Source organism: Coprobacter fastidiosus (genome assembly GCF_030296935.1).
GTDB classification, from domain to species: Bacteria; Bacteroidota; Bacteroidia; order Bacteroidales; family Coprobacteraceae; genus Coprobacter; species Coprobacter fastidiosus.
In genome coordinates this window covers 2,306,858-2,364,528 of sequence record NZ_AP028032.1, presented here as the reverse complement: position 1 = coordinate 2,364,528, position 57,671 = coordinate 2,306,858, and the positions used below count along the sequence as shown (strand labels likewise).

Annotated in this window: 41 protein-coding genes and 2 tRNA genes (2 of these 43 running past the window's edge); 26 read left to right on the top strand and 17 right to left on the bottom strand. The window is 39.1% G+C overall.

All coding sequences use genetic code 11. The features are described 5' to 3' along the window. The 4 genes from QUE35_RS09360 to QUE35_RS09345 all read right to left on the bottom strand — a co-directional run. Window positions 1-1,786 carry the 5' portion of an ABC transporter ATP-binding protein gene (locus QUE35_RS09360; RefSeq protein WP_009318413.1) on the bottom strand. Its footprint begins 23 nt before the window's first position, so 1,786 of the gene's 1,809 nt are visible here — the first part of the coding sequence; it begins with the start codon at window positions 1,784-1,786; its stop codon lies off the left edge, out of view. 17 nt (window positions 1,787-1,803) lie between these two features. After that, entirely contained in the window at window positions 1,804-2,553 is a 750-nt protein-coding gene (gpmA, locus tag QUE35_RS09355; RefSeq protein ID WP_009318412.1) for a 2,3-diphosphoglycerate-dependent phosphoglycerate mutase, read from the bottom strand. A 121-nt stretch (window positions 2,554-2,674) separates the two neighbouring features. Further along, window positions 2,675-3,493, bottom strand: coding sequence for a class I SAM-dependent methyltransferase (locus tag QUE35_RS09350; protein ID WP_009318411.1), 819 nt, complete (start codon window positions 3,491-3,493; stop codon window positions 2,675-2,677). A 62-nt stretch (window positions 3,494-3,555) separates the two neighbouring features. Next, on the bottom strand, window positions 3,556-4,167 hold the full coding sequence (locus QUE35_RS09345) for a TetR/AcrR family transcriptional regulator (protein ID WP_022600127.1): 612 nt from the start codon (window positions 4,165-4,167) through the stop codon (window positions 3,556-3,558). Window positions 4,168-4,367: 200 nt separating this feature from the next. Here QUE35_RS09345 and QUE35_RS09340 point away from each other — a divergent pair, with 200 nt between their 5' ends. Beyond that, window positions 4,368-6,113 (top strand): T9SS type A sorting domain-containing protein, encoded by a 1,746-nt coding sequence (locus QUE35_RS09340; RefSeq protein ID WP_022600125.1) that lies wholly within the window; start codon window positions 4,368-4,370, stop codon window positions 6,111-6,113. A gap of 202 nt (window positions 6,114-6,315) precedes the next feature. On the opposite strand, the gene QUE35_RS09335 is transcribed toward QUE35_RS09340, so the two are convergent. Continuing rightward, window positions 6,316-7,620 carry a mechanosensitive ion channel family protein gene (locus tag QUE35_RS09335; protein WP_009318407.1) on the bottom strand — a complete coding sequence of 435 codons (1,305 nt, stop codon included), beginning with the start codon at window positions 7,618-7,620 and terminating at the stop codon, window positions 6,316-6,318. Between the two features lie 238 nt (window positions 7,621-7,858). Between QUE35_RS09335 and ychF the strand changes: the two genes are divergently transcribed. Genes ychF through QUE35_RS09315 form a run of 4 tightly spaced genes read left to right on the top strand, consistent with a single transcriptional unit; the run spans window position 7,859 to window position 11,276 of the window. Then, window positions 7,859-8,962: a redox-regulated ATPase YchF gene (gene ychF / locus QUE35_RS09330; protein WP_009318406.1), complete on the top strand. Its 1,104-nt coding sequence runs from the start codon at window positions 7,859-7,861 to the stop codon at window positions 8,960-8,962. 15 nt (window positions 8,963-8,977) lie between these two features. Further along, a complete protein-coding gene (locus QUE35_RS09325; protein ID WP_031258192.1) occupies window positions 8,978-9,565 on the top strand; it encodes an LOG family protein in 588 nt (195 codons plus the stop codon). Window positions 9,566-9,573: 8 nt separating this feature from the next. Next, window positions 9,574-10,524, top strand: a complete 951-nt coding sequence (locus QUE35_RS09320; protein WP_022600121.1) for a DUF4271 domain-containing protein — start codon at window positions 9,574-9,576, stop codon at window positions 10,522-10,524. Beyond that, window positions 10,521-11,276 carry a uroporphyrinogen-III synthase gene (locus QUE35_RS09315; protein WP_022389854.1) on the top strand — a complete coding sequence of 252 codons (756 nt, stop codon included), beginning with the start codon at window positions 10,521-10,523 and terminating at the stop codon, window positions 11,274-11,276. The genes QUE35_RS09320 and QUE35_RS09315 overlap by 4 nt, the downstream gene beginning before the upstream one ends. 144 nt (window positions 11,277-11,420) lie before the next feature. On the opposite strand, the gene QUE35_RS09310 is transcribed toward QUE35_RS09315, so the two are convergent. Continuing rightward, window positions 11,421-12,179, bottom strand: a complete 759-nt coding sequence (locus QUE35_RS09310) for a DUF1349 domain-containing protein (protein WP_022600120.1) — start codon at window positions 12,177-12,179, stop codon at window positions 11,421-11,423. A gap of 84 nt (window positions 12,180-12,263) precedes the next feature. Between QUE35_RS09310 and QUE35_RS09305 the strand changes: the two genes are divergently transcribed. The 5 genes from QUE35_RS09305 to tyrS all read left to right on the top strand — a co-directional run bounded on the left by QUE35_RS09305 (window position 12,264) and on the right by tyrS (window position 15,940). Next, window positions 12,264-13,028 (top strand): response regulator transcription factor, encoded by a 765-nt coding sequence (locus QUE35_RS09305; RefSeq protein WP_022600119.1) that lies wholly within the window; start codon window positions 12,264-12,266, stop codon window positions 13,026-13,028. Between the two features lie 183 nt (window positions 13,029-13,211). Continuing rightward, window positions 13,212-13,637: a ribonuclease P protein component gene (gene rnpA, locus QUE35_RS09300; RefSeq protein WP_022600117.1), complete on the top strand. Its 426-nt coding sequence runs from the start codon at window positions 13,212-13,214 to the stop codon at window positions 13,635-13,637. Then, window positions 13,634-13,855, top strand: a complete 222-nt coding sequence (yidD, locus tag QUE35_RS09295; RefSeq protein ID WP_009318399.1) for a membrane protein insertion efficiency factor YidD — start codon at window positions 13,634-13,636, stop codon at window positions 13,853-13,855. Before rnpA ends, yidD begins: the two co-directional genes overlap by 4 nt. Before the next feature lie 10 nt (window positions 13,856-13,865). Continuing rightward, entirely contained in the window at window positions 13,866-14,522 is a 657-nt protein-coding gene (locus tag QUE35_RS09290; protein WP_031258189.1) for a TatD family hydrolase, read from the top strand. A 125-nt stretch (window positions 14,523-14,647) separates the two neighbouring features. Continuing rightward, on the top strand, window positions 14,648-15,940 hold the full coding sequence (tyrS, locus tag QUE35_RS09285; RefSeq protein WP_022600114.1) for a tyrosine--tRNA ligase: 1,293 nt from the start codon (window positions 14,648-14,650) through the stop codon (window positions 15,938-15,940). Window positions 15,941-16,206: 266 nt separating this feature from the next. Here tyrS and QUE35_RS09280 read toward each other — a convergent pair. Next, a tRNA-Asn gene (locus tag QUE35_RS09280) sits at window positions 16,207-16,280 on the bottom strand. A gap of 31 nt (window positions 16,281-16,311) precedes the next feature. Next, a tRNA-Asn gene (locus QUE35_RS09275) sits at window positions 16,312-16,385 on the bottom strand. 170 nt (window positions 16,386-16,555) lie between these two features. Between QUE35_RS09275 and QUE35_RS09270 the strand changes: the two genes are divergently transcribed. From QUE35_RS09270 to QUE35_RS09260, 3 genes are all read left to right on the top strand, one after another. Next, on the top strand, window positions 16,556-17,536 hold the full coding sequence (locus QUE35_RS09270) for an adenosine kinase (protein WP_031258187.1): 981 nt from the start codon (window positions 16,556-16,558) through the stop codon (window positions 17,534-17,536). Between the two features lie 71 nt (window positions 17,537-17,607). Next, window positions 17,608-19,302 carry a S41 family peptidase gene (locus QUE35_RS09265; protein ID WP_022600110.1) on the top strand — a complete coding sequence of 565 codons (1,695 nt, stop codon included), beginning with the start codon at window positions 17,608-17,610 and terminating at the stop codon, window positions 19,300-19,302. An 11-nt stretch (window positions 19,303-19,313) separates the two neighbouring features. Then, window positions 19,314-19,841 (top strand): NUDIX domain-containing protein, encoded by a 528-nt coding sequence (locus tag QUE35_RS09260; protein ID WP_022600108.1) that lies wholly within the window; start codon window positions 19,314-19,316, stop codon window positions 19,839-19,841. A gap of 74 nt (window positions 19,842-19,915) precedes the next feature. Here QUE35_RS09260 and QUE35_RS09255 read toward each other — a convergent pair whose 3' ends face one another. Continuing rightward, window positions 19,916-20,755: an O-fucosyltransferase family protein gene (locus QUE35_RS09255; RefSeq protein WP_022600106.1), complete on the bottom strand. Its 840-nt coding sequence runs from the start codon at window positions 20,753-20,755 to the stop codon at window positions 19,916-19,918. Between the two features lie 298 nt (window positions 20,756-21,053). Between QUE35_RS09255 and mutS the strand changes: the two genes are divergently transcribed. From mutS to QUE35_RS09240, 3 genes are read left to right on the top strand one after another with little or no spacing between them, the layout of a single operon-like run. Beyond that, a complete protein-coding gene (mutS, locus tag QUE35_RS09250; RefSeq protein WP_022600102.1) occupies window positions 21,054-23,657 on the top strand; it encodes a DNA mismatch repair protein MutS in 2,604 nt (867 codons plus the stop codon). A 13-nt stretch (window positions 23,658-23,670) separates the two neighbouring features. After that, window positions 23,671-24,933, top strand: coding sequence for a peptidase U32 family protein (locus tag QUE35_RS09245; protein WP_022600100.1), 1,263 nt, complete (start codon window positions 23,671-23,673; stop codon window positions 24,931-24,933). 50 nt (window positions 24,934-24,983) lie between these two features. Next, window positions 24,984-25,877, top strand: coding sequence for a TIGR01777 family oxidoreductase (locus tag QUE35_RS09240; RefSeq protein ID WP_022600098.1), 894 nt, complete (start codon window positions 24,984-24,986; stop codon window positions 25,875-25,877). Between the two features lie 38 nt (window positions 25,878-25,915). Here the strand turns inward: QUE35_RS09240 and QUE35_RS09235 are convergent, their stop codons facing one another. Next, window positions 25,916-28,309, bottom strand: coding sequence for a TonB-dependent receptor (locus QUE35_RS09235; RefSeq protein ID WP_022600096.1), 2,394 nt, complete (start codon window positions 28,307-28,309; stop codon window positions 25,916-25,918). A gap of 81 nt (window positions 28,310-28,390) precedes the next feature. On the opposite strand from QUE35_RS09235, the gene mnmC2 reads away from it, so the two are divergent. From mnmC2 to QUE35_RS09195, 8 genes are all read left to right on the top strand, one after another. Further along, window positions 28,391-29,059 carry a tRNA (5-methylaminomethyl-2-thiouridine)(34)-methyltransferase MnmC2 gene (gene mnmC2 / locus QUE35_RS09230; RefSeq protein WP_022600094.1) on the top strand — a complete coding sequence of 223 codons (669 nt, stop codon included), beginning with the start codon at window positions 28,391-28,393 and terminating at the stop codon, window positions 29,057-29,059. Between the two features lie 115 nt (window positions 29,060-29,174). Then, on the top strand, window positions 29,175-32,174 hold the full coding sequence (locus tag QUE35_RS09225) for a tetratricopeptide repeat protein (RefSeq protein WP_022600092.1): 3,000 nt from the start codon (window positions 29,175-29,177) through the stop codon (window positions 32,172-32,174). Window positions 32,175-32,194: 20 nt separating this feature from the next. Beyond that, window positions 32,195-33,931 (top strand): TonB-dependent receptor, encoded by a 1,737-nt coding sequence (locus QUE35_RS09220; RefSeq protein ID WP_022600090.1) that lies wholly within the window; start codon window positions 32,195-32,197, stop codon window positions 33,929-33,931. Between the two features lie 378 nt (window positions 33,932-34,309). Continuing rightward, window positions 34,310-36,655: a type I DNA topoisomerase gene (gene topA / locus QUE35_RS09215; RefSeq protein WP_022600088.1), complete on the top strand. Its 2,346-nt coding sequence runs from the start codon at window positions 34,310-34,312 to the stop codon at window positions 36,653-36,655. A gap of 365 nt (window positions 36,656-37,020) precedes the next feature. Beyond that, complete coding sequence (locus QUE35_RS09210) at window positions 37,021-39,675, top strand: zinc-dependent metalloprotease (RefSeq protein WP_022600086.1); 2,655 nt, start codon at window positions 37,021-37,023, stop codon at window positions 39,673-39,675. A 213-nt stretch (window positions 39,676-39,888) separates the two neighbouring features. Then, complete coding sequence (locus QUE35_RS09205; RefSeq protein ID WP_031258182.1) at window positions 39,889-43,167, top strand: SusC/RagA family TonB-linked outer membrane protein; 3,279 nt, start codon at window positions 39,889-39,891, stop codon at window positions 43,165-43,167. A 12-nt stretch (window positions 43,168-43,179) separates the two neighbouring features. Further along, window positions 43,180-44,499 carry a RagB/SusD family nutrient uptake outer membrane protein gene (locus QUE35_RS09200; RefSeq protein WP_022600082.1) on the top strand — a complete coding sequence of 440 codons (1,320 nt, stop codon included), beginning with the start codon at window positions 43,180-43,182 and terminating at the stop codon, window positions 44,497-44,499. 56 nt (window positions 44,500-44,555) lie between these two features. After that, on the top strand, window positions 44,556-46,319 hold the full coding sequence (locus QUE35_RS09195) for a T9SS type A sorting domain-containing protein (protein WP_022600081.1): 1,764 nt from the start codon (window positions 44,556-44,558) through the stop codon (window positions 46,317-46,319). Between the two features lie 101 nt (window positions 46,320-46,420). Here QUE35_RS09195 and QUE35_RS09190 read toward each other — a convergent pair whose 3' ends face one another. After that, window positions 46,421-47,155, bottom strand: a complete 735-nt coding sequence (locus QUE35_RS09190) for a head GIN domain-containing protein (protein WP_081705584.1) — start codon at window positions 47,153-47,155, stop codon at window positions 46,421-46,423. 26 nt (window positions 47,156-47,181) lie between these two features. Next, window positions 47,182-48,165 (bottom strand): tRNA dihydrouridine synthase DusB, encoded by a 984-nt coding sequence (dusB, locus tag QUE35_RS09185; RefSeq protein ID WP_009318373.1) that lies wholly within the window; start codon window positions 48,163-48,165, stop codon window positions 47,182-47,184. Between the two features lie 328 nt (window positions 48,166-48,493). Here dusB and leuS point away from each other — a divergent pair, with 328 nt between their 5' ends. Both leuS and QUE35_RS09175 read left to right on the top strand, forming a co-directional pair. After that, a complete protein-coding gene (gene leuS, locus QUE35_RS09180; RefSeq protein WP_022600076.1) occupies window positions 48,494-51,262 on the top strand; it encodes a leucine--tRNA ligase in 2,769 nt (922 codons plus the stop codon). A gap of 334 nt (window positions 51,263-51,596) precedes the next feature. Further along, the gene (locus QUE35_RS09175) at window positions 51,597-52,466 is read left to right on the top strand and encodes a YitT family protein (protein ID WP_022600074.1); all 870 of its coding nucleotides are present in this window, start codon (window positions 51,597-51,599) and stop codon (window positions 52,464-52,466) included. 13 nt (window positions 52,467-52,479) lie between these two features. On the opposite strand, the gene QUE35_RS09170 is transcribed toward QUE35_RS09175, so the two are convergent. The 5 genes from QUE35_RS09170 to mobV form a co-directional block, all read right to left on the bottom strand. Beyond that, on the bottom strand, window positions 52,480-54,051 hold the full coding sequence (locus tag QUE35_RS09170; RefSeq protein ID WP_022600073.1) for a phosphoethanolamine transferase: 1,572 nt from the start codon (window positions 54,049-54,051) through the stop codon (window positions 52,480-52,482). A gap of 310 nt (window positions 54,052-54,361) precedes the next feature. Further along, window positions 54,362-54,616, bottom strand: coding sequence for a hypothetical protein (locus tag QUE35_RS09165; protein WP_005866995.1), 255 nt, complete (start codon window positions 54,614-54,616; stop codon window positions 54,362-54,364). 20 nt (window positions 54,617-54,636) lie between these two features. Further along, window positions 54,637-55,914, bottom strand: a complete 1,278-nt coding sequence (locus tag QUE35_RS09160; RefSeq protein WP_005866996.1) for a type II restriction enzyme — start codon at window positions 55,912-55,914, stop codon at window positions 54,637-54,639. Beyond that, on the bottom strand, window positions 55,907-56,746 hold the full coding sequence (locus QUE35_RS09155; RefSeq protein WP_005866997.1) for a DNA adenine methylase: 840 nt from the start codon (window positions 56,744-56,746) through the stop codon (window positions 55,907-55,909). The genes QUE35_RS09160 and QUE35_RS09155 overlap by 8 nt, the downstream gene beginning before the upstream one ends. 121 nt (window positions 56,747-56,867) lie before the next feature. Beyond that, window positions 56,868-57,671, bottom strand: partial view of a MobV family relaxase gene (gene mobV, locus QUE35_RS09150; protein WP_005866998.1) — the 3' portion only. The gene runs 558 nt beyond the window's last position; 804 of the gene's 1,362 nt are visible here — the last part of the coding sequence; the start codon falls outside the window, past its right edge; its stop codon occupies window positions 56,868-56,870.

The window sequence follows — 57,671 nt, the reverse complement described above, 5'->3', positions numbered from 1 at the left end:
CCCAACGAAAAGCATCGGTATAAGCATCCCACATTTGCCGGTAAACACCGGACATTGAGGTGAGCTCCTTATGCGTACCGATTTGCACTACTTTACCCTCTTTCAAAACGACGATTTGTTGTGCCGAAATAATAGAAGACAAGCGATGAGCAATTACAATTACGGTTTTATCCTTAATAAGATGCTGCAGTGCCCGTTGCATCTTATACTCATTTTCTGGGTCTGCAAAAGCTGTTGCCTCATCCAGAACAAGGATAGGAGCATTTTTCAGAATTGCACGTGCCACACAAATGCGTTGAGATTCACCTCCTGAAAGATACACGCCTTTATCTCCTATACGAGTTTCATAGCCATTCGGGAGATTCATAATAAAATCGTGGCACTGAGCAGCTCGAGCAGCATCTTCTACCTGCTGACGTGTTGCACCAGGACAACCTACTGCAATGTTTTCATATAATGTATCATAAAAAAGAAACGTATCTTGAAAAACAAAAGAAACAAGATTCATTAATCGTTCATTCGCAATATCTCTCACATCCACACCTCCGATTCGGATATTTCCTTCCGCTACATCCCAGAAACGGGGTATCAGGCTTGCAACCGTACTTTTACCAGAACCTGACGGACCTACCAATGCTGTAATCTCTCCTTGCCGCGCAACAAACGATACATCACGTAAAGCCTCTGTACGTGTTGCTTGCTCACGATTCTCATAAGAAAAACCGACATGATCAAACTCAATATCATAAGAAACAGGATTTTTTGCAACAACCGGCTCTGGAATCGGATTTTCGTCAAATATCCGGTCGATACGTTTCACCCCCTCATCGATTTCCCTTGTTCCGCCACCTAAAAACATCAGTTTATAAACAGGAGACGTAACTCCAGGACCCATCACAATAAAAAAAAGCCATACAGCAGCCAACGCCAGATTTCCAGAATTTCCCTGCATCAGTAATAAACCTACAGGAAGAACAAGCGTAACAATAGAATTAAGCAATACTGTAAACAAAACAAAACCTCGTTCATAAGTATCACAAACTTTTAATGCCCACTTTTTATATCCCAATATTTCTTTATGAAATTGACGGAAAGAATGCACACTTTGTCCGAATATTTTCACAACAGGCATACCCCGGACATATTGCACCGCCGAAGCACTCATTCTCTCTTGTGTATCGAAATAAGTCGCAGTAAACTCACGAGCTTTCTTCCCCATAAAATTAACATATTGCAAACCTATACTCATTATTATGCATGCCAGACAAACAGCAGCAAACCATCCGTTAAGCGAAAAAAAGATAATGAACATAAATATTTCGGTAGCCACCACATTCACCAAATCAGGTATAGTATGCGCGATAAAGGTCTCTATCTTTTCGATATTCTGTTCCATCGTTTTTTTTATTGCTCCCGTAGAAGATCCGTTCAAAAAACCTAAAGATAACCGTCCTATATGTTCAGACAATCTCACACGTAATCCGTATAATATACGGAAAGCAGCGACATGCGAAGCCATAAGTGCAACATAAAGCAGCAACAACCCGAAAACCAACCCGGCAAAAGCGGTCCAACCCCAATGTATGAGAAACGAACCATTTACCATATCAAGATCTCCCGCATTTACCAAAAGTTCATTCAGAACTTCATACACCGCCCAATAAGGAGTCAACATACAAAGAGCACTACCGGCAGACAATACTCCGGATAAGATTAACAACCCTTTCCGCTGACCCGCAATTTGGAAAAGACGACTTAAACCCTCTTTCTTTTTCATCTCTGTCATAAGTATCTGTTCTTAATTTATTTTTTTGCAATACCTTGATTTGCAACCGCATCTTGCATTTGTTTGATTTTTTCCGGATCACCTAAATAATAATCGCGAACAAAATTTAAAGACTCGTCAAACTCAAATACATAAGGCATAGCCGTTGGAATATTTAAATTCGCAATATCCGTATCCGATATACCTTTCAAATATTTAACAATACCTCTTAAACTATTTCCATGGGCAACGACCAGAATGTTATCAACAACTGTCAAACGAGGAAATATTTCGCATTCCCAATAGGGAATAACCCTCATTATAGCATCTTTCAAAGATTCCGTTCGCGGCAAATCGCAAAGAGGAACATGAGAATATCTCACATCATTGATCGGACTCTCAGGATCACTATCCTTTAACGGCATCGGTGCTACATCATAACTTCGACGCCATATATGCACCTGTTCATTCCCATAACGAGCAGCAGTCTCACTTTTATTCAAGCCTTGGAGAGCACCATAATGCTTCTCATTAAGCCTCCATGACTTAAAGACCGGTATCCAATCCGCATTCATCCTGTCAAGGACACAATTCAAAGTTTTTACAGCTCTCTTCAAATAAGAGGCATAGGCCATTTGAAAAGAAATACCGGCTTCTTTCAAAAGATTTCCGGCTTCATAACCCTCCTCAACTCCTTTATCGCTTAAGTCCACATCCGTCCATCCGGTAAAACGGTTCTCCTTATTCCAAAGACTCTCTCCATGTCGTAACAATACGATTTTTTTCATTTTACTTTTAAGTTTTAGAGCCTGTTTAAATTTTATCCGAAATAAGAATCTCTTATTACGATCAAAAAATCAAAAAAAATACTTCTATAAAATTCAAATCGGCTGCATTAATATTTATAGTTTATTTATTCTCGATACAGTATCCTAACATAGAACTGAACTTACAACTAAAACGAGGAAACAATCCCAATACCATTCCCATACCCCAGCGATGCGGGAAATGTCTTTGGTATACTCCTTGATCAATAAGCTGCAAACGAGATTCCCATTGCTCTACGAGATGTCCATCGCTAATACCAGAACGGATATGTACCTTATGCCCTCTAAGAGAATCCGGTTTCACGTGAAACCTATGCATCATACTTCCACATACATCAAACCAGATTTCTCCCCCTGAAAAACGTTCTGCTAAATTATGCAGCACCGAACGCACCTGATCTTCATAAAAAAACATCAGTACCCCTTCTATTATAAAAATAAAAGAACTTTCAGGGTGTTTCTCTTTCAAATCGTCCATCCATTTCGTTTCTAATAACGAAGCTGCGATATACTTATCGAAATCCGATTCCGGTATCAACTTTCTACGCAAATCGATCACTTCCGGCAAATCCAATTCATAAAACATGACACCACCATACTCTTTCAGTCGTTGATACCGAGTATCCAATCCGCATCCCACATTCACAACAACCGGTTTTATTTTATCGAAAATAAAACGTCGTACGGCATCATCAAAATACCTGCCTCTTACGACACAACCGATTTCACTCAACTTTGCACCATCAAACCTTGAATAATCATATTCTATACTCTCCATCAATCGTTCAGCCAACTCATCTTTCAGAACAGCATCCTTTCTCCTACCCTCTTTAGCCCTCATGTAAAGTGGTATAAGAAGAGTCTCCGCCACAATGTTTTCAAACTCAATTTTTTTTTTCATATCTTTCTTGTCTCAATAATTAAAAACGAACATTATTCAATTTCATTCAAAAAAAAGAGAGCCTATCTCTTCATAAGCTCTCTCCAACCTGTAACACAAAAAATCATATATTCCGTTATTATTTTTTCCGTTTCATCCGGTGTTCTCCTGTGAACGATCAGCTCTTCCAACATCGTAAACATCCAAACAGTATGCAAACGTATCGTAAAGTCCGAAACATCAATATTCAAATCCGGGTGTTTCCACTTCATCTTCAAAAAATAATCTTTCACCAGCATAGTCGAACGATCCGAAAAATCCTCTTTAAATCTCTCCAACGAAGTACCTTGAGACCTGAACAAAAGCAAAAACAACAAATCCCTGTACTTATTGACAATAGAAACATACTCATCTATAACAGACCGGAGATAATCATTCGTGAACATTTCCAGTATATCCGCACCCCTCTTCCCATGATGTTCGTCGAGCATTTCATAAAAACAATTCACTACAGGACGCACTATTTCATGAAAAATATCCTCTTTACTATCATAATAATTATAAATATTACTCAACCCCACATGGGAAGCTTCCGCAATTTTGCGCATAGGAACTTTTACATACCCTTTTGCATAAAACAACGGTGTCGCTGCAGCCAATATATTTTTCCTCACATATTCTTTTTCTGCTTGCATAAGTTCGATTTGACTTAACAGAACAAAATTAAAAAGCCGATAAGCATATATCAATACCTAAAAATCGGTATTTATCATCATAAAAATATCATTACAAAGAGTAGGCAAAAAATCCTCCAACAATAACAAAAAGTACACATTATCCTCCGGCATTACCGGTATTTTTGCAACATAAAATAAACTTGTAAATTTCCTATATCATGAAAGATCGAAAACATATAATCAAAGCAAGTATTATTGTCCTGACATTCATCTTTGCAATCTCATCAAAAGCTCAAGTACCAGCTTTCACCTCAGCAGAAGGATTCGGAAAATTTGCAACCGGAGGACGCGGAGGGCAAGTAGTTTTCGTCACGACAACCGAGGATTATGCTACAGGAGAAACACCGATAGAAGGCTCTCTTCGATGGGCGCTCTCTCAACATCCGGAAGAACCTATCACCGTTATTTTCAGAACTTCAGGGATCATAAAATTAAAAGAAGAGCTGAAGTGTGCTCGAAACGGTTATACTTTAGCCGGGCAAACTGCACCCGGAGACGGTATCTGTATACGAGGAGCAAAAGTCAATCTCGGAGGATCAAAAAACGTCATCATACGTCATCTTCGTTTTCGAATAGGACTGAAAGATGACGGTACACATACCGACGGAGGATCAATCGGGATTGAGAACTGCGAAGATGTCATTGTAGATCACTGCACTTTCGGATGGTCGTGTGAAGAAAATATGACAATGTACGATAATAAACGCACCACGGTACAATGGTGTATTATACACGAAGGTTTATATTCGGCAGGGCATATCAAAGGTTCTCGCAGTTATGCCACCCAATGGGGAGGAGACTTCTCTTCTTACCATCATAATCTGCTCGCCCACTGCCATAATCGCATGCCGCGTTTTAACGGTGCACGAGACGATCGCGAAACAAACGATTACAAAATTCTTACAGACTATGTCAACAATGTCATCTATAACTGGGGAAAAGCAAATTCTTGTTACGGAGGAGACATAACAAAAGGTGAAAAGAACGAAATCAACATGGTAGGCAACTACTATAAACCGGGACTTGCACGTCCTGCAAAAAACAAATCCTATTTTGTACAAGCCTCTTACGGAGGGGATTCGTATCGTAAAGTAGGTCAATGGTATGCCTCTGGAAATATAATGGAAGGAAATGATAGTTTCACGACCGATAATGCCTTAGGAATCGATAAAAGCGCCTATCCGACAGACCTTCAGGAACAAGTCATTGTAGAAACACCATTTGAAATAAAAACTCCTTACCAAATAAAAACAGAAACAGCTTCCGATGCCTTTAAGAGTGTATTGGCAAAAGCCGGAGCTCATCCCTTAGACGAGGTAGATAGACGTATTATAGATGAAACTGAAAATGGAACGGCATCAGGATATGGGACATCAGAATTCGAATCGGAAACCAAGACAAGTCGTTATTATCAAAAAACATTAGGAATTATCGATGACCCGGTAGCCGTCGGAGGATATCCCGAATATAGCACCTATGGTAATATAACAGACAATGACAACGACGGAATGGATGATATATGGGAAACTGAAAACGGACTGAACCCTGAAGATCCTTCAGATCGAAATAAAATCACCGACAGCGGATATACAGCATTAGAAGCTTACCTCGCCCATTTGGCTGGAGAATATATTCCCTTGGATTTTACAGAAGGAATAGCATCCTCTTTTAAAAACGAGACGTTAACCATCTTCCCTAATCCGACAAGCGACCGTCTTTTTATCGGAACAGAACGAAAGCTCGAAGAGGCCAGAATTTATTCTTCGGAAGGGAAACTAATATCTGTTTTACCATTATATCAATGCGCCATTGTAGATGTTTCTCATCTCCCCACAGGCAATTATTTAATGATCCTTATCGACTCGGAAAAAGAACAAAATAGTGTTCGGTTTATAAAGAAATAAATATACCGATTAAGAACTTGTCTAAATTTTGTTCAGGTCAGTTTTGAGGGTTTCTTTCAAAGATGTTTTTCTGTTTTTACGAGGAGGATAGCGGACTATCTAACGAAGAAAAATGGGAAAACAGACCGGAAGAAAATGCAAAAATGATCGGATACAATTTTCTTATTGGAAAATTTAGACGTACAAATGTACGACTGGCTCTTTAGACCGGAGGCTCTTTACCGGCAGTAATATAGGCAGAAACAATATAATCATGCCCCGAAGCATTTTGATAAATATGCAATTCGAAACGAGCGGCAACAGCTGCCACATGTTCCATAATTTCGGCCTGTATAGACTCATAGCTCACCCAATTCTTATTCGCAGAAAAACAGTATATTTCAAAAGGTATGCCATTCTCGGTCGGTTCTAACAACCGAGTCATCAATGTCAAATCCCCATTAACAAAAGGATGCTTACGCAAATACATAGCCACATAAGCTCTGAATAATCCCAAATTGGTTTCTATCGTTCCATTTACCAAGCCATTACTATTATCAGTATTCTCTACTTTCCCGGCAGCCTGCTCTGCCTGTTTCTCCTCAATATACGATTTTAAGAAATCTACGCTCTTTAAAGACTCCAATAACTCCGGAGTACAAACTTTGATAGATGTCACATCTATCGTAAAATCGCGCATTATCCGACGTCCGCCAGATTCCGCCATTCCCCTCCAATTCTGCAATGTTCCCGAAATCAATGAATAAGGAGGAACTGTAACAATCGTATTATCAAAATTTTGGACTTTTACAGTATTCAAAGTTATATCGATAACGACACCGTTCAACATACCTCCCGGCATCACGATCCAATCTCCTTTGCGAACAATATCATTTTGGGCCAGCTGCACTCCGGCGACAAACCCCAAAATACTATCTTTAAAAACAAGCATCAATACTGCGGCAAAAGCTCCCAATCCGGTAATCAACTTCATCGGGGAACGTTGCACCAAAATAGAAATGACAATAATAACCCCTAAGCCTATCAAAATACCTTTTACCAACTGTATGAGCCCTTTTAAAGGTCGATCCTTCATAGCATCCGAACTTGAAAATATCCGCCACAAAGCAGACAAAAAGGTATTGGTATAAACTAAAAAAGCAATTACCAAATAAATCCAACAAAAACGCTCTACCCATCCGATAAGCGATCTGTAATCGTCATATACCAAAGGTAACAAAGACAGCATAATCAAAGGAGGTAAAACATGCGCTACACCGGAAAAGACCCGCCGATCTACCAATACCCTAAGAATCTCATTTTTACTTTTCCCTAATATTTTCAGAAAAACGTAATGGAGGACATACCGCAATATCCAGGCTACAGCCCAAGCAAACAGTGCTATCAGAACTGTATATATAATACCTTCCATTTCATCCACTCTTCCGGTCTCTATACCCAAATCTCTAAGAATAGACTTTATCCACTCCAAAAGTTCACCGGCAAATTTATGCGATTTGTCATCCATAATCATAAACATTTTATCATGATAATAACAAAGAGAGAGAGGTACAAGTTCAACAAAAAGCCAAAGACAGAACTCAAAAGATCGTTTTCGAACGAACAAACCTGTTTCTATTCGTATATACCAAAAGAATGGTTATCTTTGCAGGTCGAAAGAATAACTGTTATTTCCGGTGTTAACTTATCGGAATTGTTTCAGCAAACAAGACAATATTTTCGAAAATAATTCAACAAAATAAACTATGGCATTACAATGTGGTATCGTCGGCTTGCCTAATGTCGGCAAATCAACCCTCTTCAATTGTTTATCCAATGCAAAAGCCCAATCGGCAAACTTTCCGTTTTGTACGATCGAACCGAATGTCGGAGTAATTACCGTCCCGGATGAACGCCTCAATAAATTAGCAGAACTCGTTCATCCTCAACGCATAGTTCCTACTACGGTAGAAATCGTGGATATTGCCGGATTAGTAAAAGGTGCTAGTAAAGGAGAAGGATTAGGAAACAAATTTCTTGCCAATATACGCGAAACAGATGCAATTTTACATGTATTACGCTGTTTTGATGATGACAACATAACTCATGTAGACGGTTCTGTCGATCCCGTACGCGACAAAGAAATCATCGACTATGAACTGCAATTGAAAGATCTGGAGACGATAGAGAGCCGCATCTCTAAGGTTCAGAAACAAGCACAAACAGGAGGTGACAAAAATGCAAAGCTTGCATACGATGTATTAAGCAAGTATAAAGAAGCTCTGGAACAAGGAAAGTCTGCCCGTACCGTCAGTTTCGAAACTAAAGACGAACAGAAAATAGCTCGGGAGTTATTTCTCCTTACCAGTAAGCCGGTTATGTATATTTGCAACGTTGACGAAAAGAGCGCTTTAAACGGGAACAAATATGTAGAACAAGTACGGGAAGCGGTAAAAGATGAAGATGCCGAAATATTGATAGTTGCTGCCAAAATAGAATCTGAAATTGCAGAATTCGAAACATACGAAGAACGGCAAATGTTTCTGGAAGAAATCGGATTGAAAGAATCGGGAGTCTCCCGACTGATTCGTGCAGCATACAGCCTTCTAAACCTCGAAACATATTTTACCGCCGGGGTACAGGAAGTTCGGGCATGGACCTACCTTAAAGGCAGTAAAGCTCCTCAATGCGCAGGTATCATTCACACCGATTTCGAAAAAGGTTTTATCCGGGCAGAAGTCATCAAATATGACGACTATATCCAATACGGATCTGAAACAGCCTGTAAAGAAGCCGGAAAAATGAATGTAGAAGGAAAAGATTATATCGTGCAAGACGGAGATATCATGCACTTCCGGTTTAATGTATAAGGACATTCGATTCAAATGAGAAATATACAATCAGTTTGCGTATATTGTGCCTCAAGCTCAAAAGTGGATGCTATCTACTTCGAAGCGGCAAAGCAATTAGGAAAACTTATTGCCCGGAATAATTTGCGTTGCATATACGGAGCAGGGAATCAAGGTCTCATGGGAACGATTGCAGACAGTGTATTAGATGCTGGAGGAAAAGTAACCGGCATCATTCCCCGCTTTATGTACGAAGAAGGATGGCACTACGAACGTTTACAAGACATAGAAATTACAAATTCTATGCATGAGCGAAAAGCACGTATGGCATCCTTGTCCGATGCTGTCATAGCATTACCCGGAGGATGCGGAACATTGGAGGAGTTATTGGAGATCATCACTTGGAAACAATTAGGATTATACCTCAATCCGATAGTAATCCTTAACACGGCTAGTTACTACGATCCGTTACTCGCTCTACTGGAAAAAGCCGTTGAACAAAATTTCATGCGTACGGAGCATACGAGAATGTGGGTGGTAGCTACCACTCCCCAAGATGCAATAGATGCTCTGTACTCTGCACCCGACTGGAATGGAAGCGTACGTAAATTTGCAGCCATATAACAGCATAAATGCCAAGTGACAGCATACATATCGCCCCTGTAATAACAACGGACACCCTCTCTCCCATCCTGTCCGACAGTAACAGAATTATTTCCGATTCATTACGGACCACACATCCCGAATGGGATTTACACTATAAAAAAGATTCCGTCAAGTTCACGCCACAATACGCAGAAAGCTTGTCGGCATATTGCTATGCTCCGATCGACAATCCTTTAACCGATTACAAAGAAGCCGCACTTGTCATTCCCGAAGGTTTCGAAGGAATACCAAAGATCGAAAATCCTTCTCAAAATGATGGAATATTTTTGATTTTACTCTGTTGTTTCATTTTGGTAGCAACATCCTTTCGACGAGGAATAAAGCTCTTTTCACAGCCTTTTTCCGCATCAAAAAACAATCGAAACCGTACCGATATGGCAGATAATTCTACGATTATCGAATCACGGTTACGATTCATTTTACTTGCTCAAACTTTTGTAATGGAAGGGATTGCTCTTACATTTTTAATTCATTATCTAAAACCTGAATTAACCTACATCGGATATTTCAAAGAAATACTTTGTGCTGCAGTTTTAGCCACCTTATACTACAATTTTCAACAATCGGCATATCGCATTTTAGGTTCTATTTTCACAGAATCGGGCATCACAAAACAATGGATAGACAATCACGCATCTATCAACTTATTATTAGGAATAATCTTATTCCCGATTATTTTCTGCATGATCTATCTCTCTGGTTTTCTGAATATCGGGCTTTTATTAGTTACAATATCTTACATTTTATCCCGAATTATTTTTATTTATAAAGGGATTAAGATTTTTTTGAGAGATGTTTATGGAATTCTGTACTTTATTTTGTACCTTTGCGCCCTTGAAATCATGCCTTTATTTCTAATTTACAAAGGTGTGATTTTGATTTACCAATTTGTAGAATTTAAAATACTAACATTTTGAAAGTCAAGAAAGTACTCGTTTCTCAGCCAAAGCCAGCTTCTGAGAAATCTCCGTATTTCGACATTGCAGAAAAGTACGGTGTAAATATTGAGTTTCGTCCTTTCATTAAGGTAGAAGAAATAACCCCAAAAGAATTCAGACAACAAAAAATTTCTATTCTGGATTACACAGCTATTATTTTCACGGCAAGAACAGCAATTGATCATTTTTTCAAGTTGTGTGAAGGATTGCGGGTAACGATTCCGGAAACGATGAAATATTTCTGTGTGACCGAATCGGTAGCTCTCTATCTGCAAAAATATATCGTTTACCGAAAAAGAAAAATCTTTTTCGGAAATACAGGGAAACTGGACGATCTTGTTCCTGCCTTAATAAAACATTCAGGTGAAAAATTCCTTTTTCCGGTATCAGATGTCAATAACGGCGAATATCCGTTACTTGACAAAAACAAAATCGATTACACAAAAGCGGTAATGTACCGTACGGTAAGTAACGATTTTGCCCCCGAAGAAAAATTCGATTATGACATGCTGATTTTCTTTAGCCCTTCAGGAATCAATTCATTACTGAAAAACTTCCCGAATTTCGAGCAGCAAGATATCAAAATCGGATGCTTCGGACCGACAACGGCAAAAGCGGTAAGGGACGCCGGACTCAGACTCGATATCGAAGCTCCTCGTCCGGAAGCCCCGTCGATGACAGCCGCATTGGAACTTTTCTTTAAAGAACAAAACAAATCGTCTAAGAAATAATACACCCCATTCTTTTTGAGTTTGCAAAAACCGGCTATCCTGTGAACGAACAAACTTAAAATGAAAATATGTTATAAAATAAAATGCCTCCCTCTTTAATCCTTAATGAATAAAGAGAGAGGCGTTTTTTCGAGTAGATACAAATCAATTTCCCAACCGAAAATCGCTCACACTGCTTTGTGCTAAAGAAATATCCTCAAAAAAACTGACACTCCCCTCTCCTTGCGGACATTGATTACAAATACCTACCCACAACTCTTGAGGATAATCGTTTTTATACAAACGAGCCAACTGCCATGTCTTCTTATCTGTCGAATAATAGCTGGCTATAGTATGTGTATCAGAAGATATTTTCAAATAAACCGAAGAGCCGGCTATTTCTTCATGATTATTATCATCCGAGGTTCCTCTCGTACGCACAGTGACAATCCGGTGTTTACCTCGCTCATCTTGTTCGAATGCAAACTTCTGCCATATCGTGTCATTAACAAAAACAAACAAATCCGCAGCATTATAAGTGTCCGTAGCAGTAAATTGAGGTGAAACTTTAGCCGTAAAAGTAAAAGGTCGCGAATTATTGACTTTTGTCAACAAAAGCGGAGCGGTCTTATTAGACAACTTTCCGTCATTCGGATCGCAAAAAAAGTCTCTCTTCCCTCCGCACCTGAACTCCAATATTCCATTATCTTTAATCCGAACCAAAGTATCAGCACCGTTCACAGCTTTAGTAAAGATGACATTACCCAATTTAATATCACAATCTGTTCCTTTCAATTCATCAATTTGATCAATCGTAGATAAACTATCCTTGTCTGTAGTTTTTTGAGGATTATGGTGCGATTCACAACTGCTCACGCACAAACTTATACCTAATAAAGTCCAATAAATAAATGTTTTATTCATAATTTCATTTGTTTTATAAGTATTTTTGTACAGCAAAATTAGTCACTCTATTTCGACAAGACAATAGTCAAAATTAACCAATTTATGCCAAATCATCAGGAACAAGAATTAAGGTCATTACTCACCGAGCAAGATTTTGGGACAACAACATGGGAGTATGAAATCCTTGAAAACAGAAAAATGCAAGTCCGCTCATTTATCCAAATAGACAACGGGGTTGCCGTACTGTCAGATTTACGAAAAAATACGAGCTATATTTATACCGGAAACTTCGGGCAAAATATCGGACTTTCTCAAAACGATTTAGTTATCGACTCTGCTTTTGAAGATGAAATATTCAACTGCATCCCCGCTGACGATTTGATCGAACGACACGTTTTAGAATTACGTTATTTTCATTTTCAACGTGCAAATGAAATCAGAGAAAGGAAAAACTATAACACGATATGCCTCATTCACTTTCAATTACAAAATGGCAATACGATTCCGGTTCTGCACCGTTCTTATTATTTAGAAAGTTTACCTAACGGTAGCATTTGGCTATCACTTTGCACATACACACCTTACATAGAGGCCCCGACTTTGACATCAGGACAAATCGTAAACAATAAGAATGGTAAAGTAGTACAGCAAAAAGAATATCAGTTATACGACAACTTATTACTAAGCCCACGTGAAAAAGAAGTACTGACGTTATTGGCAAAAGGACACAGCAGCAAACAAATTGCAGACATTTTGAATATCTCTACAAACACGGTTTACCGACACCGGCAAAATATTCTTTCTGCCCTACAAGTCTCCAATACAGCAGCAGCGATTCAAGTAGGATTTAGATTGAATATCATATAAATACGATTAAAATACACGACAAATCATAATATCCTCCGCAAAATGGCATTCAATATCGATATTGCACAGATTCCATTAATAAACATTCTTGTATCCAAAAATTCCGTACCGATACTTTACTAATTAAATCCAGCTATTTTTGCTATCTTTGTACCATATTTTTCGCTTTCTAATTGGTATCGAATGGCAAACTTCAAATTAACACAGGCAGAACGACTTTGCGGGAAAAAACGGATAGATGCCCTTTTTACATCAGGGAATTCATTCATCGTCTATCCCTACCGGATAGTATATCGGTCTGCCTCCGATACAGACAATGTTCCTGTATCTATGTTTGTCAGTATCCCTAAAAAGAGGTTTAAAAGAGCGGTAAAGCGAAATCTTATCCGAAGGCGAATAAAAGAAGCTTATCGAAAAAATAAACATATACTCACCGATACGCTTCAAAGTCAAGAAACAGCTTTGGATATGGCAATCCTTTATTTAGATAGGGAAATTCTCGATTATCAAACATTGGAGAAAAAGCTAAAAGATTTACTCCAAAAATTAAAAGAAAAGGTATGTAAAGAATCTTGCGAAAAAAATCTCCCAAAGCCGAATGATTCATGAAAAGAGTTTTATCTTTACTACTATTAATACCCGTCTACTTTTATCGGGCATGTATTTCTCCTCTCAAACCTCAAACCTGCAGGTTTGTCCCTACATGTTCGGAATATGCAATCGAAGCCATTCGCAAACACGGTCCGTTCAAAGGCCTCTGGTTGGCAATAAAAAGAATTTGCCGTTGTCACCCTTGGGGAGGAAGCGGTTATGATCCTGTACCTTAAACATAATGATATGACTTATTACAACCTGCATACACACGACCTTTCCCTTTCAACCGATCGAAAACTAAGTATATGCAATCTGCCTTATAAAAATAGCTTTACCTCCCCCGATGCATATCCGGGTGTCTATTTCTCCGCAGGCATACACCCTTGGCATATAGCCTCGACAGACCCGATGTCGTTAACATCGCAGTTATCCCGAATAGCAGAATCTCCGCAACTGCTTGCAATCGGAGAATGCGGACTCGATAAATTGACCGATACCCCGATAGACATTCAAATAACCATCTTTAAACAACAAATAGAAATTGCCGAGAACAGTAAAAAACCGATGATTATCCATTGCGTAAAGGCTTTCAATGAACTGATAAAATTACGAAAAGAAACCGCAGCCCGTCAAGAATGGATTATTCATGGATTCAGAGGAAAACCTCAGTTAGCAACAGAACTCATTCAACACGGTTTCAGAATTTCGATCGGACACAAGTTCAATCCCGAAACCGCCCGAATAATACCATTGCACCGATTATTTCTCGAAACCGACGACAGTAATATCGATATCGAAACCGTTTACCGGCAAATTGCCGAAATACGGCAGATTCCGGAAAACGAGCTCATCATATCGATCGGTACAAACTTTTCCGAACTTTTCGATTTATCCCGATAAGAAAAAATACATAATAAAACTTTTGGTTCTGCCATACACTCCGTTTTTTGTTTTTAATATGTATCTTTGCCCTGAAGCAACAATTATCAAATTGCAATAGATAAATATCATAATATAGTCAAAAAATGAATTTCGTAGAAGAACTAAAATGGAGGGGCATGATTCACGATATAATGCCCGGTACAGAAGAACAATTACAGAAAGAAATGACGACTGCATACGTAGGTATAGACCCGACTGCAGATTCTTTACACATCGGCCACCTTGTAAGTGTCATGATGTTGAAGCATTTCCAAAGAGCCGGACACAAGCCTATCGCTCTGGTCGGCGGCGCTACCGGAATGATCGGAGATCCCTCTATGAAGTCCCAAGAACGCAATCTACTGGATGAAAAAACATTACGTCACAATCAAGAAGCGATCAAAAAACAACTCTCCAAATTTTTAGATTTCGAGTCGGATGCACCCAACGCTGCAGAGTTGGTCAACAATTACGATTGGATGAAAAATTTCTCTTTCTTGGACTTTATCCGGGATGTAGGAAAATATATCACAGTCAATTATATGATGAGTAAAGACTCCGTAAAAAGGCGTCTTGCCGGAGAGGGAAGCAACGGACTGTCATTCACAGAATTCTCATACCAATTGGTACAAGGATACGACTTTACCTACTTGTACAAAACAAAAAATTGCAAGTTGCAAATGGGAGGTTCTGACCAATGGGGAAATATCACTACCGGAACAGAATTAATTCGCCGGACAACCGGAGGAGAAGCTTTCGCCCTCACCTGCCCTTTAATTACTAAAGCCGATGGAGGGAAATTCGGAAAAACAGAATCCGGAAACGTGTGGCTCGACCCACGCTATACATCTCCATACAAATTTTACCAATTCTGGCTGAATGTAAGCGATGCCGATGCCGAACGTTATATCAAAATATTCACAGCTCTCAGCAAAGAGGAAATAGACGCCCTTATCGAAGAACAACATGCTGCACCACATCTGCGGCCTATACAAAAACGGTTGGCAAAGGAAATTACGATAATGGTGCATTCTACAGAAGATTATGAAGCTGCCGTAGAAGCCTCGAATATTCTTTTCGGAAACTCGACATCGGAACAACTGAAAAAACTCGATGAAGACACTCTCTTGGCCGTATTTGAAGGTGTACCGCAATTTGAGATCTCTAAAAACGAGCTCATACAGGGAATCAAAGCTGTCGATCTTTTAACCGAAAAAGCCGCCGTCTTCCCCTCAAAAGGAGAAATGCGTAAAATAACTCAAGGCGGAGGAGTATCTGTCAACAAAGAAAAACTTCTCCAATTCGACAAAGAAATATCCGAAAAGGACCTATTAAACGGAAAATATATTCTGGTACAAAAAGGTAAAAAGAACTATTTCTTAATTATTGCAAAATAAAAAGTAAAGAATTTTGTCAATAAAAATCTTTACACTATCTTTGCATTGCTTTTGAGATAGACTCAAAGCATAGGATTGTCTCATGGTGTAATGGTAGCACTGCAGTTTTTGGTTCTGCCTGTCTAGGTTCGAATCCTGGTGAGACAACAATAGAAAAGCGATTTGATTTTGAATCAAATCGCTTTTCTATTTTGTTCACAACCCTTATACAATTCAACAACAAAAAGAAAATAAAAAAAGCCGGTATGATATGTACCGACTTTTCGCTCTTCAGGTAGGACTTGAACCTACGACCCTCTGATTAACAGTCAGATGCTCTAACCGACTGAGCTACTGAAGAATAACAATATATAATCTTTAAAGAAAAAGAGCTCTTCAGGTAGGACTTGAACCTACGACCCTCTGATTAACAGTCAGATGCTCTAACCGACTGAGCTACTGAAGAAGATTACATTCCCTTAAAAATGCAGTGCAAAAGTAATGTGTTATTTCCAATTATGCAATATATTTGCAGAAAAATTTTTCATTCACATAAAATACCCGTTTTTACAGACAGTAATAAATCGGAAGATCAAACATTGTGCCGGCCGGAAAAGGCACGACAAAAACAGACAAATGAGAGTAATAGGACTGGGAAATGCCCTGACAGACGTATTAGCAATTCTGAACTCTGACGAATGTATCCAAGAGATGGGACTTCTAAAAGGAGGAATGCAACTGATCGATGAAGATAAGTTATTGAAAATAATGGCAATGTTCGAGGACTTCGACACATTCATGGCAAGCGGAGGATCTACCGCCAATACATTATCCGGGCTTACTCGTATGGGGATAGAAACCGGTTTTATAGGAAAAATCGGCCATGACAGTTATGGGAAATTCTATCGTAAAGCTCTCGAAAATCACGGAATACAAACCCACCTTATCGAAGGAGATATTGCCTCAGGATGCGCTATGACTTTAATCACTCCCGATGGAGAACGCACTTTCGGAACTTATCTCGGAGCAGCAGCAACTCTTACGGCAGAAGAACTTTCTCCTCAAATGTTCAACGGATATGATCTCCTGCAAATAGAGGGATATCTGGTACAAGATCCGCACCTAATCCGCCGTGCCGTTCAATTGGCTAAAGAAGCCGGACTGAGAATTTCTTTGGATATGGCAAGCTACAATGTCATCAGAGAAAATCACGACTTTTTCCAAGAACTGATCCGGGAATATATCGATATCGCTTTTGCAAACGAAGAAGAAGCCTATGCCTATACCGGATACGAAGCTAAAGAAGCCGTGGCGATCTTATCCCGGGAATGCGACATTGCAGTAGTAAAATGCGGTTCACACGGGTCTATAATACAACAGGGCGACTATTATACCGAAGTAAAAGCGACTAAAGCGAAATGTATCGATTCGACAGGTGCCGGAGACCTGTATGCCGCAGGATTTCTTTATGCACTATCTATGAATCTGCCACTTGAAACAGCCGGAAAAATCGGATCGATTCTTTCCGGAAATGTTATAGAAGTCATCGGGACTGGCATGGATGATAAGCGTTGGGATGAAATAAAGTTAAAAGTCGGAGAAATTTTAAGAAAATAGAAAAGAGTTTTTCTACCTTAGAGCCTGTTTAATATAGGCTTTAAAACAAAATAATTATAATCGAGATAAAAATGATACGTTTTAACAAACGAACGATTTTAAATAAAGCCGGCATTCCGGCAGTCTGTTTATCAGCAATAATTTTGTTCGGGTCATTCACTCCGGACAAAAAAAACTTCGACATTGCCAAAAACCTGGAAATATTCAATGCTTTAATGAAAGAGCTGAATATGTTTTATGTCGATACGATAAACTCGGAAAAGGTAATTACCAAAGGAATAAACAGCATGTTAGGAAGTCTCGATCCTTATACCAACTATATCCCCGAATCCGAAAAAGAAGATTTCCGGTTTATGACGACCGGAGAATACGGCGGTATAGGCTCGCTAATCGTTTATCGTGACAGCGACACTTATATATCCGAGCCTTATGAAGGTATGCCGGCACAAATAGCAGGACTGAAACCGGGAGACAAAATAATAAAAATTGACGGAACTCCCACTCACGGATTAAAATCGGACAAAGTCAGTGAAATGCTTAAAGGCACTGCAAACACGGTTGTCATAGTAACTGTCGAACGCCCTGATGTCAAAGAACCTATTACTAAAGAAATCACCCGGAAAAAGATCCAGATGAATGCTGTTCCTTATTATGGAATTGTCGGAGATAAAACCGGATATATATATCTTTCTAACTTTACGGACAAGGCTGCCGGAGAAGTAAAAGATGCACTGTTAGATCTTAAAAAGAATCAACAAATAGAATCTTTGGTACTCGATTTGAGAGGAAATCCCGGAGGAATTCTGGAGGAAGCTGTACAGATCGTCAACTATTTTGTTCCCAAAGGAAAAGAAGTTCTCTCCACTCGTGGAAAAATAAAACAATGGGACAGAACCTACAAAACTACTCAAGAGCCCATCGATACGGAAATACCGCTTGTCGTATTGGTGAACAGCGGTTCGGCTTCTGCATCTGAAATCGTATCGGGAGCACTACAAGATCTCGATAGGGCAGTCATCGTAGGAGAACGAACTTATGGGAAAGGATTAGTACAATCCACCCGGACACTTCCGTACAACGGGACACTAAAAGTAACTACGGCAAAATACTATATTCCCAGTGGACGTTTAATACAGGCAATAGACTATTCGCACCGTAATCCGGACGGAAGCGTAGGACGCATTCCCGATAGTTTGACCACAGCCTTTAAAACAGCTAACGGTCGTATTGTGAGAGACGGAGGAGGAATTAAACCGGATATCGAAGTCGAAAAAGAGAATCCAGCAAATATCTGTTTCTATTTAGTAAACGATTTGATAATCTTCGACTATGCCAACCGATATGCGGCAAAGCATCCGACAATAGCTCCCATAGGAGAATTTAAACTGACAGATGAAGATTATAATGATTTCAAAGAATTTGTAAAAAGCAAGGACTTTAAATATGATCGTCAAAGCGACAAAGTACTCAACGAATTGCGAAAAGTAGCACAATTCGAAGGCTATCTTGACGAAGCATCCGAAGAATTTAAAGCTCTTGAAAACAAGCTGAGCCATAATTTAGACAAAGATCTCGATACCTTCCGAAAAGATATAGAAGAACTGCTTACTATAGAAATAGTAAAAAGATATTATCATCAAAAAGGAGAAATACGTCAATCATTACGAAAAGACGAAGACCTGGACAAAGCTTTGGAAATATTAAATGACAAGGCAGCTTATAACAAAATACTGAATATAAATCAAAATTTAAAATCTAAAAAATAGAAGCCAAAGTAATGTCACACCCGTTAGAATTATTTCGATTTTGTCCCGTATGCGGATCGAATAAATTCATCGAAAACAACAATCAATCGAAACGTTGCGAAACTTGCGGCTTCATTGATTACATAAATCCAAAAGCTGCAGTTGTGGCAGTAATAACCAATACAAGAGGCGATATTCTCGTATGCCGACGAGCCAAAGATCCGGCAAAAGGGACATTGGATATGCCCGGAGGATTTACAGACTTGAACGAAACGGCAGAAGAAGCTGTTATACGGGAGGTCAAAGAAGAAACCGGACTTACCGTAACGGCAACCCGATATCTGTTTTCTTTGCCTAATACTTATAAATATTCAGGACTGAATGTTCCTACTATGGATTTGTTTTTCGAATGCGATGTATTAGAAACATCCGGTATTACAGCGCAAGATGATGTAACCGAAGCATGGTTCATACCCCGAAACGAGATAGACCCGTCACAATTCGGTCTGACATCTATACAAAAAGGGATTCGAAGAATCATCAAAGAGAAAGAGAAATAAAACACGATTAGTTTTTATCTCTTTTTTCTGTGCAGAAGGTAAACTTCGGAATATATCTTTCCCAAAACAAAATTCTATATCGACAGCACGATCAATTCGATATTTCCGATCAAAGCAGCAACCTCGGTAAAAGAGCTTCCGACACAACCATAAATCTTGCATGTCCGCGAAAGTAAGTACAAATCGGTCAATCCGTTCTCTATTCCCTGTCGGCTATTCCGATCGCAACTCTCAAAAACCGTAATAATGCGATCTCCGAATCTGTCTAAAAGTTCATGTTTAACCTCGTCCGAATCGGAAGCGACAAAAAAACGGACATTCCCATCTATTTCTAATTCGTGCCTGATCGCTTTTATAAACAGTTCCAAAGGACTGCTCTGTATCGCTTTATTATTATCCGTTCGGCGAACATGAACTCCGATAGTACGTTCTCCGAAATGTTCAGCAACAAAATCATCAATTCTACGGGACAGCCTTCGATTAGGAGACATAATCTCTCTTATGTTCCGATAACTTCCCATATCATAACAAGATTCTATATATAAACGCTCCGTTTCAGAAATCAAATTCACAAGATTCTGCTCATCCCGCACGATAGGAATACAATCCGTCATACTCAATACCTTATCGAAATGCGAACGAAGATAATATTTAGAAAGCCATAGATTTTTTTTCACCGGACGATAATAACGGAGAAAATCAATTCGAGCAGCTTCTTTTACCGTAACATTTAAACTTCTCAACGGATTAAACAACGAATAAAAAGGAGCATTCAATTCCCGATTACGAAACCATACGATCTTCAACTTCACTCCGGCTTTCTGACAAGCATTCAAAACCGAAACAATCGCACGCATTCGGTTCGCCAAACCTCCGACGGGAACCAAACAGACCTCTTTATTTTCCTGATTCATTATATATAGCTTTCAATTAATCTCATCCCGAACAGGGTATATGCAAAAATATAAGATATTTCAGAATCTGACAAATAGAACAAACAGCCATTTAAATTTTATGGATAAAAAGATTTCACAAATAATCATGAAGAGATTACTTTACAGAAAATTAAAACAGACTCCAAGATAAATTCTCGATAACCTCAAAAGAAACGATCTTTTCCGAACTTTCTTTTTTCACAATATATCCGTATCTTTGCTTGTCTGAATAATGCATAACAACAACCGATAAATCGTTAAAGCTGTGGCAAAAGAAATGGTCGAGACTCCGCTGATGAAGCAATACATCGAGATGAAAGGAAAACATCCCGACGCTATATTGTTATTTCGGGTAGGAGACTTTTATGAAACTTTTTCGGAAGATGCCATAACTGCATCTGAAATTTTAGGAATCACATTAACCCGAAGAGCAAACGGCTCTGCTCAATACGTAGAATTAGCCGGATTTCCGCATCATGCACTCGATACTTATCTGCCCAAGCTCGTCCGTGCCGGTAAACGAGTGGCCATCTGTGAGCAACTCGAAGACCCCAAACTGACAAAAAAACTGGTAAAAAGGGGTATTACGGAATTAGTAACTCCGGGAGTATCCATAAATGACAACATCCTTAACCATAAAGAGAACAATTTTCTGGCAGGCATTCATTTCGGAAAAAATATTTGCGGAATTGCATTCCTTGACATCTCTACCGGAGAATTTCTGACTGCAGAAGGAAATTATGACTACATAGACAAATTGCTCAACAATTTCGGCCCTAAAGAAGTTCTGTTCGAGCGCAGTAAACGAAAACAATTCGAAGAACACTTCGGAACTAGATTTTTCACGTTCGAATTAGACGATTGGATCTTTACCGAAGACGCGGCAACCGACCGATTATTAAAACATTTCGAAACCAAAAATCTGAAAGGATTTGGTGTTCATACTTTAAAGAACGGGATCATTGCCGCCGGTTCATTGCTCTATTATCTCGATATTACACAACATAAACAAATTTCTCATATAACGGCTCTTTCTCGTATTGAAGAAGAACGCTATGTCCGCCTCGACAAATTTACAGTCCGTAGCCTGGAATTGCTCAATACGATGAATGAAGGCGGTAAAAGCCTATTGGATGTCATAGACCGGACAACAAGTCCGATGGGCGCACGTATGCTCAAACGCTGGATTGTATTTCCACTAAAAGATATACGTCCCATAAACGAAAGGTTGGATGTTGTAGAGTACTTTTTTAAAGAACCGGAGATAAAAGAAGAAATAGACCAGCAACTTTCTCTGATCGGAGATATGGAACGACTCATATCCAAAGTGGCCGTAGGCCGTATCTCTCCTCGGGAAGTGGTACAGCTCAAGGTAGCGTTATCGGCAATAGAGCCGATACGGGATATTTGCATCCGATCAGGAGAACCTATTCTACAAAGTATCGGAGAACAATTAAACCCCTGCTCGCTGATAAGAGACCGCATCGAGAAAGAGATAAATCCCGATGCTCCGACGTTAGTCAACAGAGGAGGGATTATCTGCAAAGGTGTAAATACTGAACTCGATGAATTGAGAGAAATGTCTTACTCCGGAAAAGATTATCTGCTTCATATCCAACAGAGAGAAATAGAACGAACAGGCATTCCGAGTTTGAAAATCAGCTTCAATAACGTATTCGGCTACTACATAGAGGTTCGCAATACGCACAAAGACAAAGTTCCGGAAGAATGGATACGGAAACAAACCTTAGTAAATGCCGAACGTTATATTACTCAAGAACTAAAAGAGTATGAAGAAAAAATCTTAGGTGCAGAAGAAAAGATCATAACTCTCGAAACCCGGCTATTTAACGAACTTATACTGGCATTGAATGAATACATACCTGCCATTCAACATGATGCCACGCAAATAGCCCGACTCGACTGCTTGCTGTCGTTTGCAAAAATAGCAAAAGAAAACCGTTATATCCGTCCCGAAGTAAACGATTCTTTAGAGATAGACATCAAAGAAGGCAGACATCCCGTTATCGAAAAACAACTGCCGCCGGGAGAATCATACATAACGAATAATGTATTGCTCAACAATGATACACAACAAATTATAATGATTACCGGGCCGAACATGGCAGGTAAATCGGCACTATTACGACAAACCGCCCTGATTGTGATCTTGGCACAAATCGGATGCTTCGTTCCTGCCGAAGCTGCACATATCGGTGTCGTAGATAAAATATTCACACGGGTGGGAGCTTCAGATAATATCTCTTTAGGAGAATCTACATTCATGGTAGAAATGAACGAAGCCGCTGATATTCTAAACAATATATCTAACCGCAGTCTGGTACTTTTCGATGAATTGGGACGAGGGACAAGTACCTATGACGGAATATCGATCGCATGGGCAATCGTAGAGCATATTCACGAACATCCGAGAGCTCATGCCAAAACACTCTTTGCAACTCACTACCATGAGCTTAACGACATGGAGAAGACCTACAAACGAATCGCTAACTATAATGTTTCGGTCAAAGAAATAGATAACAAAGTTATTTTTCTCCGAAAGCTGGTAAAAGGCGGCAGTGAACACAGCTTCGGTATCCATGTGGCCAAAATGGCGGGAATGCCGCAAAGTATCGTCAAAAGGGCAGGGGATATACTGAAACAACTCGAAAGTAATAATCGGCAAGGAACTGTGTCTAAAAAGACGCCGGAAATAACTCCTGCTGCGGCAGGAGGCATGCAACTCAGTTTTTTCCAGCTCGACGATCCCGTTCTGAGTCAGATAAGAGACGAAATCATAAATATCGACATCAACAATCTGACACCGATGGAGGCCTTGAACAAACTCAACGATATCCGGAAAATTATCACCGGAAAATAAATACCTCATTAAAATGAACATAACCGATTTTGAAATAATGGCTCCGGTAGGCTCTTATGAATCGCTGACCGCAGCGATTCAAGGAGGAGCTAACTCTGTTTATTTCGGCATAGAAGGACTAAACATGAGAGCCCGCTCATCTAATAATTTCACAATACACGATCTGCACGAAATCGCCCGTATTTGCAGAGAAAACAAGATGAAAAGTTATCTCACCGTCAACACGGTCATTTACGATGAAGATCTCACATTAATGCGAAGTATTATCGATGCAGCCAAGGAAGCCGAAATATCGGCGATCATTGCAAGCGATGTAGCCGCAATGACATATGCCCGAAGCATTGGTGTAGAAGTGCATCTTTCGACACAGCTCAATATTTCTAATGCTGAAGCTCTGAAATTCTATGCCCAATTCGCAGATGTAGTCGTACTTGCTCGAGAGTTGAACATGAATCAAGTATCTCACATATATCAACGTATTTGCGACGAGCAAATCAAAGGTCCGGGAGGAAAACTTATCCGCATCGAAATGTTCGCACACGGAGCTCTTTGTATGGCCGTATCGGGAAAATGTTACTTGAGCCTGCACGAAATGAATGCCTCTGCCAATCGGGGAGCATGTATGCAAATATGCCGGAGGGGATATACGGTAAAAGATAAAGACAGCGAGGTAGAACTGGATATTGACAATCAATATATCATGTCCCCGAAAGACCTGAAAACGATCCATTTTTTAAACAAAATGATCGATTCCGGTGTTAGAGTTTTTAAGATAGAAGGACGTGCCCGAGGAGCAGAATATGTCCGCACCGTAACCGAATGTTACAGGGAAGCGGTAGAAGCCTGCTTATCCGGAAGTTTCACCGATGAAAAAATCGAAAACTGGAACAACCGCTTGTCCACTGTTTTCAACAGAGGTTTCTGGAATGGCTACTATTTAGGACAACGGCTCGGAGAATGGAGCAAAAACTATGGTTCTGAAGCAACCAAAGTCAAAGTATATTTGGGGAAAGGAATCAAATATTTTTCTAAACTGGGAGTAGCCGAATTTCAAATGGAGACCTCATCTCTGAATGTAGGAGAAGAAATTCTGGTTACAGGGCCTACAACCGGAGCGATAACGGCAAAAGTCGAAGAGATAAGGGTAAATCTTAAACCAGTAAACAAAACAGTAAAAGGAGAACGGTTTTCTATACAATTAAACGAAAAGATAAGACCTTCCGACAAACTTTTTAAATGGGTGGACTCGGCAGAATTAAAAAACCGGAAATCCTGATGAATGAAAAACTTATATCATTCCGAGGATTTCCCAAATGATATAAGCGTATGAAAACAATAATAGCCGGAGCATCCGGATTCATAGGACAACACCTTTGCTCCATGTTAAAAAGCATCGGTGACGAAATCATAACCCTTTCTCGAGAAGATTTCATTACAGGTAAATTCGATCTTCTCGTTCATAAACTCAATGGAGCAGACCGCATATTCAATCTGGCGGGAGCTCCGCTAAACCGCCGTTGGACTCGTGAATATAAAAAAGAGATTTTCAACAGCCGCATACAAACAACAGCTAAGCTTGTTGCGGCAATTAACGAACAGCCAACTCCTCCATCCCTATTCGTATCCACGTCTGCAATAGGCTATTATCCGTCAGATGGCGCTTATATCGAAAACGCAGAAGTTTACACACCTACGTTCTTAGCTTACATTTGCCGTAAATGGGAAAAAGAAGCAGAACAAGTAACCCCGCAAACTCGTCTGGTCATTACCCGTTTAGCTCCGGTATTATCAACCGACGGTGGTATATTCCCGCCTTTAGCGTCTTTGTTTCGTTATGGGTTAGGAGGGAAAATAGGATCAGGGAAACAAGCTTTTCCTTGGATAATGTTAACCGATCTGTTACGCATCTACAGGTTCATCATCGAACATACCGAATTGAAAGGTGTTTTAAATTGTTCGGCACCGGATATTACAGACAATGCACTATGGGCAAAATCCCTCGGGCAAGAGCTTCGTCGTCCGGTATTATGGACAATTCCGCCATATCTGCTCAGAGCGATCTTAGGAGAAAGATCTGTACTACTCACTGAGGGACAACATGCCATTCCTTACAAATTAGAAAAAAACGGTTTCACTTTCGAATATACCAATATATGTGATGCATTAGACCGCCTTTGTGAAAAAAAGTCCGATATAACCTCCCATGTCTTGGAATATTAAAAAACTGTTTAAATTTTATCCGAGTCGACATATAAGCTCTAAAACTCGACTGTCAGTCCCAGCGTAGGTAATATAGTACCACTCTGTTGCCGGATATATTTCATTTTATAATGTTGATTTCCGTCAGGGTATATTTGCGGATCGACAACTCCCGTACTTACCAACACGGGCTGACTGTCATATTTAAAATTTCCGATATTTTGCAGATCGATATAAATACCGAGCATTACTCCTTTAAAATAAAACGATTTATCAAGGCGAAAATCAATTTGAGAAAACGTTTTCAAACGCCCGGTATTATACAAACCGTAATCATAATAAGGACGAGCAGTAGCATCCCATGCCGACACAATAGAAGAGAGATTTTCATCATACGGTGTAAAAGGAGCTCCGCCCATAACCCTAAGTTTTAACCCGATATCCCAATTCTTCGGTAATTTATAAGTGCCCGATAGAGTAAGCAAATGCCTGTTATCCCAAGCTGAAGGCAGGTATTTCCCTGTAGACGGTTGAATAAACTGACTGCGGAAATAAGTATATGAAGTTAACAAATTAAATTTTCCACTGCCAAACCAACGAAACATAAACTCGACTCCATAAGCCCTTCCGCATGCAGTAGAAACAGCTGCCTCATTCCCGGAAACGCCATAATCTACACCTTTACAAGCCAAAGGAATGCCATCTTGCAAAGAAAGCGGAGCATGACTATATTTTTTATAAAAACCCTCGATTGTAGCTTCAGCGTTTTTCCCAAAATGATATTCCACTCCGAGTGAAGTTTGATCAGAACGTTGATACAATAATCCGTTTGCTTTATTCACTAATATACCAAATTCCTTATAACCCATTGTCGTATACGCAGGAAGCTGATAATAGCGCCCGACTGTTCCGTTCAGATAAAAATTCGGAAAAAAATTATACGAAAGGGAAAGTCGGGGAGAGAACTGCTTGAGCGGATTATTCATTTTAGAAGAATATGTATTCGCATCAAACCTGACACCGAGAGAAGCCGTAAAACGTTCATCCGGAGACTCATATCCGGCAGTTGCAAAAACGCCCCATTTAAAAAGATTCAAATCTGTCTCATAGAGAATCTCTTTCGCCTGCTCCGAAAAAATTTTCTGAAAAGTCCGATTTGTATAAGTCACATAATCTAAATTCACACCGGCATTTACATTAAAATTTCCAAATAATGAACGATTCTCAAAACGGAAATGATTCTCTATTTCATCCGAATTATAACGTAAGGTCAGATTTTCGTGAGAAGACTCGTCATTATTCAGATATTTTCGGTTATTGTTATTCATAAAACTCCGACTCAATACCAACGTTTGAGTATGCCGGCCGGCATAATGTTTATACACAGCTCCAAGTGTGTACGTCTGCTGCTTAATTACCGGAAGATAATTCAATAAATATTGTTTAGACTCATCTTTAGGATCTGTATCGGTATTTAATTTCATATTATCGATAGCCCCCAATCCTATCCATGTCAGCTCATGAGCTTGAGAAAAACGAGTCTTAATTTTAAACTGAGCATCCGTATAACGGGGAAGAAACGGCATATCGAGCACTTTGAAAAGAAGTTGCAGATAAGACTGTCGCACAGATACCAGATAAGTTGTTTTTTTATTCTTGGTAATATAGCCATTAGATGTCAAAGATACTTCAGATGCTCCTACTGTAGCTTTTACGGTACGTTTTTCCGTATTTCCGTCGAGCAATTTAAAATCCAATACCGAACTGAGCGCATTTCCCCGATTGGCAGGAAACGCTCCGGTATAAAAATTAACCTCTCTAATAAAATCGGCATCTATAATGCCGACAGGTCCTCCCGAAGCTCCTTGTGTACTAAAATGATTTATATTCGGAATTTCCACCCCATCTAAATAGAACCGGTTTTCCGATGGACCACCCCCTCGTACCAACAAATCATTTCGATATCCGTTTCCGACAGCAGAAGCTACTCCCGGAAACGAGTTGACGACTTTAGAAATATCCCGATTAGCTCCCGGACTTTTCTCTATCTCCTGTAATCCGATCACTCGGGAGGAAATAGGACTTTCCAACGATCTTCTGAACGGAGATGCGACCACCTCGATTTCTTTCAAATCGACCTGATTCTCTTCCAACTCCGCATCGATGCGATAATCATGAGATGAAACCCTAAACTCCGGTGTCACGTAGGTTCTATAACCGACAATAGAAAACTGTAACCGATACATTCCCGGAACAAGATTCTCAATCACATAATTTCCAAGACTGTCCGTCATTACTCCTTGCGTAGAATTCCATACAGATACCGATGCAAAAGACAACGGCTCTCGGCTCTCCCGATCCACCACTCTCCCTTTTACCGCATAAGTTTGCTGTGCTTGTCCGTCAAAAAAGAATAAACACATCAAAAGAAGAGAAATAAAGAACTTTTTCATAACATCCGGTTTTTATACCTTTGTGTAAAATAACGAAATGCGGACAAATTTAGTTCTATTTTTCATAAAGCTCCAAAATATATGAAACAACCTCAAATCGAAATAACGGCAGACGGATCGGCAACACTATATATTCCCGAAATAGATGAACATTATCATTCCGTCAAAGGCGCATTAACCGAATCGTTGCATATATTCATACAAACAGGATTCTACTATTCAAAAGCCGATCCTTTGACAATTTTCGAAGCAGGGTTCGGAACAGGGCTAAACGCTTTTCTCACATTACTCGAGTGTGAAAAGTTTCAAAGAAAAACCGTTTATCACACAATAGAACTCTATCCTCTGACAGCAGAACAGGCAAACAGCCTCAAATATCAAGACACGATCGCTCCGGAACATGCAACGCTTTTCGAAACAATACATCTGGCAGAATGGAATAAACCGATCGAAATAACACCGAACTTCACTCTACACAAAATAAAGGAAGATCTGGAACAAATAATTTTACCCGACCAATCTTTCGATTTGATATATTACGATGCTTTCGCTCCAGAAAAACAGCCGAATTTATGGAGCGAAGAGATATTCGAAAAAATAAGCCGATCGATGAAATCCCAAGGAATACTCACAACTTATTGTGCAAAAGGCGAGGTAAGAAGACGGTTACAAAGAGCAGGACTCATCGTGGAAAGGCTGCAAGGTCCACCGGCGGGGAAACGGGAAATATTGAGGGCCATAAAACCATAAAATACAAATGATTGAAAAAATAAAGTTAATAAATAAGAAGTTAAGACAGCAACCATAAAGTTTTTTTATTTTTGTTTGATAAAGCAAACACAATCTATACAAAACGTAAATCGACATGAAACGGAGTTTATTATATACTTTATTGTTCTGTTTAAGTTTATCCCTGTATTCCGTTCAGGGACAAGTGTCTTACCGAAGTGAAACGCCTTATATCATTTTTGCGAAAGGGAAGAAAATGTTTCAGGTACACAATTATAACGGATGCATCGATTTATTGACCCATTTCAAGACACTCAGTAAAGACACGAAACTGAATCAGGAAGCCGACTATATGATTGCCGTATCGTCCTATGCCAACCGGAGTCCGCAAGCCTTAAAGCTCTTGGAAAAATTCATAGAACAATACGGTTGGTCCTCCGATATCCCCAAAGCCCGGATGCTGATCGGGAATCTTTACCTATTCGACCGGAAATACGAAAAGGCCAATCGCCAATACGCTTTAGTAGATATGGAGCGATTATCTCCCGAAGATCAGGAGGAGTACCTTTTCAGAGCCGGATTATCACAACTAAAAAGCGGAAATACAGAAAAAGCAAAACCTTATTTTTCCGCACTTAGTTCGGTAGGGAAAAAATACCGGGAAGCATCGATATACTACAACGCCTATATCGATTACACCGGCAAACAGTACAACGGAGCAAAAGCCGGCTTTTCTCAAGTAAAAAGCAACCCGGAGTTCGGAGCTAATGCAAAATACTATTTAGCCCAAATAGCTCTTAATGATCAACAATACGGTCAAGTTATACAAGAAGGGCTACAATTATTATCCGAATATCCCGATCATGAATTCAACTCCGAGATAAACCGCATTGTCGGAGAAAGCTATTACTATGAAGGAGATAACGATAACGCTATCCAATATCTGAACCGTTATGTAACGAACACAAAAGATCCGCTACGCGAAAGTTTATATTTATTAGGCATTGCATATTTCAAATCAGGGAATTACCCGTCTGCCATCGAATATCTGAAACAGACAACGACAGGTAATGACGCTTTAATGCAAAACGCATATCTCTATTTAGGACAAAGTTATCTCAAAACCGGAGATAAAACGAATGCGCGACTTGCCTTCGACATAGCTTCACGATATGATTTCGACCGTCAGGTACAAGAAACGGCATTATACAACTATGCCTTGAATATTCACGAGAGCACAGTATCTCCTTTTGGAGAATCGGTAACTGTTTTCGAGAAATTTCTGAATCTATTTCCCTCTTCAAGATATGCAGACGCAATTAATGATTATCTGGTCGATGTTTATATGACATCCCGCAATTATGGCGCGGCATTGAACTCTATCAACAAAATCAAAAGGCCCACCGATAAAATTATGAAAGCAAAACAGCGCATTCTTTTCCGGCTTGGTACAGAAAGTTTCACGAACAATAATCTTTCTGAAGCCCGAAAATATTTTTCGAGTGCGATTCAATTGGGCAATTATGATGCAAATGCCCGCTCACAAGCATATCTGTGGAAAGGAGAATGCGACTACCGCGAAGGGAAATTCGCCGATGCGGCAGCCAATTATCGCCAATACCTTTCTTCAAACAAAAACATCGATCCTTTAGCTCGTTATAATCTCGGGTATGCATATTTCAAACAGCACGATTTCGTCTCTGCCCGAAACAGTTTCCAACAATATGTCAATTCCTCGAAAGAGAGTTCGGCAACAAACATGATAGCCGATGCATGGAACAGAATCGGAGATTGTTTCTACTCTGCAAGGCAATTTGCACAAGCAGAAGAGAGTTATGCCAAAGCAAGAGAAATTGCTCCGACGACCGGAGACTATGCGCTTTACCAGAAAGGAATAATGGCGGGACTCCAAAGAAAATATAATGAGAAAATATCTATACTTCAGAATCTTTTACAAGACTATCCGCACTCGGAATACATTGATGACGCTTTATTAGAACAAGGGCTTACCTACACGGCGATACAACAAAACGACCGGGCAGTATCGGTCTTTGAGAAACTGATACGGGAATTTCCCCAAACAGTACCCGCCCGCAAAGCCGGCATACAATTAGGTATCGCATATTTCAATAGCAACCAACCGGAAAAATCGATTGCCGCTTATAAACAAGTCATAGGGAATTATCCCGGAAGCGATGAGGCTAAAGTAGCTATCGATGACTTGAAGGCGGTTTATCTCGACCAAAATGATATTGCAGCTTACGCTTCTTATTTAGAATCTCTCGGAGGGGCAGTGAAATATGAAGTTTCCGAACTCGACTCATTAGCTTTCTTAGCGGCAGAAAGGGCGTTTTTAAAAGCTCCTACAAATTCTTCGGCAGACGGACTGATAAAATATATTCAGACTTATCCTGAAGGAGCATTTCTGATTCCGGCACACTATTATTTAGGAAGTTTCTATTATGATCAGAAAAAATACGACGAAGCCGAAGCCGAACTTCAAAAAGTGCTGCAACAACCGGATTCTCCGTTAGCAGAAGAAACATTGGTCAAACTGTCCGACATACAGGTTATCCGCAAAGAATATCCGACCGCCCTGAATACATATAAAGTACTCGAAATAAAAGCGACAGGAAAAGAGAACCGCCTCACGGCAAGACTCGGTATATTGCGAATGGCAAAAGAACTGAAACAGAACGAAGAAATAATAGCCATAGCCAATAAACTTTTAGAAGACCCGAATCTCTCTCCGGAATGGATGTCCGAGGCCCGATATGAAAAGGCTAACGCTCTTGTTTCGACAGGAAACATCGATAAAGCGGCCGAAGAATGGAAAATTCTCTCCCGGGATACCCGTACCTCCCAAGGAGCTGAAGCAGCCTATCGGTTAGCCCAATACTATTTCGACCGACAAAAAAGTGCCGATGCCGAAAAAGAGATAAACCTTTTCATCGAAGCAGGAACTTCTCATCAATATTGGCTTGCCCGGGCATTTATTTTATTGGCGGACATAAATATTGCCAAAAAAGAAAATTTCCAAGCAAAACAATACCTTTTGAGCCTTCAAAACAATTACAATGCTCAAGATGATATTCAAAACATGATAGAAAACCGATTGAAACAAATAGGTAAATAACTTCGTAAAACAGAAAGCCTATGAAAAAGATGTATGTATTTGTAGCACTACTGTCGACTTGCAGTATTGCTTCGGCTCAAGAAAATAAAGAAGAATCCCTGAAAAGGGAAGTAACGATAGAGAAAGAATTTACCCCAATCGTAAACGACGCCTCCAAAATAAACACGTTACCCGAAATAGATAATCCCGTAGTCACCAAACCGTCTATCCGTTATTCGGATTGGGCTGTACCGATGACTACAGGGCCTATACTGCAAATACTCCCTTCCGGAAATTTCGGAATGCAACCGGCCGTCAATCCGAAACAAAGCTATATAAATTTGGCAATGGGGAACTATTTAAATGCCGCAGCCAATGCCGGATTCAGAATATTCGACAGTGAAACCGACCAGTTAGGAGTATGGTATCAACACAGTTCGACAAACGGAAAGCTAAAATATCTGGAAAACGATAAAAAAGTGACTCAACGAAGAAATGACAACATTTTGAATTTAAGTTATAAACATACTTTCGAAAAATTGTCATGGAAAATAGGGGGGGCATACCGCAGCAATGCTTTCAATTATTACGGAATGCCTCTTATCCCCGAAATAATGGATATTATTCCCGAAAGTATGAAAACATTCAAAATGACAAACCAACAACGCGTGCAACAATATTCTCTGCATACGGGGATAGAATCCAAAGACAACGAAAAACTGAATTATGACTTATCGGTAGGATACAACGGATATAAAAGCAGGCTCGGGTTTCTTTACGAGGACAAAAACGGACTGACAGAAAACCATATAGAGACTCGTTTTAACCTCAGTGCACCGTTCGGCAAATATTACGCTATCGGGTTAGGAGTAGGAATGGATAACCTGATTTACAGTCAAGATCAATATAACTATACCGTTATTCGTCTAAATCCGAATTTCAATATTACCAAAAACAATCTGAAATTCAGAGCAGGGCTTAATGTAGATATTTCATTCAATGACGGTACGACTTTCCGCTTCGCTCCGGATTTGAATCTGGAGTGGGAGTTCGAAAAATCATTCTTCTTGTTTACATCTCTTGAAGGAGGCAAAGAGCTCAACACGATGAACAAAATGTCCGTACGGAGCATATATGCCGACCCGTCCCGTCCGGCAACAAATTCTTACACTCCGGCAGATTGGACATTCGGACTCAGAACAAATTATCTGGCGAATTTTAATGTAAACTTATACACCGGAATAAAAACAACGACAGATGCATTATTCGATTACCGGACTTTGATCGCCTACGACGGAGTACTTTCACGAGATGTCATTTCATTTTTCGCAATGGATGCCTATGCTTGGAAAGTCGGATTCGATATAAACTACAAATACAAAGATCGGGTAAAGGCACAGATCAACTGGGCTCATAATGAATGGCATTACCGACATGGAAAAGGAAAGATACGCACAGCTCTTCCGGTAAACGAGTGGAATCTGGGTCTTGATGTAAATGCAACAAAACATCTGGCCTTTGACCTGGATATTTATTTAGCAAACGGGCGTGAATACCGGAATACCATAGAGACAGATATGAAACCGGATGCAGATTTTTTCTCTTTCGGAAAAATGAAAAATATTTTCAATGTCAATTTAGGAGCAACCTATCGCTTCAACGACAGTGTTCACTTATTGGTACAAGCCAATAACATATTCGCACAACATTACAACCTGTACTACGGAATGCCGGCACAACGTTTCAATATCATGGCAGGAGTAGGGGTATGCTTCTAATATAGATATAAAAGGCTGTAAAAACAGAGACAGAATAAACAAATTTGCAAATATTACCTCTCTTTAAAGGCAAATCACAAAGGCGGTAAATAGAATATTTCACAAAGAAAAAACTCTATTTACGGCCTTGTTTTTGATAATCATAAAAATTTTTAACAGCAAAAGTTCTGAAATTCAATCAGTTTTTTTTCTAATTTTGCCGCACACTTGAAATTTGTCCGATTTCATCTGAAATAACACCGAATAAATTTTCAGCCTATTCTCATTATTTCAGAAACAAAAACGGCACTATAAGTCTGAGAAAAAGAAAACAAGTGCCTCAAAAAACAGTTATAAATAAGAAACAAACTCTCAAGAGTAGAAAATAAAAACTGCTATATGCAAAAAAATTTAGTAATAGTCGAATCTCCAGCAAAAGCGAAAACCATTGAAAAATTCTTAGGAAAAGATTTCAAGGTGCTCTCAAGTTACGGACATATCCGCGATTTGAAGAAAAAAGATTTCAGTATTGATATAGAACACAATTATACTCCTATATACGAAATACCTGCCGACAAGAAAAAGTTGGTAGAAACATTAAAAGAAGAGGCCGCAAAAGCTGAAACCGTTTGGTTGGCATCCGATGAAGACCGGGAAGGAGAAGCTATAGCATGGCACTTATATGAAGTATTGAAATTGAAACCGGAAAATACGAAACGAATCGTATTTCACGAAATTACGAAAAGTGCGATACTGAACGCTATCGAACATCCAAGAAGCATAGATCTGGATCGCGTAGATGCACAACAAGCACGAAGAGTTCTTGACCGAATCGTCGGGTTTGAGCTCTCTCCTGTATTATGGAAAAAAGTAAAGCCTGCACTGTCGGCCGGCCGAGTACAATCGGTTGCTGTCCGTCTTATCGTAGAACGGGAAAGAGAAATACAGAATTTCGTTCCTGAAGCCGCATACCGGGTTATTGCGACCTTTTTAATTCCGGGAGAAAAGAATGTTCCTGTCGAACTAAATGCAGAACTGAACAAGCGTTTCAAAACAAAAGAAGAGGCTCTGGCCTTTCTCGAACAATGCAAAAATGCAAATTTTTCAATCGAAGATATTGCCGTAAAGCCGGTACATAAATCACCTGCCGCACCGTTTACGACATCTACTTTACAACAAGAAGCAGCCCGTAAACTCGGTTTCTCGGTATCTCAAACGATGTTGGTTGCACAACGTCTTTACGAATCAGGGTTCATTACCTATATGCGTACCGATTCGATGAATTTGTCCAGTTTGGCAATCAATACGGCAAAAGATGAGATTATCTCTACGTTAGGTGAAAAGTACCTGAAAATAAGAAACTATCATACCAAGTCGAAAGGAGCGCAAGAAGCCCACGAAGCTATTCGTCCGACTTACATCAATAATCATGAGATCGATGCCCCTTCCCAAGAACGACGTCTATATGAATTGATATGGAAACGTACCATAGCCTCTCAAATGAGTGATGCCGAATTGGAAAAAACGACAGCAACCATAAAAATCTCGAACAGAGCCGAAAAATTTGTAGCTATCGGTGAAGTTTTAAAATTCGACGGATTCTTGCGCGTTTACCTCGAATCTCAGGATGAAGAATCGGATACAGAAAACAACAGCAAGATGCTGCCGCCTATCCACATAAACGAAAACCTTACAATATCCGAGATCGAGGCGACAGAACGTTTTACCCAACGCCCGGCACGTTATACCGAAGCGAGTCTGGTGCGGAAGTTAGAAGAATTAGGAATAGGACGGCCTTCAACATACGCCCCGACAATATCGACGATACAACAACGTGAGTACATTGAAAAAGGCGACCGGGAAGGAAAAGAAAGATCATATAATATTCTGACCCTGAAAAATAATCAGATTACAGACAAAACCAAGACTGAAATCACCGGAACAGAAAAGGCTAAACTACTCCCTACCGATATCGGGATAGTCGTAACTGATTTTCTCACCGAATTTTTCCCGGATATTTTGAACTATAATTTTACGGCAAACGTCGAAGAAAAATTCGACCATATAGCCGAAGGTAAATTGGAATGGACGAATGCAATCGATAATTTCTACAAATTATTTCACCCGGTTGTAGAAGAAGCAAAATCACTCCGAATGGAGCATAAGGTAGGAGAACGGATATTGGGAACTGATCCTAAAAGCGGTCGTCCGGTATCGGTCAAAATAGGAAGATTCGGACCATTGGTACAAATCGGAACGCCGGAAGACGAAGAAAAACCGTTATTCGCCTCCTTATTAAAAGGGCAATCGATGAGTTCCATTACACTGGACGAAGCACTCAGGCTTTTCGATCTGCCCCGAACATTAGGAAACTTCGAAGATAAACCCGTAACTGTCGGTATCGGAAAATTCGGACCTTATATCCGGCACGATAACAAATATGTTTCTTTACCAAAAACTTACGAGCCTCTTTCCGTGACATTAGAAGAAGCTATCGACATTATCCATCAAAAACGGGAACAAGAAAGCCAAAGACTAATCAAAAGTTTCACGGAAGAGCCCGATCTGGAAATACTGAACGGCCGCTACGGAGCATACATAGCATATAAAAAGAAAAATTATAAAATTCCCAAAGGAAGCGAACCGGCATCTCTCTCATTGGAAGCCTGTTTGCAAATTATAAAAGAGAGTGAAGAAAAACCAGCAACAAAAAAACGTACAACAAGCAAAAAATCAGCAAAATAAAAGCATAAAGAACTAACTCGTAAAAACGGTGCTATCTTTGGTAGTACCGTTTTTATATATACAAACCGACAACTCACAACATGTGCCATTTTCAAATGTGTCTGTTTTTTGTCATAAAAACACAATTTTCTGTAAGTTTTTGTCATAAAAAACGTTTTAAGCACATCATTTTTGATTGAAAATGCATAAAAATAGAGACAACTGCTTGCAAATAAAAAAACAATATATACCTTTGCTTTTTGAAAAGGATTGAAAATGCTAGGTTTACAAAAATACAGGATAATAAACTCGACAGAAACTCAATTAAATAATAAACCGTCGCATCAAACTGTAAAACAAGAAATTAACTTAAACATTTAACTCATATGAAGAAAAGCAAGTTTATCTTGTGGGGAATAATGTTCTCTTTTATCGGTGTCTGCTATGCCGGAGAATTGCCTGTAAACAATACGATTCAACAAGAAGAATTACAACTAAACATATTCAAGAAAAAGAATAAAAAATCCCGTAAATCTAAAAAGGATGAAACCGTAGCGGCCAAAGACTCTACAAAATCAAAAAATGATTATGAAAAAATCGTCGGGCCGGAAACTATTACCCAAGAAGGGATGTTCCGCATTCATAAAAAGAAAAACGATTACTATTTCGAGATTCCGGCAAAGCTACTTAACCGGGATATGCTGATTGTCAATAAGCTGACAAAAGTTCCGGCTGTCATCAACGGATCGGGAATAAATAAAGGAATCAATTACCAAACCGAGTTAGTACGTTTTGAATGGAATAAGGACGAAAATAAAATCGTTGTTCGGGAAATGCAGCCCAAACCTCAATATCCGGAAGGCGATGCCATCGGTAAATCGGTCGATGAAAATTACATCTCACCGTTAATGACAAGTTTCAAAATAGAAGCATACAATAAAGACACAACTGCGTTTGTAATCAAAATTAATGATATTTACAATGGAGAATCTCCTATCAACAGATTTTTTCCGAATTTGAATGTCAATTCTTCAATAGATAAGAATCTTTCAAGAATTGTCAAAACCAAGGCATTCGAAAATAATGTAGTTGTCATATCCGAATTGACGACCCATGAAAAAGAGTTCAACAAAGTAAATAATCTGACTGCAGAAGTCAGCTCCTCGATTGTGTTGTTACCGGAAAAACCGATGATAGGACGTTATACGACTCCCCGAGTAGGATACTTCTATGTTCCTCAACTCTTTTTCAGCGATAAACAACAAAAACTGGATTCTCGAAAATTAATTACCCGTTGGCGGCTCGAACCGAAACCCGAAGACAAGGAAGCCTATCTTAGAGGAGAACTGGTCGAACCGCAAAAGCCGATAGTCTTTTATATCGACAAAACGACTCCCGTACAATGGAGAAAATATATAAAACAAGGAGTAGAAGACTGGCAAGTAGCTTTTGAAAAAGCAGGATTTAAAAATGCTATAATTGCCAAACAACTTCCGGATAGTGTTGCTGCCGACGAAGATGACATTAATTATTCTGTTATCAATTATGTCGCTTCGGCAGAGTCGAATGCCATGGGTCCTTCGATATACGATCCCCGTTCAGGAGAAATCATCGAAGCCGATGTTATCTGGTGGCACAATGTCATTTCTATACTTAAAAATTGGATTACCATTCAAACCGGAGCTGTTAATCCGGCTGCACAACAATGTCTATTACCGGATAGTCTCATGGGAGATGCCATGCGTTTTGTAGCCTGTCACGAAATCGGACATTCTTTGGGTTTACGCCACAATATGATCGCTTCGGCAGCTTATCCGACAGATTCATTACGCTCCAAAACATTTACAAACAAAATGAAATCTACGGCATCGTCTATCATGGATTATGCACGCTATAATTACGTAGCGCAACCCGGAGACGGAATTACTGAATTCGCTCCGCATATCGGCCCGTATGATATATTCGCTATAGAATTCGGATACCGTTGGAGAGATATTGAGTCTCCCGATCAAGAGAAAGATGCCGTTTACGAATTTTTGAGCAAACATACCGGACCGTTATATCGATTTGCCGACGCCCAATCAATGCGTGATGCAACCGATCCGCGAGCCATGATAGAAGATCTCGGAGATGATAACGTAAAAGCAGCCCGTTACGGGATGGCAAATATTAAAAGAATCATGCCGCATATCATCGAATGGACAACCACCGGAGAAAAAGGGCAAACTTATACCGATGCCGGAAGATTATACAATGCGATAATCGGACAATGGAATCTCTATACTTATCACGTACTTTCTAACGTAGGTGGCATGTATCTTGAAAATACGGCTATCGGAGACGGACAAGAAACTTACGCTTTTGTCGAAAAAGATCGCCAGAAAGAAGCATTACAGTTCTTATTAGATGAGGTATTGACCAGTCCCGATTGGCTATTGAATGCGGATATAAACAAATATACATTTCCGATACAAAATTCGATGATGGGAGCTATCGAAAACTCTCCTTCATACACATTAAAAAACATGCACGGATATATTTTCTGGGACTTGCTCACCAATAACCGGATTATCCGCATGATAGAAAACGAGAAACAGAACGGGAAAAAAGCTTTCACCGCTATCGAAATGCTGGACATGATGCACAAGCATATATTCGGTATTACAGAAAGAGGAGGAATTCCCGATGCAAATATGAGAGCGCTACAAAAAGGCTTTATCGATGCGCTTTTAGTCGCCGCCCAAGAAGAAGCAACGACCAAAAGCGCTCCAAAACTGGTCGGAACTGGATTACAAGATCTTGTATTACCTTGCTGCGGACAACATTTTGAAGGAGACGAAGAACGGTCTGCCCGTAATGTAAACTTTTACAGCGGACAATCGAATCGTACTTCTGACGCCGTATCTGTAAAACGAGGAGAATTGCTCAGAGTAAGAGAACTGTTACAAAAACGAGTAAATACAACATCCGATTTGGCCGCCCGTTATCATTATACAGACGTTTTATTACGTATCAATACCGGTTTAGGATTAAACAAATAATATCCGTACCGGACTTTTTATAAATTGCTTATCCTTAATTTCATTCAAACAAACGTTCGTTTTTTCAGCAAGAAAAACAAGGTTGTCAGATAAAGTCAAAGGATCAGCAAAAAACTGAAATAAAAGGATTTATAGAAATTATATCCTCGAAGAGTAAATATTATAAACCGTCCGAAAAAACGAACGTTTTTTTGGACATACAGATTTTGTCAGATGAAAAAATTCTTATTGATTTCCACACTGATGGTTTATACAATGTCGGTATTCTCGGCTACCCGTGAAATCAAAGGACTTGTTACCTCAGATGAAGACAACATGCCGCTTATCGGAGCATCTGTATTCGTGTCGACCGATGACCTGAAAAAGATAAATTATCCTAAAGAATCGATCGGTGTAATGACGGCTATCGACGGAAGCTTTATTATCAATGTCCCCGATAATATTACCCGCATTTTCTGCAGTTATCTGGGACACAATCAAAAAGAGATCAAACTCGGAAAAGAAACATTTTACAACATCAAATTAGAATCATCCTCTCATGAGCTTGATAATATCGTCGTTACCGGATATCAGAATATCGAGCGACGGAAACTTACCTCAGCCATTTCTAAAGTAAAAATGACTGATCAACTGATCGGAAGTTCTCATTCGATTGACCAAATCCTAGCAGGGCAGGTAGCTGGGCTTTCTGCAGTAACATCAACCGGTGCTCCGGGTGCTCCGGTAAAAATAAGGATCCGCGGAACTTCTTCATTAAACGGAACACAAGATCCGTTATGGGTATTGGACGGTATTCCGTTAGAAGGCACAGATATACCTAAAATGGAAGACTTACAAGATATAGATAATATATATTCTACATCTATTGCCGGTATCAATCCGAACGATATAGAAGATGTTACCGTTTTAAAAGACGCTGCTGCTACGGCGATATACGGTGCACGAGCTGCCAACGGAGTTATTGTTATTACGACCAAAAGCGGGAAAAAAGGGAAAACTCGGGTTTCTTTCTCTACAAAACTGTCTTATGTTCCCAATGTAAACATCGATAGATTAAACTTACTGAACTCTGATGAAAAAGTTCAGTTAGAAATGGATTTATTACAATCTGACTATACTTATCGAGAAAAAAAAGGCGGTGTATCGGAAATATTGCAACAATACAATCAGCTCGATGCTTTCAAAGCAGGAGGGTTCAGTGCCATTTCTCCCGAAGCCCAAGCCGCAATAAACCAATTACGCGCGATAAATACAGACTGGAATGATATTCTTTTCCGGGATGCATTCAATCAGGAATACAATTTAAGTTTATCCGGTGGAGGCGATCGTGCTACTTATTACACCTCTTTGGGCTATTATACCGAAAAAGGAAACGTTATCGGTGTAGACGCCAGCCGATTCAATTTTACCGGCAAAACCACTTACAAGGTAAATAAATACTTGCAACTGGGAGCTAATATATACGCTAACCAGATGAAGAACCATTCATACTTAACCGATGCGGACAGCTTTACCAGCCCGACATTTTATTCTCGGAGAGCAAATCCGTATCAACAGGTATATGACGAAAATAATAATTACATATATGATGACAACATCACAGGCAAAGGTGACGATGAAATAGAAAATTTCAATATTTTCGAAGAAAGGAATAATACCTCAAACGAAAATACGATTCAATCGTTTTCTTCTATATTCGATGTAAATTTAAGGTTAAACGACCATTTCAAAATTACATCTCAAGTAGGTTTACAGGTAAATAACAGCTCGATCGAAAAAATAGCAGACCACGACAGCTATGCTATGCGTAAAGAAAAGAGAAAAACTCGTCTTGCCAGTTTGGGAGACAAATCATTTCTTCCAGACGGAGGTTTCCACAAACAATACGAAAATAAATCTTCTCAGGTCACTTGGAAAACAATGGCCGAATACCGTACTCAAATAAAGAACATACACGAAATAGAGGCTATGGCAGGAGCTGAGATAAGAAAAACTTGGTATCAGACTTTGTTCTCTGCAGGTTATGGGTTCGACCGGAAAACTTTGACTACACAACCGGTTATTTTCCCAAGTAACGAGCAAGCTTCATCTGTTCCCCTGCATTCAAAAACTTATGTTGAAAATGCTTATGCGTCATGGTTCGGAACATTCTCTTATACGTTGCTGCAACGCTATACATTAGGAGGAAGCATCCGGTTTGACGGTTCTGACCTTTTCGGTGTAGATAAAAAATACCGTTATCTCCCGCTTTATTCGGTCAGCGGATTATGGAGAATCTCCAGTGAAGAATTTATGCGCTCGGCCGATTGGATAGATAACCTTGCTGTCAGAGCTTCTTATGGTATTCAGGGAAATATCGATAAAAATACATCCCCATACGTTATGGGAACTTACAAAGTAGAACAGATATTACCGGGCAACAGCGAGAATACCATCCGGGTAGATTCTCCACCCAATGATAAACTGCGTTGGGAAAAAACCCAATCGGTAAATGCGGGTCTTGATTTCTCGGTACTCGATCAGGCTATCAGCTTGGGAATAGACTATTACTATCGTTATAGCAGCGACTTGATCGGGACAAAAATGACACCTTTGGAAACAGGCTTCTCTTCTACCACTGTCAATTGGGCGACGTTGAGAAACCAAGGAATAGAGTTGAGTTTGACGACAAGAAACATACATACCAAAAATTTCACATGGTACACAAATTTCAACATCGGATATAACAACAACAAGATTTTGAAAATGTCCGTACCTGCCAACCAAACGACACCGTCATTGGTAGGTTACCCGATCGGTGCTATCTTCGCTTATCCGTCTGCCGGTCTCGACAGCGAAGGGTACCCTCTATTCCTAAATAGTGCCGGAGAAAAAGTTACCGCAGAACAATATTTCAATATGAAGAATGATGGTCCTGACCTTACGGCTGAGGAACATCGGGCCCTATTCAAATATATCGGAACTACAGAACCGCTTTACTCAGGAGGTTTTACAAACACATTTACTATCAAACGTTTCGAAATAGCGGTCAACTGTATTTTCAATTTAGGTCAATACGTCCAGACACAACCTTCATACTCCATCACAAGTTATGATCGGGGAATGAATACGAATCGTGATATTTTAGACAGATGGACACCAAGCAACCCGAACGGACGCTTCCCCGCACTTATCAGTGATACGAAAAACGGACAGTCTTATCGCCACAACGAATATACGGCTTTCAATGACTTGAATTATTATAATTCGATGGACACTTGGGTAAAAAAAGGAAACTATATGAGAATACAAAGTATTCGTGTCGGATATAAACTGCCTGAGAATTGGCTGAAGTTATTCCACATGAGTTCCGGATCTATTTCTTTAGAAGGACGCAACCTGTTTGTAGTCGGATCGGACTATACCAATTATCTCGATCCGGAAACAATGGGTAACGTATATGCACAACCCATTCCGAAGTCAGTTACGTTCAGTCTTAATTTAAACTTTTAACGTACGAATCCGATGAAAAAGATAATTTATATACTGTCAATATTTTTGGCAACAGGATTCATTTCCTGCGACAATTTTTTGGATATTACTCCTGTCGGAAAAGTAATTCCTACGACTGCTACAGAATTCAGAGCTTTAATGACACAGGCATACGTAAGTACTCCTAAAAGCGGAAGAGCACGCACGGCATTCCGCAGCGATGAAGTAGGATCTTTTACCGATACGGAAAGCCGAAGTCTTTATTTCGAAGAATGGACATGGGATGATTACAGTCCCGACTATTCTTCTGATTTTGGTTGGCGGCAATATTACCAAGCCCTTTTCCTCATCAACTATACAATAGAAAACGAGAATAAAATGACTGGGGGAAGTAAAGAAGAAATAGCACAACTCGTAGGGGAAGCATACGCCATGCGGGCATATATACATTTTATGCTGGTCAACCTTTACGGAAAGCCCTATAACGAAGAAAATTTAAATACAAAAGCTGTTCCTCTTAAACTGAATTCGAACACTGAAGACGCTCCTTCACGGAATACGGTAGCGGAAATATACGCAGCCATAGAGTCGGATATCGTTGAAGCCGGGAAACGATTGAATGTAGAAAAATGGGATGTAGGTTTTAACTACAGATTCACCACTACAGCTTTAAAAGCATTCAGATCAAGATTATACCTGTATATGCAGAAATGGAGCGAATCTTTAAATGCATCTAAAGAAGTTCTGGAAATAAATAAAGAACTCGTAGATCTTTCGCAAACCACAATGCCAAACAATTATCAATCTGTAGAGTCGATTATGGCACTGGAATATTCCTCAGCAGATATAAACAGAGCTATCTATATCTCTACAGATCTATATAACCTCTACAACTCTAACGATTACAGAAGAAAAAATCGCTTCTACACTTCAGAAGGAGGCGGAAGATATACGGTAAGAAAGGGCGGAAGCAACGAATATGCCTGTACATTCCGAACCGGAGAAATATATCTGAATGCTGCCGAAGCGGCTTGTCAGGATGATAATCTGATTGATGCGAAAGATTATCTTTTACAACTAAAAGCAAAACGGTTCAATGCTACCGGCTATGCCGAAGAAGAAACAAAAGTAGAGGCAATGGATAAGGATGAATTGCTTCAAGAAATATATGACGAACGTTATCGTGAGCTGGCTTTCGAAGGACACCGCTGGTTTGATCTCCGTCGTACTACTCAACCGGCAATCACAAAAACAGAAAACGAGAAAGAATATAAACTCGAACAGGGTGACGAGCGTTATACTATCCGCATACCGAATGAGGCTATACAAAGTAACCCTAATCTGACCAACTAAAGTCAGATTAGGTATTTTTCTCATATACTATTTATTCACTTTAAATTATTGTGATTATGAAAAAAGGACTACTTATTCTTTTTTGTGCAGCGTTAGTAACGTCGGCACAAGCACAGTGGAGTAAAACCATAGATACTCCGACAAAGGCATCCTATGCCACAACATCCTCTGCCGTTACTGTTACACCATCTGGTGAAACTTTCGTGGCAGGAAGCTTAACTAAAGAAGATGTCAGTTTTGGCAATACAGCCTTGAACTTTGAAAACACAGGAGATTCGTTCCTGTTTAAATACAGTGCTACGGGTGAACCGGTATGGGCAAATGTAATTAACGGAGAATCGACTCAAATCAACGCTATCACTTATGATAACGATGGGAATATTTACGTAGCCGGTACATATACAGGAGAAACAACCATATTCAACGGCCAGGACAATAGCAAACAAACAGCAACTTGTAATACATACGAATCTCCATTAGGAGAAGGAACTTTATATACAAATTCCGGATTCATTGCAAAATACAGTAATGCTGGTGTTTTGTTGAAATTGGAAACTTTTAAAACCAATCTGGCAGACCTACCCGGCTCATCTTTTATGTTTCTAATAGTGGACGCAAGTTTTAACATACAAGATCTACAATTTATAAATGGTAAATTATATGCATCTGTTCTTTATGCCGGAAAAACAGAAAAAGACGGATTCACTTTTAATGCAAAAGCCTTTGATGACGGTACAGGCATGGCTGCCGACTTATATAGCGGTTGTGTAATTTCATTGACTACCGACCTCGCAATCGATGCAAAATTAGCAGATTTAAGTCCTATTGTGGAAGGAGCAAATGCCCTTTACTCGGTTACGGATGCCAAAATGTATGCTAATACAGATCACATATACGCTATATTTGGCGCGATGGGTAATCAGACCCTGACCGTAGGTAATAGTTCCGAGAATATAGAGTTACCTATCGAAGGAGAATTATACAGCAGAGGAATTATTCTTGCCGATATTAATATCGACGGTACACTGAATCAGAAAAACGTATATGAATCAGCCAAGGTATTAACAAATGATCTTCAAAATGTAATCGGTGGCATTTCGGAAAGAGATGGCAAAATTGTCGTAGCCGGGTTGTTTAATGAAAACCTTCCTTTCCAAAACGATTTAATATGTAAAGGAAAATTCGACTCGTATGTAGTAAAAATAAATCCATCCGACCTCTCTGTAGAAACAGCAAGACAAGGAAATATAGAGACTCCTGCTATTGATGCTTCACAAAATGAATATATGACCGTATATCCGACAGGAACTACATTCTCCACAAACAATATTTATTCGACTGTCGATTATGGATTCAGCTCCAGAGATCAAGCAAACAAAGTAGTTACCACCTATTCTTCTTATTCCATCGTTTATGACTATAAAAGCGGAGAAACAACATCTACAAAAGAAGCTGAAAATGTATATAAGAATGGTGTAGGAGCATGCGATAATAAAGTATCTACTGTAACTATAAATATAACAAATAGTGAATTTGACGAAGGAACATTTACCGTAAATCAAATTATAGACGGAGAAAGCTCTGCTATCGACAACAATGTAGCCGATAAAACTACTGTTAAAGCTTATCCTAATCCGGTAAAAGACATTCTTAACTTCTCTGAAGTTTGTGATGTGACCATCGTAAACGGACAAGGTAGTGTAGTAAAAGCAGTTTCTGCAACTACTCAAATTTCGGTAGATGACCTTGCTGCCGGTTATTATATCGCAAAAATCAAAACTGCTGATGGAACAACTGTAATTCCATTCATCAAAAAATAAAGAATAGAAGCCTTTTAATAAAAAAAACGGGAAATAATTTTCCCGTTTTTTTTATTAAATAATTGTCTATATATCAGATGCGTAAAAAGACAAAAAACAGATCAATCGATTAGAGGAATAGCACGACCCGACCCGATTCCACGTTTCTTGACAGTAGGCTTTCCCTTATAATAAACATCGCCTTTCCCGGTAATAAAAGCTTTCAGATTTTCTTCAGCCCAACAACCTATACTTCCGTTTCCGGTAATATTGCAATTTACATCACGGGCTTTCAGCTCATGACCTTTTATTTCTCCCGAACCGGCAATAGACAAACGGGCTTCACGGCATGTACCGCTTAAAAATATATCTCCCGAACCGGTCATAATACGAGCTTTTACAATGCCATAGTCAAGTTTGTTACAACGAACAAGACCATTACCCATCAGTAGAATATCCAATTCTGAACCGGACAAACTACCGGAAGTCTCGAAAACTCCGCCTGCATCGCTCTGCACTTCCTGCAAATCGGAAGAATAAACGTCCAAAATGATAACCCCGTACTCACGCTTAGCTGTATTGACGAATTTGATCTCTAAAGTTCCGTCTTTCGAAACCGGCTTTACTTCATCCAGAATATTTTCTTCTCCGTAAATCCGAATCAATCCTGCAGAATCCTTACTGTGATGATACACTACATTAAACGCCGTATTGATCTTTACTCTATAAAAATCATCTACCTTTATCTCTTTAGTAACATATTTGTTATTTGCGTCACCGACAGCCTGCGCTGAAAATAACGACAATGAAAAGAGACAGCATACCGCTGCTATTCTCCATAAATTTTTCATTCTCATGATTTCTGATTATTTTATAATTAATTCTATTTTATCAATATTTCAGACTCTATTTTATCCAAAATAGCAGACAATTCACCAAGAGTTTCAGCCCTGAGCATGGCTATACGCGTATCCCTAAAATTAGGAATACCCTTAAATAAAGGTGTTGCTGCCAAATGTCTGCGGATATGCAAAATTCCGCGACGTTCATCCAACCGATCGACGCTTTCTTTCAATTGCCGACGCAAAACAGACATTTTATCCGAAACAGACAAAGGTTCACAATGCCCGGTTTCCATATATTGCTTTATCTCCTTAAAAATCCAAGGAGAACCGATAGAAGCCCTGCCTACCATAATGGCATCTACACCGTACTTTTCGAATTTTTCACGAGCGATTTGCGGTGTCGTTACATCACCGTTTCCTATGATAGGTATTTTCATGCGGGGATTCTCTTTCACTTTGCCTATCAAACTCCAATCCGCCTCTCCGGTGTACATCTGACTGCGAGTACGCCCATGAATCGCCAAAGCAGCAATACCGCAATCTTGCAACTGCTCGGCCAGTTCTACGATTATTCGGGAATCATGATCCCAACCCAAGCGAGTTTTCACCGTCACGGGGATTTTTACGGCATTCACAACAGCCCGGGTAATCTCAAGCATTTTAGGAATATCCCTCAACATTCCGGCTCCGGCGCCTTTTCCTGCCACCTTTTTCACCGGACATCCGAAATTAATATCCAACACATCAGGACAAGCCTCCTCACAAATACGGGCGGCATCAGCCATAGCTGCTGTCTCGCGACCGTAAATCTGTATTGCGACGGGACGCTCTTCATTTCGGATAGAAAGTTTGGCTTGTGTCTTACTCACATTCCGTATAAGAGCATCGCTCGACACAAACTCGGTATATACCATATCTGCTCCGAACTCTTTACACATGAGTCGAAAAGAAATATCCGTAACATCCTCCATAGGAGCTAATAAGACAGGGTATTTGCCCAAATCCATATTTCCTATTTTCATTATTCAATCTATCATTAGATTATGACTATTCTCATATATACAAGAGATATCTTTACAAACGTACAAAAACTTTTTATTTTACAGACAATCACCTCTTATACCGAACTCTCTTTTCACACATTTTTTAAAGTTATCCCGTTCTTATAACCATAAACTATCTTTCTGAACAAGACAAGAAGCTTAGGGCTTGTCGGAATTTTACAGAAGGAAAATTTAGACTGGCTCTTATATACAGCATATTTTTATTACTTTTGCAAAGATATTTACTATCAAAACCAACATATTGTAAATAACACACTTACGAAAAAGAGATAAAAAAAGATATAAAATGGAATATAATTTCAGGGAAATAGAAAAAAAATGGCAACAGTACTGGAAAGATAACCAGACGTATAAAGTGACCGAGAAAGAGGGAAAAAAGAAATTTTATGTTTTAGACATGTTCCCGTACCCGTCCGGTGCAGGTCTGCATGTCGGACATCCACTCGGATACATCGCTTCAGATATTTATTCCCGTTTTAAGCGCCTGAAAGGATTCAATGTTCTGCATCCGATGGGATATGATGCATACGGGCTTCCGGCCGAACAATATGCGATACAGACCGGACAGCATCCGGCAATAACTACCGAAAAAAATATCAACCGTTATCGGGAACAACTCGATAAAATAGGATTTTGTTATGACTGGAGTCGTGAAATACGCACGTGCGATCCGGAATATTATAAATGGACACAATGGGCTTTTGAAAAAATGTTCAACAGTTTTTACTCCTATGATGAACAAAAGGCTCTACCCATAGAAACTTTAACGAAAATCTTCGAAACGTCCGGAACTGAAGGGTTGAATGTCGCTTGTAGCGAAGAGCTTTCTTTTACGGCGGACGAATGGAAAAAGATGAGTGTCAAGGAACAGCAAAAAACTTTGCTGAATTATCGTATTGCCTATTTAGGAGATACGATGGTAAACTGGTGTCCGCAACTTGGAACGGTCCTCGCTAATGATGAGGTCAGCGAAGGTTTGTCGGTTCGTGGAGGCTATCCCGTAGAACAAAAAATCATGCGTCAATGGTGTTTACGGGTATCGGCTTATGCTCAACGCCTGCTCGACGGACTCGACACGATAGACTGGAGCGAGTCTCTCAAAGAAACGCAAAGAAACTGGATAGGACGTTCCGAAGGTGCTGAAATGAAGTTTAAAGTAGTAGAATCGGATGTAGAGTTTACAATATTCACAACACGTGCCGATACGATCTTCGGAGTCACTTTTATGGTATTAGCTCCGGAAAGCGATTACGTGGCACAGGTTACTACTCCTGAACAGAAAAAAGAGGTAGATGCCTATCTGGACAGTATCAAACACAGAACAGAGCGCGAACGATTAATGGACAGAAGCGTAAGTGGAGTATTTTCCGGAGCATACGCCATAAATCCGCTGAATAATGAAAAAATTCCTATCTGGATAAGCGATTATGTGCTCGCCGGATACGGAACAGGAGCGATTATGGCAGTACCGGCACATGACAGCCGCGACTATGCCTTTGCCAAACATTTCGGTCTGCCGATCATTCCGTTGATAGAGGGCTGTGACGTTTCCGAAGAAAGCTTCGATGCCAAAGAGGGTAAAATGATCAATTCTTGCGGAAACGGTCTCGACCTCAACGGCCTTGAAGTGAAAGAGGCTATAGCTAAAACAAAAGCTTTTATACAGGAAAAAGGATTAGGACGGATCAAAGTCAATTATCGTCTGCGCGATGCTATTTTCAGTCGTCAACGATATTGGGGCGAACCGTTTCCTGTCTATTATAAAGACGATATGCCCTATATGCTGGACGAAAGCAAATTGCCTTTGTTATTGCCGGAAATAGATAAGTTTCTACCGACTGAACAAGGCGAACCGCCTCTGGGAAGAGCGAAAAATTGGGAAACAGAAGATCACTTTCCTTTAGAACTTTGTACCATGCCCGGATTTGCCGGATCATCAGCATATTATCTCCGTTATATGGATCCGCATAACAACAATGCGCTCGTATCGAAAGAGGCTAACGAATATTGGCGCAACGTAGATCTTTATATCGGTGGAACCGAACATGCCACCGGACATCTCATTTATAGTCGTTTCTGGAACAAATTTCTGTATGATCTGGGAATTGTCTGTGAAGCCGAACCATTCCGCAAATTAGTAAATCAAGGTATGATTCAAGGCCGGTCTAATTTCGTCTACAGAATAAAAGATACCAATACATTCGTATCATACAATCTTAAAAAGAAATATGACACGACTCCTATACACGTAGATGTAAATATCGTAAGTAATGATATTCTCGATATAGAGGCCTTTAAAAAATGGAGACCTGAATTTGAAACGGCAGAATTTATTTTAGAAGACGGAAAATATATCTGCGGATGGGCAGTGGAAAAAATGTCAAAATCGATGTTCAACGTCGTAAATCCGGATGATATAGTAGAAAAATACGGTGCAGATACTCTTCGTTTATATGAAATGTTCTTAGGTCCGCTCGAACAAAGTAAACCTTGGGATACAAACGGTATAGACGGTGTACACCGTTTCTTGAAAAAATTTTGGAATCTGTTCTTCGACGGAGACAAATTGGTCGTGAATAATGAAGAACCTACACGAGAAGAACTGAAATCATTACACAAACTCATCAAAAAAGTAAGCTGGGATATAGAAAATTTCTCATACAATACCTCTATCAGTGCTTTTATGATTTGTATAAATGAACTTTCTGCATTAAAATGCAGAAACAGTAAAATACTGGAACAGATCATAATACTGTTGACTCCGTTCGCACCGCATATATGCGAAGAATTATGGTCGCAATTAGGACACACGACATCGGTATGTGATGCTCAATGGCCGGGATTCAATGAAGAATATCTTAAAGAAGATACTGTCAACTATACAATTTCATTCAATGGAAAAGCCCGCTTCAATATCGAATTCGCAGCAGATGCTTCTAAAGAAGAAATAGAAAAAACAGTATTGGAACATCCGTCATCTGCAAAATGGATAGATGGAAAGACTCCTAAGAAAATCATCATCATCCCTAAAAAAATCGTCAATATCGTTCTCTAAACGAAAAAATTTTCACAAAAATATCCCCGAAAAGTATAGTAATTAAAACTTTTCGGGGATATTTTTGAATATCAGTCTGCTAAGAATTTGAATTTGGAAAAATATAAAAAAGATGTAACTTTGAAATTGTTTTAGAATCTGTATAAATTTTACTCAGGTCAGGTTTAAGAGTTTTTTAAGTATGTTTTTCTGTCTTTATGAGGAGGATAACAGCTATCTGATGAATGAAAACGAAAAAAGACCGAAAGGAAACACAAAGATAACTTGATAATATTTTTTGTCAGAAAATTCAAACAAGGTTCTTGATAACAATGATATAAACAGTATCAGCATTATGAATTTAAATTCTCATAAAGCCTGGATCGAAATAAAAGACTACACGATCATCGTCTTCGGATTAGTTCTTTATGCTTTCGGATGGACGAGTTTTCTACTTACCAATGAAATCACCACCGGTGGTATTGCCGGAGTTTCGGCACTCATCTTTTTCGGGACTAAAATCCCGGTAGCAATATCTTATTTTACACTAAATGCTTTACTGCTAATAGCAGCAATACGTATTTTGGGAATACAGTTCTGCATACGCACCATATTCGGAGTCATAGTCATGACTTTGCTTCTTTCATTTTTCGGAATGTATATAAAAGAACCGCTTATTACCGGAGAACCGTTTATGTCGTGCATCATAGGAGGAATACTTTGCGGAGCCGGAATAGGTATTGTTTTCACCCATAACGGCAGCACCGGAGGAACAGATATTATTGCCGCCATGATAAACAAGTATAAAGAAATATCTTTAGGAAGATCGATTTTGTATTGCGACTTTCTTATCATATCATCCTCTTACGTACTTTTCCATAGCATCGAAAAAATTGTTTTCGGGATCGTAGTCATGGCAGTCATGACTTATACCTGCGATATGGTTATAAACGGAGTCAGACGATCTATACAAATATTGATATTTTCAGAAAAGTATGAGGAAATAGCAGACCGTATCAACAAGGATATCAACAGGGGCGTCACTATTCTTGACGGAATGGGATGGTATTCTAAACAACCCAAGAAAGTATTGGTCATCCTTGCCAAAAGAAACGAATCCTTATCGATTTTCCGACTGGTAAAAGAAATAGATCCTCACGCATTCATATCTCAATCTAATGTAGTCGGCGTGTATGGAGAAGGTTTTGATAAGATCAAAGGATAATATCCATTTGCTGCTATTCCGAACTTGCAAAAATACTTTTACTCTTAACGAGTATATCCGTATCCAAACATCCGGCATCTATAATAGAAGGAAAAACAAAATCGGTCATATAAGATTTATCCTTATTTTTTAAGGCATTCTCCAAATGTTCAGGATGCAACGACTTATATTTTTCAGACATCCATACAAACATTGCCGTACGGAACATGGCCGGATGAGAGGTTCCATGTAAATAAAAAGAATCGTCTCCTAAAGCCTCACCATGATCCGAAACAAATATCAAAACAGCGTTTTTATCTTTTAACTTATCTATTATTTCAGAAAGAATATAATCGGTGTATAAGATCGTATTATCATACGAATTTTTGATTTCTTCATCTGTACAATAAGAAATGATCTTACTCTTCAAAACAGGTTTATATACTTCATATTTTTTTGTATAATGCAAATTATACCACCAATGCGAACCGATAGTATGAAGAATTACCAGTTTTTTAGAATACTCGGAGTCTATCATTCGATTATAATAAGGTAATATATCTTCATCAAGCCATTGGTCGAAACTATAAACATCATGAGATCGATTTACATAAAAAATTGTATCGGCTTCATTTATAAAATAAACATACGACTTTTCCGAATCTTGATTACTTATCCACGAAGTATGAAACCCTCCGGCCTTGAATACATCTATAAAAGACCTCTCTTTATAAGCTCTATCCGTATGCAACGTATCGGTACGAGTCATTAAATAGGGAAGAGCTTGATTTGTATAAGAATATAAAGAATTTACATTAGGAAATGATATAACACCGAGAGTATCGAGATTAGGAGTAGTTTTACGAAAATACCCATTTACAGAAAGATGATCGGGACGAAGAGATTCTCCTATAACCAAAACCACAGTAATAGAATCGCATTCCGATTTCACATAGTCAAAAGAGCGTTCTCTCTCTTTAGCTATATCTGTCTTTCCTTTATAATAATCGAGAGTAGTAAAAACAAGATTGGCCGGAATACGCTTCTCTATCATTCTCTTTATAGGGGAGTTGCCTTGAAACATCAGAAAGAAAAGAGAAAATGCTAAGAAACCATTAAAAGAAAACAAGCAAGACTTTTTATATATCTTCATTTTCCAAAGATACCGTACAAATAAAAAAGAAATAAACAGATTTATCAGTACAAATAACACCAAATAAGGAGAAATAAGCTCTGCCGTTATACGCACATCGTTATTAAAAGCTGTATACAGCATCATACTGTTTAAAACAAATTTATAAGCATATCTAAAATAGGCAAGTACAGCACATACAATACTGAATAAAGGAAAAAGAAAAGCGAACAAATATTTGTTCATAGAAACAAATACCCAAAAAAGAAACGGGACAAACGAAACGCAAGCCCATTGAATTCCATTACCTACATAATCTTTGAAAGAGGAACATGGTATAGATATAAAATCTGATAGTGTAAAAAATAAAGCCCAATAGAAACCTATACCAATCAAAAAATAATAATAATTTTTATTCCTATATAATATATTTCCGAACTCCCGAAAAAACTTATATGCCCGTATCGATTTCATAAAATCTATTTTAAAAACAAAAATAGATAATTTTATTCTATAACAATAAGATAATCATTATATAGAATATTCATTTTATATTTTAGATTTTCAATGGTTTGACTTAACCAATTGAGGAATAAACTTTTAGCAAATTATTTGAGAAATAGTGGTAACGAGTTAGCAACCGTGCGAATTTCAACGATTTGCGGTGCTATGCTGTCAAATAACTCTTTATAAAGTGCAAATATACAATTTTTCTAATTTACTCATCCCCATACAATATATATTTATCGTATGGGGATGTTATTTGAAACGGAGGAACAGGTATTTACTTATAAGAATCTTCTACTCCAGCTAAATAACCAGCAGCATAAGCTGCATGTGGGCTTTTATGCCTAACTGTTCCAGCTTGACTCTCTGGTAATGAATCTAAGTCCAAATCTAATTTTTCTTTACGATTTAGTCCATCTTCATACCCTCTCTCATAAGCACATCCTGCACAACGATGTCTTCCTGCCCCACCTTGATCGACAGGTAAATTATTGTACTGAGGATCATAACGATGTTGTTTTTCACAAGCCATAATTCTTATTCTTTAAATTATTACTCTATTAGTTCTAATATCCAATTTATCCAAGATATAACAGTAGATGCCCTTCGTTTATATGTTTGTTCAGAATCAATATTATACAATTTTGCACTTTTCATTATTTCAACGACCTCGCCCTTTGTTGGAACATTGCCTTTATCAAAATACAGTTTCAAGGTGTTTTGAAATGCCGTATGTGCCAATATAAGTTTTACAAATTCCAATTGCCGTTCAATAATGGGCAGATTAAATATACGAGAGCCATCACGAGTTAGAATGCACCCTATTTGTTGATTCTCACGAACAACCTCTACTAATCCTAAATACTTTGCCGCATTTGAATAATAATCGGTTTGTCTGTGATCAAAATCATAATTTTGCGTAATATCATCTTTGCAAATAAATCCTTTTTGTTTTAATAGCTCGCAAAGATTAATTACTCGTTCAAAGCTATCTGCTTGAGGGAAAGGCAACTCAGGTTCTTTTACAACTTGAATACTATCCAAAATATTCTGTATATTCTCAACATTAATTCCTCCTTCTTGAACTGCATATTTTTTATGTTGTATTAATCGGATAGAATTATATAATTCAGGTGTAACAAATTCATATTCTCTCAAATGGAAAATACCATTTGAATACGTCAAGAATATCGGACGAACACGTTTCCCTATTTTATTACTCCATAATCTATATGGATAATATAGTTGTCGAATCAGAAAATCATCAGAAATATAATTTTTGGCTTCAATCAAATTTAAAGAACTATCTCCTTCATACCCTCCGTCTATTTCAATTTGTGAATTATCAACATTAATTTTTAAAATGTTTTGTCCTGAATTAATCGTAAAATCAAAGACTGAAGAACTCATCCGACCAGAGACAGTAGGTAACAGATTTTCCTCTCCTGTAAAATCATGCAATATCTTAGATACAAAAGCACAATTTATAGCTATTGATTCACTCGTAATATCTTTATAATCTATACTTTCCAAGAAAGTTGGAAAGTCAATAGGAGTTATCTCTATATCATCTTTATTAAAATCACAAAAAGTTTTAAATTTTCCGATTTCATACGTACCTCTGGATGTAGGTAATATTGATAAGTTATGATCTATAAACAATTTTGGAAGTTGAGATCTATGGTCAAACTTTGTCATTAAACGAGCCTCTCTAAACTGATTAATTTCTGTCGAAGAAATTGAGATACGTTCATTATTGGCAAGTTTGTCCAAGATGCAATACTTCTCAAAAATTTTCTCCCATGCTATGTCATTTTTGGATTTACTCATAATTGCTAATTAAAAATTCATCAACTTGCCCTCTTTTAGAAGAATCTGAATTTATAGCACGACTTGCCTGTACTACATGAATATTGTATTCCGCATAAATTTCTTTTATAAAATTAGATGCAGAATTTGATAGGAGAAATTTTATGCCATTGCTATTTAATCTATTACAAACATCTCTTAGCCTAAGCTGATCCCTCTCACTCCATCCACCTTGCACGTATCCTGTAAAATTAGAACTCTCTGAAATAGGATGATACGGAGGATCTAAATACACAAATGAGTTTGTTGGTATATCTCTCAATATTACCTCATAATCACCATTTGATATTTGAATCCGATCAGAATTTAAATATTTACTTACCGCCTTAATTACAGGCTCATTGACAATATTTGGATTTTTATATTTCCCAAATGGGGAATTAAATTCCCCGGCATTATTAACCCGATATAATCCATTATAGCAAGTTTTATTGAGATATATAATCCGTGATGCTCGCTCGATAGTGGTAAGATTTTTAAAAAGAGGTTGCCTATCCATAGAGCGAATTTCATAAAAATACTCTGACGTATTTTTATGTTTCTTTAAATCCTCAATAAGTTCATTGGGATTGTCCCTTATAACCGTATAAACATTGATCAACTCTTCGTTATAATCATTTATAACTGCTTGTTTTGGCTGGAGTTCAAAAAATAAAGCTCCGCCTCCGATGAATGGCTCATAGTAGGGACGATTCGCTACCCCTTTGGGTAACATCTTTCTAATTTCTGGAATAAGTTGTCTTTTTCCTCCAACCCATTTCAAAAAAGGAACTACAAGTTTATTCTTAGCCATTTTATATAAAGTCTATTATATCAATTACAAAGGTACTACTTTTACTGATTTATCCTATAAGAATCCACAATAATTTGGTTGTTTTGATTTCAATTGCTGAGGTATAGCTAATTATTCGTTCTTAAATTCCTCTGTTTTTCCTTTGTAGCTGTATAGGTCGGCGAATGTTCTGCCTTAACTTCTCGAACTGTTCCTTGAACCACTCGGCAATGGGCTTTCGGTCAATGGCAAGAACCAGTCTCGTCCCGTCCGTGGGGTCTTTCAGCACTTGAAACCCTGCCTTTTCGGTCGTGAATTTCCGTCCGTGTTCCTCCGAGTAGAGTTCCCCCGCATACTCCAACGGCTTTCCCTTGACGAGCGTTGCGGTCTGCCTTTCATCGAATCCCACAAGGCGGCAGAGGTTTTCGATACGGAGCATTTCACGGAAATAGGGAAACCATGCCGCCGCCCTTGCGATTACCGTTTTCAGAAACGATATTTCCTGCTTGTGCCTTGTGTCCTTGTCTGCTATCTCCCTGCCGTGCTTTTGCTGCATTTCCCGTATCTCCCTGCTGTGGTCTGCCTGCATGGTCTGTATTCTGTCTTGCAGGGCTTCGATGGTTTCCTCGTGGTCGGCTACCTCCCTATGCAGGGCGGTGTTCTCCCTTTCCAGCGTCTTGACCTTGTTACTGCCGAAAAGAGAACCGACGCTCTCGGCGATGTTGGCGGCTGCGGTGGTTGCCGCCCCTTTCAGCTTCTCGGTCTGTATTTCTTTTTTCGCCCGTCTTAGTTCCTCCCGTGCCATTTCTTTCTGCTGCTGCAAGTCCACCACTTCCGCTTTGAGATTGTCGGCGAGTTTCTGTATATCCCGATAATACTGCTGCGTGGACTTGTGGCGAGCCTTCGAGCCGTCTATGCCCCTTTGCAGCCCGTATTTCGCCATCGC

Bases quoted from the DNA above. Each gene is read 5' to 3' on its own strand.
- QUE35_RS09240 (WP_022600098.1), top strand. From the start codon at position 24,984: ATGAAAACAATAATAGCCGGAGCATCCGGATTCATAGGACAACACCTT.
- gpmA (WP_009318412.1), bottom strand. From the start codon at position 2,553: ATGAAAAAAATCGTATTGTTACGACATGGAGAGAGTCTTTGGAATAAG.
- QUE35_RS09200 (WP_022600082.1), top strand. From the start codon at position 43,180: ATGAAAAAGATAATTTATATACTGTCAATATTTTTGGCAACAGGATTC.
- QUE35_RS09305 (WP_022600119.1), top strand. From the start codon at position 12,264: ATGCCAAATCATCAGGAACAAGAATTAAGGTCATTACTCACCGAGCAA.
- QUE35_RS09245 (WP_022600100.1), top strand. From the start codon at position 23,671: ATGAACATAACCGATTTTGAAATAATGGCTCCGGTAGGCTCTTATGAA.
- QUE35_RS09255 (WP_022600106.1), bottom strand. From the start codon at position 20,755: ATGAATCAGGAAAATAAAGAGGTCTGTTTGGTTCCCGTCGGAGGTTTG.
- QUE35_RS09320 (WP_022600121.1), top strand. From the start codon at position 9,574: ATGCCAAGTGACAGCATACATATCGCCCCTGTAATAACAACGGACACC.
- yidD (WP_009318399.1), top strand. From the start codon at position 13,634: ATGAAAAGAGTTTTATCTTTACTACTATTAATACCCGTCTACTTTTAT.
- leuS (WP_022600076.1), top strand. From the start codon at position 48,494: ATGGAATATAATTTCAGGGAAATAGAAAAAAAATGGCAACAGTACTGG.
- QUE35_RS09170 (WP_022600073.1), bottom strand. From the start codon at position 54,051: ATGAAATCGATACGGGCATATAAGTTTTTTCGGGAGTTCGGAAATATA.
- QUE35_RS09335 (WP_009318407.1), bottom strand. From the start codon at position 7,620: ATGGATGACAAATCGCATAAATTTGCCGGTGAACTTTTGGAGTGGATA.
- QUE35_RS09290 (WP_031258189.1), top strand. From the start codon at position 13,866: ATGACTTATTACAACCTGCATACACACGACCTTTCCCTTTCAACCGAT.
- topA (WP_022600088.1), top strand. From the start codon at position 34,310: ATGCAAAAAAATTTAGTAATAGTCGAATCTCCAGCAAAAGCGAAAACC.
- mutS (WP_022600102.1), top strand. From the start codon at position 21,054: ATGGTCGAGACTCCGCTGATGAAGCAATACATCGAGATGAAAGGAAAA.
- QUE35_RS09175 (WP_022600074.1), top strand. From the start codon at position 51,597: ATGAATTTAAATTCTCATAAAGCCTGGATCGAAATAAAAGACTACACG.
- QUE35_RS09225 (WP_022600092.1), top strand. From the start codon at position 29,175: ATGAAACGGAGTTTATTATATACTTTATTGTTCTGTTTAAGTTTATCC.
- QUE35_RS09165 (WP_005866995.1), bottom strand. From the start codon at position 54,616: ATGGCTTGTGAAAAACAACATCGTTATGATCCTCAGTACAATAATTTA.
- QUE35_RS09340 (WP_022600125.1), top strand. From the start codon at position 4,368: ATGAAAGATCGAAAACATATAATCAAAGCAAGTATTATTGTCCTGACA.
- QUE35_RS09265 (WP_022600110.1), top strand. From the start codon at position 17,608: ATGATACGTTTTAACAAACGAACGATTTTAAATAAAGCCGGCATTCCG.
- QUE35_RS09325 (WP_031258192.1), top strand. From the start codon at position 8,978: ATGAGAAATATACAATCAGTTTGCGTATATTGTGCCTCAAGCTCAAAA.
- QUE35_RS09310 (WP_022600120.1), bottom strand. From the start codon at position 12,179: ATGAATAAAACATTTATTTATTGGACTTTATTAGGTATAAGTTTGTGC.
- QUE35_RS09210 (WP_022600086.1), top strand. From the start codon at position 37,021: ATGAAGAAAAGCAAGTTTATCTTGTGGGGAATAATGTTCTCTTTTATC.
- QUE35_RS09160 (WP_005866996.1), bottom strand. From the start codon at position 55,914: ATGAGTAAATCCAAAAATGACATAGCATGGGAGAAAATTTTTGAGAAG.
- tyrS (WP_022600114.1), top strand. From the start codon at position 14,648: ATGAATTTCGTAGAAGAACTAAAATGGAGGGGCATGATTCACGATATA.
- QUE35_RS09195 (WP_022600081.1), top strand. From the start codon at position 44,556: ATGAAAAAAGGACTACTTATTCTTTTTTGTGCAGCGTTAGTAACGTCG.
- QUE35_RS09155 (WP_005866997.1), bottom strand. From the start codon at position 56,746: ATGGCTAAGAATAAACTTGTAGTTCCTTTTTTGAAATGGGTTGGAGGA.
- mnmC2 (WP_022600094.1), top strand. From the start codon at position 28,391: ATGAAACAACCTCAAATCGAAATAACGGCAGACGGATCGGCAACACTA.
- QUE35_RS09350 (WP_009318411.1), bottom strand. From the start codon at position 3,493: ATGAAAAAAAAAATTGAGTTTGAAAACATTGTGGCGGAGACTCTTCTT.
- rnpA (WP_022600117.1), top strand. From the start codon at position 13,212: ATGGCAAACTTCAAATTAACACAGGCAGAACGACTTTGCGGGAAAAAA.
- QUE35_RS09260 (WP_022600108.1), top strand. From the start codon at position 19,314: ATGTCACACCCGTTAGAATTATTTCGATTTTGTCCCGTATGCGGATCG.
- QUE35_RS09205 (WP_031258182.1), top strand. From the start codon at position 39,889: ATGAAAAAATTCTTATTGATTTCCACACTGATGGTTTATACAATGTCG.
- QUE35_RS09220 (WP_022600090.1), top strand. From the start codon at position 32,195: ATGAAAAAGATGTATGTATTTGTAGCACTACTGTCGACTTGCAGTATT.
- dusB (WP_009318373.1), bottom strand. From the start codon at position 48,165: ATGAAAATAGGAAATATGGATTTGGGCAAATACCCTGTCTTATTAGCT.
- QUE35_RS09235 (WP_022600096.1), bottom strand. From the start codon at position 28,309: ATGAAAAAGTTCTTTATTTCTCTTCTTTTGATGTGTTTATTCTTTTTT.
- ychF (WP_009318406.1), top strand. From the start codon at position 7,859: ATGGCATTACAATGTGGTATCGTCGGCTTGCCTAATGTCGGCAAATCA.
- QUE35_RS09270 (WP_031258187.1), top strand. From the start codon at position 16,556: ATGAGAGTAATAGGACTGGGAAATGCCCTGACAGACGTATTAGCAATT.
- QUE35_RS09190 (WP_081705584.1), bottom strand. From the start codon at position 47,155: ATGAGAATGAAAAATTTATGGAGAATAGCAGCGGTATGCTGTCTCTTT.
- QUE35_RS09345 (WP_022600127.1), bottom strand. From the start codon at position 4,167: ATGCAAGCAGAAAAAGAATATGTGAGGAAAAATATATTGGCTGCAGCG.